49 protein-coding genes and 1 other RNA gene (2 of these 50 cut by a window edge) are annotated in these 57,671 nt (G+C 48.8%); 6 read left to right on the top strand and 44 right to left on the bottom strand.

Going from position 1 to position 57,671, the window contains the following annotated elements:
* Positions 1 to 19: the final stretch of a MurR/RpiR family transcriptional regulator gene (locus MRBLPE1_RS21365; protein ID WP_364149195.1), read on the top strand. It extends 827 nt beyond the left edge of the window; only the last 19 of its 846 coding nucleotides appear in the window; its start codon lies off the left edge, out of view; it ends in the stop codon at positions 17 to 19.
* 79 nt (positions 20 to 98) lie between these two features.
* Here MRBLPE1_RS21365 and MRBLPE1_RS21370 read toward each other — a convergent pair whose 3' ends face one another.
* The 6 genes from MRBLPE1_RS21370 to glgB form a co-directional block, all read right to left on the bottom strand.
* Positions 99 to 1,448, bottom strand: a complete 1,350-nt coding sequence (locus tag MRBLPE1_RS21370) for a GntP family permease (protein WP_364149197.1) — start codon at positions 1,446 to 1,448, stop codon at positions 99 to 101.
* A 259-nt stretch (positions 1,449 to 1,707) separates the two neighbouring features.
* The gene (locus tag MRBLPE1_RS21375; RefSeq protein ID WP_364149199.1) at positions 1,708 to 3,693 is read right to left on the bottom strand and encodes a glycoside hydrolase family 15 protein; all 1,986 of its coding nucleotides are present in this window, start codon (positions 3,691 to 3,693) and stop codon (positions 1,708 to 1,710) included.
* Entirely contained in the window at positions 3,675 to 5,138 is a 1,464-nt protein-coding gene (gene glgA, locus MRBLPE1_RS21380; RefSeq protein WP_364149200.1) for a glycogen synthase GlgA, read from the bottom strand. Before glgA ends, MRBLPE1_RS21375 begins: the two co-directional genes overlap by 19 nt.
* A 110-nt stretch (positions 5,139 to 5,248) precedes the next feature.
* The gene (gene glgD, locus MRBLPE1_RS21385) at positions 5,249 to 6,361 is read right to left on the bottom strand and encodes a glucose-1-phosphate adenylyltransferase subunit GlgD (RefSeq protein ID WP_364149202.1); all 1,113 of its coding nucleotides are present in this window, start codon (positions 6,359 to 6,361) and stop codon (positions 5,249 to 5,251) included.
* Positions 6,358 to 7,524, bottom strand: a complete 1,167-nt coding sequence (locus tag MRBLPE1_RS21390) for a glucose-1-phosphate adenylyltransferase (protein WP_364149204.1) — start codon at positions 7,522 to 7,524, stop codon at positions 6,358 to 6,360. The genes glgD and MRBLPE1_RS21390 overlap by 4 nt, the downstream gene beginning before the upstream one ends.
* Before the next feature lie 31 nt (positions 7,525 to 7,555).
* The gene (gene glgB, locus MRBLPE1_RS21395) at positions 7,556 to 9,448 is read right to left on the bottom strand and encodes a 1,4-alpha-glucan branching protein GlgB (protein WP_364149205.1); all 1,893 of its coding nucleotides are present in this window, start codon (positions 9,446 to 9,448) and stop codon (positions 7,556 to 7,558) included.
* Positions 9,449 to 10,144: 696 nt separating this feature from the next.
* Between glgB and MRBLPE1_RS21400 the strand changes: the two genes are divergently transcribed.
* The gene (locus tag MRBLPE1_RS21400; protein ID WP_364149207.1) at positions 10,145 to 11,038 is read left to right on the top strand and encodes a helix-turn-helix domain-containing protein; all 894 of its coding nucleotides are present in this window, start codon (positions 10,145 to 10,147) and stop codon (positions 11,036 to 11,038) included.
* A gap of 2 nt (positions 11,039 to 11,040) precedes the next feature.
* Here MRBLPE1_RS21400 and helD read toward each other — a convergent pair whose 3' ends face one another.
* Positions 11,041 to 13,362, bottom strand: coding sequence for an RNA polymerase recycling motor HelD (gene helD / locus MRBLPE1_RS21405; RefSeq protein ID WP_364149208.1), 2,322 nt, complete (start codon positions 13,360 to 13,362; stop codon positions 11,041 to 11,043).
* A 241-nt stretch (positions 13,363 to 13,603) separates the two neighbouring features.
* Between helD and MRBLPE1_RS21410 the strand changes: the two genes are divergently transcribed.
* Complete coding sequence (locus MRBLPE1_RS21410; protein ID WP_364149209.1) at positions 13,604 to 14,320, top strand: queuosine precursor transporter; 717 nt, start codon at positions 13,604 to 13,606, stop codon at positions 14,318 to 14,320.
* A 51-nt stretch (positions 14,321 to 14,371) separates the two neighbouring features.
* Here the strand turns inward: MRBLPE1_RS21410 and MRBLPE1_RS21415 are convergent, their stop codons facing one another.
* Positions 14,372 to 16,690, bottom strand: a complete 2,319-nt coding sequence (locus MRBLPE1_RS21415) for an alpha/beta hydrolase family protein (protein ID WP_364149211.1) — start codon at positions 16,688 to 16,690, stop codon at positions 14,372 to 14,374.
* Positions 16,681 to 17,469, bottom strand: coding sequence for an ABC transporter ATP-binding protein (locus MRBLPE1_RS21420; protein WP_364149213.1), 789 nt, complete (start codon positions 17,467 to 17,469; stop codon positions 16,681 to 16,683). Before MRBLPE1_RS21420 ends, MRBLPE1_RS21415 begins: the two co-directional genes overlap by 10 nt.
* A 158-nt stretch (positions 17,470 to 17,627) precedes the next feature.
* Between MRBLPE1_RS21420 and MRBLPE1_RS21425 the strand changes: the two genes are divergently transcribed.
* Positions 17,628 to 18,257, top strand: coding sequence for a GTP pyrophosphokinase (locus MRBLPE1_RS21425; RefSeq protein ID WP_053376798.1), 630 nt, complete (start codon positions 17,628 to 17,630; stop codon positions 18,255 to 18,257).
* 47 nt (positions 18,258 to 18,304) lie between these two features.
* Here MRBLPE1_RS21425 and MRBLPE1_RS21430 read toward each other — a convergent pair whose 3' ends face one another.
* From MRBLPE1_RS21430 to MRBLPE1_RS21440, 3 genes are read right to left on the bottom strand one after another with little or no spacing between them, the layout of a single operon-like run.
* Entirely contained in the window at positions 18,305 to 18,721 is a 417-nt protein-coding gene (locus tag MRBLPE1_RS21430; protein WP_364149215.1) for a DUF4190 domain-containing protein, read from the bottom strand.
* Between the two features lie 6 nt (positions 18,722 to 18,727).
* Positions 18,728 to 18,937, bottom strand: coding sequence for a DUF1540 domain-containing protein (locus MRBLPE1_RS21435; RefSeq protein WP_364149217.1), 210 nt, complete (start codon positions 18,935 to 18,937; stop codon positions 18,728 to 18,730).
* A 53-nt stretch (positions 18,938 to 18,990) separates the two neighbouring features.
* A complete protein-coding gene (locus MRBLPE1_RS21440) occupies positions 18,991 to 19,491 on the bottom strand; it encodes a YpuI family protein (protein WP_364149218.1) in 501 nt (166 codons plus the stop codon).
* 183 nt (positions 19,492 to 19,674) lie between these two features.
* Here MRBLPE1_RS21440 and MRBLPE1_RS21445 point away from each other — a divergent pair, with 183 nt between their 5' ends.
* Positions 19,675 to 21,522, top strand: coding sequence for a S8 family peptidase (locus MRBLPE1_RS21445; protein WP_364149220.1), 1,848 nt, complete (start codon positions 19,675 to 19,677; stop codon positions 21,520 to 21,522).
* Between the two features lie 65 nt (positions 21,523 to 21,587).
* Here the strand turns inward: MRBLPE1_RS21445 and rnpB are convergent.
* The 32 genes from rnpB to MRBLPE1_RS21605 all read right to left on the bottom strand — a co-directional run bounded on the left by rnpB (position 21,588) and on the right by MRBLPE1_RS21605 (position 56,921).
* An RNA gene (rnpB, locus tag MRBLPE1_RS21450) (RNase P RNA component class A) lies at positions 21,588 to 21,994 on the bottom strand.
* A gap of 105 nt (positions 21,995 to 22,099) precedes the next feature.
* On the bottom strand, positions 22,100 to 23,221 hold the full coding sequence (locus MRBLPE1_RS21455) for a Nif3-like dinuclear metal center hexameric protein (RefSeq protein ID WP_364149221.1): 1,122 nt from the start codon (positions 23,219 to 23,221) through the stop codon (positions 22,100 to 22,102).
* Positions 23,197 to 23,970, bottom strand: coding sequence for a tRNA (adenine(22)-N(1))-methyltransferase (locus MRBLPE1_RS21460; protein WP_364149223.1), 774 nt, complete (start codon positions 23,968 to 23,970; stop codon positions 23,197 to 23,199). The genes MRBLPE1_RS21455 and MRBLPE1_RS21460 overlap by 25 nt, the downstream gene beginning before the upstream one ends.
* The gene (locus MRBLPE1_RS21465; protein WP_364149224.1) at positions 23,970 to 24,806 is read right to left on the bottom strand and encodes a hypothetical protein; all 837 of its coding nucleotides are present in this window, start codon (positions 24,804 to 24,806) and stop codon (positions 23,970 to 23,972) included. Before MRBLPE1_RS21465 ends, MRBLPE1_RS21460 begins: the two co-directional genes overlap by 1 nt.
* A 123-nt stretch (positions 24,807 to 24,929) precedes the next feature.
* The gene (rpoD, locus tag MRBLPE1_RS21470) at positions 24,930 to 26,060 is read right to left on the bottom strand and encodes an RNA polymerase sigma factor RpoD (protein WP_053376806.1); all 1,131 of its coding nucleotides are present in this window, start codon (positions 26,058 to 26,060) and stop codon (positions 24,930 to 24,932) included.
* A gap of 18 nt (positions 26,061 to 26,078) precedes the next feature.
* Positions 26,079 to 27,932 (bottom strand): DNA primase, encoded by a 1,854-nt coding sequence (gene dnaG / locus MRBLPE1_RS21475; protein ID WP_364149226.1) that lies wholly within the window; start codon positions 27,930 to 27,932, stop codon positions 26,079 to 26,081.
* Between the two features lie 41 nt (positions 27,933 to 27,973).
* Positions 27,974 to 28,444: a YaiI/YqxD family protein gene (locus tag MRBLPE1_RS21480; RefSeq protein ID WP_364149769.1), complete on the bottom strand. Its 471-nt coding sequence runs from the start codon at positions 28,442 to 28,444 to the stop codon at positions 27,974 to 27,976.
* Positions 28,445 to 28,523: 79 nt separating this feature from the next.
* Positions 28,524 to 29,339 carry a pyruvate, water dikinase regulatory protein gene (locus MRBLPE1_RS21485; RefSeq protein WP_364149227.1) on the bottom strand — a complete coding sequence of 272 codons (816 nt, stop codon included), beginning with the start codon at positions 29,337 to 29,339 and terminating at the stop codon, positions 28,524 to 28,526.
* A gap of 27 nt (positions 29,340 to 29,366) precedes the next feature.
* A complete protein-coding gene (glyS, locus tag MRBLPE1_RS21490) occupies positions 29,367 to 31,448 on the bottom strand; it encodes a glycine--tRNA ligase subunit beta (RefSeq protein WP_364149229.1) in 2,082 nt (693 codons plus the stop codon).
* Entirely contained in the window at positions 31,441 to 32,328 is an 888-nt protein-coding gene (glyQ, locus tag MRBLPE1_RS21495) for a glycine--tRNA ligase subunit alpha (protein ID WP_364149231.1), read from the bottom strand. The genes glyS and glyQ overlap by 8 nt, the downstream gene beginning before the upstream one ends.
* Positions 32,329 to 32,695: 367 nt before the next feature.
* A complete protein-coding gene (locus MRBLPE1_RS21500; protein ID WP_364149233.1) occupies positions 32,696 to 34,237 on the bottom strand; it encodes an MDR family MFS transporter in 1,542 nt (513 codons plus the stop codon).
* A gap of 155 nt (positions 34,238 to 34,392) precedes the next feature.
* On the bottom strand, positions 34,393 to 35,136 hold the full coding sequence (recO, locus tag MRBLPE1_RS21505) for a DNA repair protein RecO (RefSeq protein WP_364149234.1): 744 nt from the start codon (positions 35,134 to 35,136) through the stop codon (positions 34,393 to 34,395).
* Between the two features lie 168 nt (positions 35,137 to 35,304).
* Positions 35,305 to 35,466: a YqzL family protein gene (locus tag MRBLPE1_RS21510; RefSeq protein WP_364149236.1), complete on the bottom strand. Its 162-nt coding sequence runs from the start codon at positions 35,464 to 35,466 to the stop codon at positions 35,305 to 35,307.
* A 99-nt stretch (positions 35,467 to 35,565) separates the two neighbouring features.
* Positions 35,566 to 36,489: a GTPase Era gene (gene era / locus MRBLPE1_RS21515; protein WP_364149238.1), complete on the bottom strand. Its 924-nt coding sequence runs from the start codon at positions 36,487 to 36,489 to the stop codon at positions 35,566 to 35,568.
* Positions 36,490 to 36,497: 8 nt separating this feature from the next.
* Complete coding sequence (cdd, locus tag MRBLPE1_RS21520) at positions 36,498 to 36,932, bottom strand: cytidine deaminase (RefSeq protein WP_364149240.1); 435 nt, start codon at positions 36,930 to 36,932, stop codon at positions 36,498 to 36,500.
* 31 nt (positions 36,933 to 36,963) lie between these two features.
* Positions 36,964 to 37,326 carry a diacylglycerol kinase family protein gene (locus MRBLPE1_RS21525; protein ID WP_364149242.1) on the bottom strand — a complete coding sequence of 121 codons (363 nt, stop codon included), beginning with the start codon at positions 37,324 to 37,326 and terminating at the stop codon, positions 36,964 to 36,966.
* The gene (ybeY, locus tag MRBLPE1_RS21530) at positions 37,326 to 37,823 is read right to left on the bottom strand and encodes an rRNA maturation RNase YbeY (RefSeq protein ID WP_364149244.1); all 498 of its coding nucleotides are present in this window, start codon (positions 37,821 to 37,823) and stop codon (positions 37,326 to 37,328) included. Before ybeY ends, MRBLPE1_RS21525 begins: the two co-directional genes overlap by 1 nt.
* Entirely contained in the window at positions 37,820 to 40,066 is a 2,247-nt protein-coding gene (locus MRBLPE1_RS21535) for an HD family phosphohydrolase (RefSeq protein WP_364149246.1), read from the bottom strand. Before MRBLPE1_RS21535 ends, ybeY begins: the two co-directional genes overlap by 4 nt.
* A gap of 17 nt (positions 40,067 to 40,083) precedes the next feature.
* Positions 40,084 to 41,055 (bottom strand): PhoH family protein, encoded by a 972-nt coding sequence (locus MRBLPE1_RS21540; RefSeq protein WP_364149771.1) that lies wholly within the window; start codon positions 41,053 to 41,055, stop codon positions 40,084 to 40,086.
* Between the two features lie 6 nt (positions 41,056 to 41,061).
* A complete protein-coding gene (gene yqfD / locus MRBLPE1_RS21545) occupies positions 41,062 to 42,255 on the bottom strand; it encodes a sporulation protein YqfD (protein WP_364149247.1) in 1,194 nt (397 codons plus the stop codon).
* Positions 42,256 to 42,308: 53 nt separating this feature from the next.
* Entirely contained in the window at positions 42,309 to 42,587 is a 279-nt protein-coding gene (gene yqfC / locus MRBLPE1_RS21550) for a sporulation protein YqfC (protein ID WP_364149248.1), read from the bottom strand.
* 200 nt (positions 42,588 to 42,787) lie between these two features.
* Positions 42,788 to 43,279 carry a hypothetical protein gene (locus MRBLPE1_RS21555; protein WP_364149250.1) on the bottom strand — a complete coding sequence of 164 codons (492 nt, stop codon included), beginning with the start codon at positions 43,277 to 43,279 and terminating at the stop codon, positions 42,788 to 42,790.
* Between the two features lie 58 nt (positions 43,280 to 43,337).
* Positions 43,338 to 44,327 (bottom strand): flotillin-like protein FloA, encoded by a 990-nt coding sequence (gene floA / locus MRBLPE1_RS21560; RefSeq protein WP_364149251.1) that lies wholly within the window; start codon positions 44,325 to 44,327, stop codon positions 43,338 to 43,340.
* A 25-nt stretch (positions 44,328 to 44,352) separates the two neighbouring features.
* Positions 44,353 to 45,732 carry an NfeD family protein gene (locus tag MRBLPE1_RS21565; RefSeq protein ID WP_364149253.1) on the bottom strand — a complete coding sequence of 460 codons (1,380 nt, stop codon included), beginning with the start codon at positions 45,730 to 45,732 and terminating at the stop codon, positions 44,353 to 44,355.
* A 157-nt stretch (positions 45,733 to 45,889) separates the two neighbouring features.
* Positions 45,890 to 46,333 (bottom strand): GatB/YqeY domain-containing protein, encoded by a 444-nt coding sequence (locus tag MRBLPE1_RS21570; RefSeq protein ID WP_139994357.1) that lies wholly within the window; start codon positions 46,331 to 46,333, stop codon positions 45,890 to 45,892.
* 15 nt (positions 46,334 to 46,348) lie between these two features.
* Entirely contained in the window at positions 46,349 to 46,522 is a 174-nt protein-coding gene (gene rpsU / locus MRBLPE1_RS21575; RefSeq protein WP_005547957.1) for a 30S ribosomal protein S21, read from the bottom strand.
* A gap of 91 nt (positions 46,523 to 46,613) precedes the next feature.
* Positions 46,614 to 46,961 carry a histidine triad nucleotide-binding protein gene (locus MRBLPE1_RS21580; RefSeq protein WP_364149255.1) on the bottom strand — a complete coding sequence of 116 codons (348 nt, stop codon included), beginning with the start codon at positions 46,959 to 46,961 and terminating at the stop codon, positions 46,614 to 46,616.
* 120 nt (positions 46,962 to 47,081) lie between these two features.
* Complete coding sequence (locus MRBLPE1_RS21585; protein ID WP_364149256.1) at positions 47,082 to 47,387, bottom strand: hypothetical protein; 306 nt, start codon at positions 47,385 to 47,387, stop codon at positions 47,082 to 47,084.
* Positions 47,388 to 47,474: 87 nt separating this feature from the next.
* Positions 47,475 to 48,080 carry a hypothetical protein gene (locus MRBLPE1_RS21590; RefSeq protein WP_364149257.1) on the bottom strand — a complete coding sequence of 202 codons (606 nt, stop codon included), beginning with the start codon at positions 48,078 to 48,080 and terminating at the stop codon, positions 47,475 to 47,477.
* 21 nt (positions 48,081 to 48,101) lie between these two features.
* Positions 48,102 to 51,956 carry a helicase-exonuclease AddAB subunit AddA gene (gene addA / locus MRBLPE1_RS21595; protein ID WP_364149259.1) on the bottom strand — a complete coding sequence of 1,285 codons (3,855 nt, stop codon included), beginning with the start codon at positions 51,954 to 51,956 and terminating at the stop codon, positions 48,102 to 48,104.
* A 6-nt stretch (positions 51,957 to 51,962) separates the two neighbouring features.
* Complete coding sequence (gene addB, locus MRBLPE1_RS21600) at positions 51,963 to 55,478, bottom strand: helicase-exonuclease AddAB subunit AddB (protein WP_364149261.1); 3,516 nt, start codon at positions 55,476 to 55,478, stop codon at positions 51,963 to 51,965.
* 33 nt (positions 55,479 to 55,511) lie between these two features.
* A complete protein-coding gene (locus MRBLPE1_RS21605; protein ID WP_364149263.1) occupies positions 55,512 to 56,921 on the bottom strand; it encodes a class I SAM-dependent rRNA methyltransferase in 1,410 nt (469 codons plus the stop codon).
* A gap of 107 nt (positions 56,922 to 57,028) precedes the next feature.
* On the opposite strand from MRBLPE1_RS21605, the gene MRBLPE1_RS21610 reads away from it, so the two are divergent.
* Positions 57,029 to 57,671 carry the 5' portion of a Na/Pi cotransporter family protein gene (locus tag MRBLPE1_RS21610; RefSeq protein ID WP_364149265.1) on the top strand. The gene runs 338 nt beyond the window's last position, so the window shows 643 of its 981 coding nt (coding positions 1-643); it begins with the start codon at positions 57,029 to 57,031; its stop codon lies beyond the right edge, outside the window.

The raw sequence follows: 57,671 nt of genomic DNA on the forward strand, positions 1-57,671 counted from the left end.
TTCCGATACAAGAATCTAAGCCACTCGTTTTATTATAGAAGAAGGTGAGCTGCTGACTGCGAGGTCAACGGTTCACCTTTTTTTTGTACGGATAGAGATTAGACGAACATATCCAATACGAGAATAAGCACAAGCGCTGTTACGGAAATAATCGTTTCAAGCGCTGTCCATGTTAATAGCGTTTCCTTCACGGTCATTCCAAAATATTCCTTGATCATCCAGAAGCCCGAATCATTCACATGAGATAATATAAGCGATCCTGCTCCTGTCGCAAGCACGAGCAGCTCCAGATTAGCTCCTGGCACAGCTGCAGCAATCGGTGCTACTATCCCAGCCGCGGTCATCATGGATACCGTTGCCGAACCTGTTGCGACACGAATCAAGGCTGCAATCCCCCACCCGAGCAATATCGGGGAAACATGCGAAGAGGTAGCCAGTTCCGCAATGTACTCACCAATACCGGAATCGAGCAAAACGCGGTTGAAAGCTCCTCCGGCGCCGATGACCAACAAGATGGTTGCAGTCGGAGCCAAGCAATCATTCGAAAACTTAAGCACGGTCTCCCTGCTAAGACCGCGGAAGAAGCCTAAGCTAAAGAAGGAATACACGGTTGCGATCAATAACGCGGTAACGGGATCTCCAATAAAGCGCAGAGCTTGATAAAGTCCGCTCTCTTGCTCAAGAAAAAGCTCGGCTATCGAAGACGTAAGCATTAGGATAACGGGAACGAGTACCGTAAATACCGTGTTAAAAAAGCCCGGTAATTTTCTTGTGTGATCGGCCTCTGCCAGTTGTTCCCCGATTTCTTTCGGCACCGTCTTATGGATACGTTTTCCGATCCAATTGCCGTACAATGGGCCGGCAACGATTGCGGTTGGAAGTCCCACGATAATGGCGTAAAGAATCGTAATGCCGACATCGGCATTGAAAATGCCAACGGCTGCCATTGCTGCCGGATGCGGCGGAACAAGACCGTGAACAACGGAAAGCCCTGCCACAAGAGGTACACCGATTTTAACCAAGGATACGCCCGTCTGCCGGGCGATTGTAAATACGAGAGGAATCAACAATACAAAGCCTACCTGGAAAAAGACGGGAATCCCGACGATAAAAGCTACGAACATCATTGCCCAATGAACATTTTTTTCACCAAAGCGTTTGATTAGCGTTTGTGCGATCCTCTCGGCTCCGCCGGATTCAGCCATCATTTTTCCAAGCATTGTCCCCAAAGCAAGAACGATCGCAAGGAAGCCCAGCGTATTGCCCATGCCTGTCTTAATGGAGTCAATAATGCCCGTTCCCCCAGTTTCCGTGGTGAACAACGGCATGCCTGTTGCAAGTCCGACACCGATCGCTGTAACAATCAATGAGACGAACGGATTGAGCTTAGCTACTGTGATCAGCAACAGCAGCACGACAATAGCTGCCAATACGATAAGTAATAACATAGTGTGTCCTCCTAGGTTGTCTTGTAATTTGCCGAGCAAGCTTATCAATTATATGAAAAAATATTTCTCAAATCAATATCATAAACAGAAAAATATTTTATTATATGTGTCGAATATTCAGTTATATATTATGAGTAATAAAAAACATTTCATTCAAGCATCTGCCACTCTCGTAAAATGTCATAACAAAAAAGACCGTGCAGGCTTGAATTGCAGCCTGCACGGTCTTTTTTGTATAGCTGATTATCTCAATAAAAATTTACAATTGATTGTTCATTTCCTTTTCGGCTCGAAGACGCTTATATTTCTCGGCATATTTGCTTACGCTGTGCACCACTGTCGCATGCGACCAGGTTAGCGGCGCTACCGACAAAGGCGTTCCGTCGAAAGGATTAAGCTGCTCAGGCAGCAATCCGCTTTGAAGCCCATGATCCGAAACCCACTGCAGCGTTTGCCGCGGCCCTTCCAGCTCTTCCAGCGTTTTTGCGGAATCAATTTCAAAGTTGGCTACCCACAAGGTACAGATAATCCAAGGGTTGCCTGGAACCTTATCAATCTCGCCCGACTGCTGGAAATAATAATCGTTCGTATATCGAGCGATTCCTCCAATATGCGTCTTGACCTGCAGGCCTTCTTTGATCGCCAGCATCGTCTGCACGACACGATAATCATCGACGGGAAGCACGCCAAATTCCAAAACGCCAAACAAGCTGCTTTCAAGGGTCATATCCTTCACCCATCGGTTATCCTTCTGGATCAATCCGCGCGCGAAACGCCCTGCTTCCTCATCCCAAAGATGAGTAATAATGCCGTGCTTTATCAGCTCTGCGGTGCTCTTGTAATGATCGCTGCGCTCGTAATCGCCAAAGAGATCCGTAAAGAATGACGCGGCCATCAGACCTCCGTAAACGGATGCTGCGGTGTACGTCCAAATCCCGTAACGTTCCTCCCATAAATCATAACTCGGCTTGGGCAGTGACAAGGAAGGCTCGATGTAGGAGCTTAAAAATGAAGCTGCTTTCCGGATTAAGTTGCTGTAAAGCGATTGAGGGAGCTCAATGACCTGATTTCGGGAATAATCTTTCCATAGGGCAAACAGCACGAGCGCCGTTTCATCTTCTTGGATCGGCAATCGCCTGCTTCCTTGTACGATATAGGGATGCCAGCTGGAGCCTACCGTACCGTCCGGATTATATTTGTGATACAAATAACCCTCCGGCGACAAAGCCTGTGCACAGAAATGGAAGAATGGCGCGATCACGCTTTGGTAGCCAGCCATCGACATGGCATCCGCAATGAGTGCCCCGTCACGCGGCCACATATAGCTGTAATGATCCCGGTTATATTGCAAAATATCGGTATCATTCGCAGCCAATATCGCTCCCCGCTCGTCAACCTGCGTTCGAACGAGCAGCAAGCTTTGCTTGAACATCTTCACAACATCATGCGGCAAATCGCCAAGATCGGTCTCTGCCCTGCGCAGCCAGTGTTTCCAGTAGATGACCATCCGGCTAAGCAGTTTTTCCGGATGATTGTCCTGCACATATTGGTTCAGTTCCTTTACTTCTTCTAAGTTCTGACCAATAGACATCCAGTAGTAAATGGATTTATCGCTGTTTGGCGGAATGATTGTACGGAAGCTAATCGTACTGTCAACCGAGCCTTGGGCAATCGAATTGCCCATGAGCACGCCGTCCTCAGCGTCACGCCACGTGCCTTCCGCGGATTGGAATCTTTTGATCCCCGTCGAATACTGGGTCATACCGCCTTCATCAGAGAAACCGTTGAACATGAAATAGTTATTGCGCTTGTAGTGATAAAGGGTGTGATTTTCCGGATAATAAACGGCTGTATCACCAACCTCGGAACCGTCAATCATCAAATCCTGATGGAAAAATAAACGAATCTCTTTTGTATCGTTTGTCTTATTGCGAATTACAACCCGTTTAATGTAGATGCATTCCCGTTGATGAATGCCATCATTCATATGGAGCTCGATGCCTAATCCATCATGCGTTGCCGTTATATTCGTAACTAACGAATCGTCAATATAATCTAAATCAAACCTCCACTCGGGCTCATCCAGCCAGCTGAAGGCACCTTCTACCCATACGCCTAAGCGGCAATATTGACCGCCTACGTGATTCAGCTGTCCGACGAATGGATAATATATGTCCCGAATGTAACAGTGCTGATCCAAATTAAGGAGCATCTTACCGTTGCCGATTACAAGATGACGGGCCATGACTCTTTCTCCTTTCGATGCGCTAAGAGTTGTGAGTAAACGGATATATAGGCTTTAGCGGAGCGGTTCCAGCTGTAATCTTCATTACTGCCGTTACTCACGATTTGCTTCCAGGCTTCCTGATTACGGTAAAGAGCTAACGCTCTTCGCACGGTGTACATATAATCATGCGCATTGTAATTAGTAAAGCTGAAGCCGTTTCCTTCGCCAGTATATTCGTTATAGGCTTGTACCGTGTCCTTTAATCCGCCGGTCTCGCGAACAATCGGTACAGAGCGATAGCGCAAAGCAAGAAGCTGACTTAGACCGCATGGCTCAAATTGAGATGGCATCGCAAAGATGTCCGAGCCTGCATAGATCCGACGGGCAAGCCTGTCGTCATAGCCGATCCATACAGCAAATTTATCGGGATAATGGTATGCAATATGATTAAAAAACTGTTCATATTTCGCATCTCCGGCACCCAGCACAACAAATTGCACGTCTTCTTGCAAGAGCTCTTCAAGCGTAGCCAAAATGAGATCGAAGCCTTTTTGTTCCACTAACCGGGACACAATACCGATGAGCGGCGTATCCTCGGATTGCGGAAGACCCAGCTCGCGTTGGAGCTCCAGCTTATTCTTTCGCTTACGGCTTAATGAGTTTCGGTATGGAACATCTAATGAGCTGTCATTCATCGGATCAAACAGCTCATCATCAATACCGTTTACGATGCCCACTAAGTCGCCTGAACGGTATCTCAGCAGGGAATCCAGCTTTTCGCCGAAATATTCCGTTTGGATTTCCTCGGCATAGGTGCCGCTGACCGTCGTAAGCTTGTCGGCATAGACAAGGCCGCCCTTCATGCAGCTTCCTGCCCCATGGAATTCCAAGCTGTCAGCAAAGAACATGTCATGGCCCACGCCCAGCAAATCCATGAGGAGGTCAATGCCAAACAAGCCTTGATATTTCAAATTATGAATCGTAAATACCGATTTGGTATAAGCCCACGCCGGATCGTGATAGTATCTTGTTTTGAGTAGAAACGGTATAAGTCCTGTCTGCCAGTCATGGCAATGTACGATATCCGGATGGAAATCCATGTAACGAACAGCTTCCATTACCGCAAAACAGAAGAATACGAACCGTTCAGCGTCATCGCCGTAGCCGTAGAGACCTCTGCGTTTAAAATAAAACTCGTTATCGATCAAATAATATGTAACACCGTCAAACTCGGCTCTCATCAGCCCGCAATATTGATTGCGCCAGCCGAAGGAGACCGTAAAGTGAGCGACATGCTCAAACTGCCCAATCAGGGCGGCAGGAATTTCTTCGTATTTCGGCAGTACGACTCTGGTATCAACGCCCCGCTTATTCAGCGCCTTAGGGAGCGCCCCTGCAACGTCGGCGAGTCCGCCTGTCTTCGCAAGCGGCACAGCTTCTGATGTTGCGAACAAAATGTTCATAGGATTCTCCTTTCTTTTGGACGCCGCATCAGCAATGCATCAACCTAATTGGAAACGGCTTGCGTCTTCCTATCGTGGTATAGCGCATGTTTCGCGGCAAAATAATAAATTTAGATAATTTTTCTTTTCCCGGCCAAAAACGGGGCGCTAGCGGCTCCGCGAATGTCTCGCTCCGCTTCAACGCGAACATCCTTGTCCAAAATACTGTGCTGCAAAAAGCTGTCTTCACCGATGATACCGTTTTGCATCACGATGCTGTTACTTACGATTGCGCCCTTCTGAACATGCACGCCTCGGAACAATATGCTGTTAACGACTGTGCCTTCAATGCGGCAGCCGTTTGCAATAAGCGAATTCGTAACCTTTGAGCTCCCTAAATAACGAGCCGGAGGTTCATCCTTTACCTTCGTAAAAATCGGTCCAGGCTGGTAGAACAGCTCTTTCCAGACGTCCGGATCAAGCAAATTCATATTGTTGCGGTAGTAGCTGCCCACCGTGTTCACCACGCCTAAATAACCCTCATACATATATCCATAAACGTTAAGCTGATCCAGCCTGGAGAAAATCGCATGGCGTACCAGATGATCCTGCCCTTGCGCCAGCGAGGTTTCAACGAGTTCCATGAGCAAATCCTTACGCATGACGTACATCTCCATGGAGCTGATGTCGCTTGGCATGCGGCCGTAGTGGTCTTGGATTGCCGTAATTCTGCCTTCCTCGTTCAACTTCACCTTGCGGGCCTTGCCTGACATCAGATCCGATTGCTGCTTGCAAACGACCGTAATGTCCGCTTCCCGCTCCAAATGAAACTGAATCACCTTCTCGAAATCGATATTGCATACCATGTGGCTGCGAGTAATGACCACATAGTCCAGCGATGCGCGATTGAAATAATCTCGCTGCTGATAGAAATGGTATAAATCCCCGCGGCTGATTTCTTGAATATCGTCGGTAGCAGGAGGCAGTACGAATAAACCGCTTTGACGATGCTGAAGATCCCAATGCTTGCCTGATCCGAGATGATCCATTAGCGAGCGGTATTTAGTATGCGCGAATACCGCTACCTTTGAAATTCCGGAATTCACCATGCTGGACAACACGAAATCGATTAAACGATAGCGGGCGCCGAAAGGCACCGTTGCCAAGCAGCGTCCCTGCGTTAATCCTTCAAGTTCATCCGTCTCATGAATTAGATTAATAACCCCCATGACTTTGTGTTTCATGAGTGCTCCACCTCCCGCAGCAAATGGTCATTCGTCACATATTGGTCAACGGCAATAACCGTAATCGCGTCATCTGCCGGGCTGCCTATCGTTACGCCAGCTTGTATGACTGCTCCTTCACCGATTATCGCACGGTAAATACGCGCGCCCTCGCCTATTTTCACGTTCGGCATGACGACCGACTCGGATATGACCGTGTCTTTCGCGGCATGGACGCCATAAAACAATACTGAACGGTCTACGCTTCCTTCAATCAGACAGCCCTCAGTAATCATGGAAGCAGTCACCTCTGCTTTAGCCCCGATATGCTGTGCCGGCTGATTAGGATTAACGGAGTAAATTCTCCAATCAGAGTCTGCCAGCTCCAATGACGGCTCATCGGCAAGCAGGTCCATATTCGCTTCCCACAAGCTGTCGATGGTACCGACATCCTTCCAATAGCCTTTGAAAGGGTAAGAATGAAGCTTCTTGCCGTCCCTCATCATGGCAGGAATAAGATCCTTGCCGAAATCGTGGCTCGAAGTGCGGCTGGCTTCGTCGTATATCAAATATTTTTGGAGCTCGGACCATGTGAAAATATAAACGCCCATGGACGCGATGTTGCTCGTAGGATTTTTTGGTTTTTCCTCAAAGGCGGTTATACGGTCCTCATCATCGATATGCATAACCCCAAAGCGGCTGGCTTCCTTCCAGTCAACTTCAATGCCGGCGATCGTTACATCGGCGCCTGAGCGCTTATGATGCTGCAGCATCAGATCGTAATCCATTTTATAAATGTGGTCGCCAGAAATAATGAGAACGTATTCCGGATTATAAGGTTCAATAAAGGCCATATTTTGATAGATTGCATTTGCCGTTCCCTTGTACCAGACGCCGCCTTTTTGCTTCATGAACGGCGGCAAAATCGTCATGCCTCCGTCACGCCGGTCTAGTCCCCATGGACTGCCAATCCCGAGATAACGGTTAAGCTCAAGCGGCTGATATTGTGTAAGCACGCCTACCGTATCAATCCCAGAATGCGCGCAGTTGCTTAATGTAAAATCAATTATTCGGTATTTCCCGCCAAAATAGACAGCTGGCTTTGCTAAATCCTTTGTAAGCACGCCTAATCTTTTACCTTCGCCTCCTGCGAGCAGCATAGCGATCATTTCTTTTCGGCCCATGGACACCAACCCTCTCTTAATGTGTGTTCCCCTAATCTAAGGTGAAGTACAAGAATGTAAAGGGGGGCAAGTGAAGCGTAATGCTTTGATCGTGACCATGCCAAGCTACGTTTTCGCTGCTATAGCTTTGCTTTGTTTGTGTTTCCGTACCGCCAAATTGCTTGTCGTTGCTATTTATGAAAGAGCGATAAGAACCTGGCTCTGGAACACCGATGCGAAACTCCTGATAATCATTTCTGGAGAAATTAGCCACGACGACCGAAAAATCGGATTTTCCGCGGCGGATAAAGGATATGACAGATTGCGCAGCATTATGAACGTCAATCCATTCGAAGCATTCCTGCTCGCTGTCCCGCTCCCAAAGCGAAGGCTGGTCGACATACAAGTGATTCAGCGTTTTGACGTAATGGTGCATGCTGCGGTGCATATCGTATTCAAGCAGCATCCAGTCCAGCATATCGCTGTCCTTCCATTCGTCAAACTGCCCCCACTCACTTCCCATGAACAATAATTTCTTGCCGGGATGAGTCATCCAATAGCCATAAAAAAGCCTTAATTGAGCAAATTTTTCTTCATAGGTGCCGGGCATTTTGTTTAAAAGAGAACGTTTTCCATGCACGACTTCGTCATGCGACAAAGGTAAAACATAATTTTCCGAAAAAGCGTAAAGGAGTGAAAATGTGATGAGATTGTGGTGGCTTGAGCGTTCGGACGGGTCCAGTTCCATATAGCGGAGCATATCGTTCATCCAGCCCATATTCCATTTAAAATTAAATCCGAGGCCGCCTTTGTAGGTTGGCGCGGTTACAGCAGGCCATGCGGAAGAATCTTCAGCAAGCATTAGGGTATCGGGGTAATAATGAAACACGGTTTCATTGAGCTTCTTGATGAAGCGGAGAGCATCTAGGTTGTCAGGTCCGCCTAGGTAGTTATAAGTGTGCATTTCCGGCGGTTTATCCATATGTAAATTGATCATACTCGCAACAGCATCCACACGTAAACCGTCAATATGGTACATATCCATCCAATACATCGCATTGGAGATTAGAAAGCTGACAACCTCTTGTTTGGCAAAATCAAAAGACAAAGTGCCCCACAGCGGCTTTTCTGCACGCTTGGCATCTGCTCCTTCAAAAATGGGCGCGCCGTCAAATAGACGCAAACCGTGGTCGTCCTTGCAAAAATGTCCAGGAACCCAATCTAAAATAACGCCAATGCCAGACTGGTGGCATTTGTCAACAAAACGCATCAGCTGCTTAGGTGAGCCGTAGCGGCTCGTCACGGCGTAAAAACCCGTAATTTGGTAACCCCAAGACTGATCTAGCGGATGTTCGGATAAGGGCATAAGTTCAATATGGGTATAACCTATTTCTGCCGCATAAGGAACTAATTCTTCAGCCAATTCTTCATACGTATAAAAATCTTCTTTTCCTTTGATTTTCCAAGAGCCGGCGTGCACTTCATAAATGAGCAAAGGATTGTTATAGGCAGGGAGCTTACGCTTCTTGCGCTGCCAATTTCCGTCCTTCCATTTATAGCCGCTTAACCCCGCTACGATCGAGGCTGTCCCAGGACGGCGTTCAGCATAGAACGCGTATGGATCGGCCTTTCTGATCATCGCGCCCTCCGGGGTTACGATCTCGTACTTGTACAAATCGCCTTCTCCAAGGTTAGGGATAAACAAGGAAAAGATGCCCGTTGCGTCGATTCTTTCCATGCAGTGTTGAGTTCCCACCCATATATTGAAATCGCCGATAACTCGTACTTCTGCTGCATTCGGAGCCCAAACCGTAAATCGTACGCCGTCTTTACCGTCCACGCGGACGAGGTGAGCACCCATAAAACGGTAGCTGTGATAGGAAGTGCCTTGGTTAAAAAGATATAGATCCTTGTGCGAAAGCCCGTTTGGTGCCGTTTGAACCATTCTTGGTTTCACCCCCTGTTGGATGATCAATGACGAGTCAGAATCAGCAGAGCCTGCAATACTTAATCCACATTATACATGGTTTGGTGAAAAAAACACAGTCGTTTTCATAGTTTTCGACAGTATCAATTAAACCCATGTCAGATTAAGTAACATTAACCTGACTTGTGCCCATAACGCGTTGGATATAATAATGCTTAGCGCAGTAACCCTTCGTAATTGATTCGTTGATGCAATTTACCCATTTGCAGTTTGAAATTTGTTTTACTCGACGGGGTCTTACCGTATTCGGGTCCCCGTGTCTCAAAAATCTCTGATGATGCATCGCGCATAGGTCCTTGGCTTTAATCGGCTTCATACAGTTTTCAATGCTGCAATGGTTCATTTGTCAGTCTCCCCTGTGTACGCCAAGACGTTCATATCTGAATCGCTAGGTTGTCTGCTATCATATTATCGGGAAAATGAATTAGAATAAAGCCTGCTGTACGTTTATTACGGCTGATTTAGACCAAAATAAACTACATATACACCAAATAGGTATGAATTAAGCTACCGAGTTTAATTAATTAAACTTATTTAGCGATTTTGAAACATGCACGAATCCGTCAAATTCATAGACTTGTTTGTCATGAGGGGCTATTCTATACTTTTACTTGGTTATCGGAAAAGGAATGGAAATATGAGGAGTGTTCGAGGTTGTCGATTTATAGTCAGATCTTCCAGTTAATGCACCAACCCATGATTATTTTACGACAAAATGAGCGTGAAGTCGCAATTGAAGATGCAAATAACGCATTTATTCGGTTATCTGGTTATACGCTTAAGGAGCTTAAATCGAAAAAGAGTCAACAATTGCTTCAAAAATACAAAATCGACAATTCCAGACAAGTGGTAAAAAGCGAGGTTGTCATTTACACGAAGCAAAAACGCCAAATTTCGGTAAGAATCGACCAGCAGCCTTTGCCAAATAGCAGCGAAGATAACTTTTGCAGGGCCTATATTATTTTTGAGGATTTGACTCCTTACAAGTGGATAGAGCAGCAGGCAGAAAGAAACAAAGTCATACTCAGCGGCATCGTCGATCGAAATCAGCATGTTCGTTTTTTAAGAGACAACTTAGCGCCGCTGCTATTCGAGCCAGACCGCAAAATGCAGGATGAAACGCTGCTTCAATTTTTGGATGACACCGAGCACGTAAAAATCATGAAGATCATTCAAGAGGCTTATTTGTTAAAAAAAGAAAGAAGCCTAATGCTTAAAACGAGCAAGCTGAGCGGAATCGAGCTCGAGCTGTCTGTCACCTTCGCTCCTATTATCGATGGATTTGGAGAGGCTTTTGAATTCGCGTTCGTCATCTGGGATTTGCGCCCGGTAGATGATCAAATCGATGCATCCGTAAAACTTCGAATATGGATGGCCAAACGGGATATTACGGCAGGCCATTTGTCCTCATTGACCGGCATCTCTATCCAAACCATTTCAAAACTGCGCAACGGGAAAATATTAAAGCCCCAAAGACTCACAGCAGAGCTGATCGCTTCGGAGCTTCAAGTCGAAGTTCATGATATTTGGTCAGAAGTAAGAAAATAAGATTACCTTATAAAGGATGTGAGCTCATCGGTATAGAACAGATGCAGCTCGTGCATCGCTCTTGTACACGCGGTATAAAACAGCTTTCGCTCACTTTCTCGCCCGTAGTGCTCTTGGTTTGCATTATGAATGACAACAGCATCAAATTCGACACCTTTCGCCAAATATGTTGGTATTACGATAATGCCTTTTTCGAAGGTCACCGTTTCTTTTTCGACAAGCCGCAGATTAGGCACATAAGCTTGCAAAGCGGCAAACGTCTGATAACTCTCTTCCGCCGTTTTGCAAATAACCGCTATCGACTGATAACCCATAACCAATTTATCAATTTGATCCTGAATCTTAGCGACAAGCTGATCTTCATCTTCCGCTTTGGTAATCGTTGGCTCCGCGCCATCCCGGTTAAAGGGCTCGATCAGCTCGCCGCCTTCTATCATCCGGCTGGTGAAGGAAACAATCGGCCGTGTCGAACGGTAGCTTCGGGCCAATATGATCTTCTCAGTCTCTTCCTCGCTAAACAACTCCGATAACGGATCAAAACCGTTGCCTGATACGGCGTGTGCGAATATGGATTGGTTCAGGTCGCCAAGGACAGTCATCTTGCAATTGGGAAAAATCCGCTTCAGATAATGATACTGAAAAGGCGAATAATCTTGTGCCTCGTCAATGAAAAGATGCTTAACGAGCGTATTCGTATGAAAACCCTCCAGCTTTTCCTTCAAATATAGATACGGAGTGGCATCCTCGTAAAAAATTTCGCCGCCATCAAGCTTTGCAAGCGTCTGCTCGCTAATTTCGGCCCATTGTTCCGGAAGCTCCCCCCGATTGATCTGCGATTGCTGCAGTGAAGAGCCATGGTCAAATAAACGCTTGTAAACCATCGGCACATCCAAAAACTTCAATCGCTTTACGCGTCTGCGCAGCTTTTTAAATTTCTCCTGCACGACCATCGCGGCCAAATAATCCCGTTCCGCGTCAAAATCATCAAATGAATTGCCCGCAAACCGGTTTTTCCGCTGCAATTCTTCAAAGGCTTTCGCAAAGGCCTCCTGATCGAGCAGCTCGATTTCCTCCTGTACCCAATCCTGCTCACGCTCTTCGCGGCTCAGTCTCGTCAGCTCCTTGAGCATCCATTCCGCCGTGCTGCGCATACGGTTCGCAATGGATATCGCCCCGTCCAATTTATAAAACTGATCTGCGATCGAAACCTCGCTAATTAATGTACGTCCCTTAAAGATAACTGCCTTAAAGGAAAGTCCAGCTTGACCAAGCTCCGCTGCGTAACTATCGATTAGATGCATAAAGGCAGCACCCGATTTATAAGTGATTCCGGCAATCCTAGCCTCGTAACCCTCATCCTTATGCGATGCCAATGTATATTCCATTTGCGAGAATGGATCCTCAAGCGCAAACGTTTTGCCCAGCCTGTGCTCTAAATATTGCTGATAGGTCGTTTGCTGCATGTTCTGTTCGCCAAGCTCTGGAAGTACTGTTGCCACGTAGCTGTTGAACATCGGATTCGGCGAGAACAGGACGATCTGATCCGCTTGAAGCATGCCCCTGTAACGGTATAGCAGATAAGCTACGCGTTGGAGGGCAGCGGAAGTTTTTCCGCTTCCGGCAGCACCCTGCACAATAAGCAATCTCGCGCGTTCGTTACGGATAATCTGATTTTGCTCCCGCTGGATCGTAGCGACGATGCTTTTCATTTGCGCATCGGACTGCTTGCCAAGAACTTCTTGCAGCAGCTCATCCCCAATGGTTACTCCCGTATCGAACATGCTGCGGATTTGGGCGTCGCGAATAATAAATTGACGCTTGAGCGACATCTCGCCTTTTATCGTCCCGCTCGGCGTTTCATATTGTACCGGCCCCGGTCCATAATCGTAATAGAGGCTGGAAACGGGGGCTCTCCAATCATATATGAGATACTCATAACCGCTTTCGTCAAGCAGCGAGCCTACGCCTAAATAAATAGGCTCTGATTCTTGTTGGCCTTGCTCGCTGATGTCGATTCGTCCGAAATAGGGAGAATGCTCCAGCTTCAAGAGTGTTTTTAGCTGCTCTTGTATATGCCGATGGCTTCTTTCGCGTTCCGACAGCACCTCAGCCTGCTGCTTCATGCTAGCATGCGACTCAGCCGATTCGGCTGCATCCTCAAAGTTCAGCGTAACATCATCCCAAAAATTACGGCGTATATCGACAATATCTTCGTGCATGCCGCTAACTTGTCCGCGAAATACATCTATCCTTGCCCGAATGATCTCGGTTACGCTTTCTACGCGATGCTGCTCTATCTGAAGCTGATCATCATGATTAGTCATTTTTATCACTCCTTAACCAATATGTAAGGCTGCTCAATCATTCATGTACCGCATTTAAAACGGTATCAACCATTTTACCACCTTCTTCTGTTCAAAGAAAATGCAAACGAAAAGTTATTGCCGGGCGCAGTAGGAGCGTTTATAATGACAAAGGCAGAAAAGCAAGCCGGAAGGCACGCTTGAGGCGCAATCCGCGGTTCGAAAACTCCCGCGTTATCAAAACTAGGAGGTTTACGGCAGTATGTTTAATTTATGGTTCGGCGCGATCTTTATGCTCGCGCATTTTACGTTATTCCTGCTTTCTTACCGGTTTTTCGGGCGCATCGGCATTTATGCCTGGATCGGAATGGCTACCGTGCTAGCCAATATTCAAGTCGTCAAAACCATTGATATCCATGCTTTCGGTATGGTCATTGCCATTACTCTCGGCAATACGATGTACGGTACCATTTATTTGGCTTCAGACCTGTTGAATGAGAAATATGGCGAGAAAGCTGCGAAACGGGCCGTATGGTTTGGCTTTTTCACACTGATCGCTACGACCATTATTATGCAGATGGCACTCCTTTTTAATCCCCTTAACGAACCCTTTCCTTTGCAAGTACAGGGTGCATTGGAGACTTTATTCGGACTGATGCCTCGCATCGCTTTAGGCAGCCTATGCGCTTATTTGGTTAGCCAATTTCTCGATGTAAAGATTTATTCGGTACTTAAGCGTTTATGCCCTGCGCCGAATCAGCTTTGGATTCGCAATAATGGCAGCACAGCGGTAAGCCAGCTTGTAGATACATTCATATTTTGCACCATTGCCTTTGCGGGCGCACCCGGTTACGACAGCAAGCTCTGGCTTTCAATTTTCTTGTCGACATATGTCATAAAATTTATCGTTTCTCTTTGTTCGACACCATTTTTATATGCGGCAAGAAGTTTTGCATTCCGAGAAGATCATACCCTATAAGGCTAAAAAAAGCGGGATTGCCACTGCCAGGCATCCCGCTTTTTTTGTATCTTATTGCATAAAACCGATATCATCCAACATTACCTTTCCTGGACCACTCGTAAAACGGAAGGTAATCCTTCTAATATCCTCTGCTTCAATTAACGACTCATCCGAGTTAAACTGCTCTAGCGGAACCGTGAAGGTTTGAAAAACAGGCTCCGTGGATTCTTTGTATTTCTTCTTTTTCATTCGTTCCTCGAGCCATGAGATGGTCATAAATGCCGTATAGGAAGGCGGGGATACCGGCATGATATCTTCTAGCAAGAGCTTGCTGCTCTCGCCCTCGGCGGTGGTAACCTTAATCTCAACCTCCGGGAGAGGAGGCAGCTCAGATTTCCCCTCATCGCCGGTTCCCGGACTTTTCTCATCTCCGTCACTCGAAATCAGATCGCGTTCCAGGTTCGCAAGAGAGAATACCAAATTTCCGTCTTGCAATCCTGCTGCTTCCAAGCCCGTATGAGGTGAGAGCTCCAATTCGTATTCCGCTCCCGCCTTCTCCCATTCCAGTTCAATTCCCTTCGTGCCTTTATTCTTTCCGTCCCGGTCCTCCGCGTAGGTAATTTCCCATTCCGACATCCCTGCAACGCTGGCCTTTCCTCCATCCTTCAGCGCGGTTTTTCTTTTTCCATCCTCATACCGTGCGATTTCAGTAAAAGCCGAGGTTTCATAACGATTCGTATACACCGTGTCCGGAAGCCATTCCAACCCTGTTCGGTAATCCTCGAAAAGCGGACGGTAGACCTCTTGGCCCAATAAAGTCGTTTGCAAAAACGCAGACACGTATACTTTGGAAATTTGCCGCTGCTCATCAGCCTCTAACAGTTCCTTGCGATTTAAGAACAAACCGCCAGGCGGACGCTCATCCATCCGTCCCCATTCCGAATTAAACTGACTATGGTTTGCATCCGCAATATAAAGCGCCGCTTTAAATTTATCCGATTGCTCCGGGAAAGTCGTACGGCTGTATTGACGGTCACCGTAAAAGTTGTTTACGTCCGCGTCTCTTGCCCCTTGCAGCGTTAAATAGTTGACATCCGATAACCGCGCCGATTTATCGTCCACTTGTTTATCCGTCGGCGCAATCGCGACAACCGATTCGATATGCATGCCGTTTAAGCCCTTCAAGGATTGATCCTCTTTGAACCAGCGTTCAGCATCCGCTGCCATTGCGACGGCCTGTCCACCCCGTGAATGGCCGATCATAGCAACATGGTCAAAGTCCGCCTGTCCGCTAAAGAAATTCCCTTCTTCGTCGTTAAATTGTTTGATTTGCTGCAAATGCTTCAGCAGCAGCCAAGCCCGTACCTTCATATCATTATTGGGTATGCCTGACCATACGGAGTAATTCAAAAAATTCTCGTCAACCGAGACTGCGATTATTCCTTTGCTTGCAAGCAATTCCCCAAGATAAGCATATCCGCCATCTGAGAAATCCTCCATTAAGTGATTCCCATGGACAATTAAAGCGATCGGAAAAGGCCCCACCCCTTCCGGCATCCAAACGCGTCCGTTTAAGGGCAGCGCATGTTGGTCAAACCCCCAAAAACCCGTTTTCAGTTTTGACCATTTGCTGATGTAAGCTGAAGCATCGACCGATTGTGACAAGATGCCGATATCGTCTCCAAAAATCTTTCTGTGCTTGTCTTCCCCGCTCCCATAAGTAAAGGTCTGATACGTCAGCGGTCCGGTCTCGGCAGGGCTTGGCATGTCAAGCAAACCTGTACCAACCATTGAAATCGAATGGACTGCCTCTCTTTGAGGCACCGCAGCAGGGCCAGGCCAATCCAAACCAACATAGGCCGCTGCTGCCGCAAAAGCTAAACCAAGTCCGATCGCGGCCTTGCCCAGCGGCCTGATTTTCATTTTTAATAAAAAGCCCATTAAACCGCCTGCAAGAGCACCTGTAATTGTAAAAGCAAGGGAAAAGGCAACCGCCATAAAAACCCCGAGCTCGGCATAATACAAAATCAGATACGTCTCGACCGAAGCAAACGTCCATACGGCCAAGAGCCTTCGGGGAAAGGGTAAGTACATAAGGCAGTATAGGAATGACAATACCTTAGCGGCCACTATCATTGCAATCATGTTAACCGTTAAAAAAACAAAGATATCAATACCCGTTCCAAAGCCGGTTGGCATGCCTAAAACGGCGGCAAACATAGCAAGTGACGCGAATAGAGCCGTACTTCCAGACGCGATTCTGGCCACAAAAAGGTCGCGTTCGTTCCGCATGGCATAGCGCCCGGTTACCCATGTTTTTATTTTTTTCCACTTGCCGGTTATCATTGGCGGCTGCAGCTGTTCCGCTTCCAGTATTTCTACTTCCATAAAGCACCCGCTAACGTGAGCCAGTTTCTACCTTCTCGCCGCTCGATTTCTACAGGCACGGAGAAAAAATCGCTCATTAGTTCGGATGTCAGCACTTCCGAGGTATCATCAGCGGCAAAAACTTGGCCTTCCTTGATTAACAGCGTTTTTGTAAAGCATGGCAATATTTCCTCTACGTGATGGGTAACATAAATAATCGTTGGCGCATCCTTCCCTCTTGCCACTGCAGCAATCATTTGCAGCAGCTGCTCGCGCGCGAATACATCCAGGCCTGTGCAAGGCTCGTCCAGAATAAGCAGCTTTGGCATAGCCATCAGAGCCCGGGCAATCAATACGCGCTGCCGCTCTCCTTGCGACAATGTATCATACGTACGATACATTAATGCAGTACAGCCGAGTGTCTTCATCAGCTCTTCGGCTCGTACATGATCCTCCTTATCCGTCTGGTCATAAAGCCCGATCGTTGCAAATTTCCCGCTAAGCACTATTTTTATTGCGGTTTCGGTTCTGTATAGCTTTTGCTGCAAGGATGTGCTCACCCAGCCGATCATTTTACGGAGCTCCCTCAAATCAAACTCCCCAAAGGTATTGCCAAGAACCGACATCTTTCCTTCGGTCGGCCAAATATAGCCATTGATCATATTCAACAAAGTCGTTTTACCGGAGCCGTTTAGCCCAAGCAAGCACCAATGCTCACCGCCTTTTACCTGCCAATGGATATGGCGAAGAATTTGTTTGTCGCTTCGTTCCCAAGAAACATTTTGAATATCTATAATCATCGTAAGCTCTCCCGTCTGTTGACAAATGCCCATTCCTCAAATTTGACTTGGGTAATAATATCGCCCATTATAATAATACAACGTTTCCAAACAAGCCGGAACCGTCACGTCTTCCACTACAACTATACATATTTGTTATATCAGGAGTGAACTTGCATATGAAAACCAATCAATTAAAGCAATGGGCTCATTTTTTTCTTACTTATAAATTTGCGCTGGACGCCGTTGAGACCAAACTTAATATTTTGAACGAGGAATTTCAATTTATTCATGATTACAATCCAATCGAGCACATGAAGACTCGGATCAAAGCACCGGAGAGCGTCATGCAGAAGCTGCAGCGCAAAGGCCTTGATATCACCCTTGAGGATGCAAAAGAGCATATTCGCGACATTGCCGGGGTCCGGGTCATCTGCTCCTTCTCAACGGATATTTACCAGATCGTTGACATGATCAGCAAGCAAAGCGATGTTCGTGTCGTAGAGCTCAAGGATTATGTAATTAACCCAAAACCTAACGGTTACCAAAGCATTCATTTGCTTATCGAAATCCCTGTTTTTCTTACGGACAGAACGGAGAACGTGCTCGTAGAAATTCAAATCCGCACCATCGCGATGGATTTTTGGGCCAGCTTGGAGCATAAGATCTATTATAAATTTAATGAGCAGATTCCGCCACATATTCAGGAGCAGCTTAAAGGCTCCGCCGACATGATCCATTTGCTGGATCGGCAGATGCTCGCATTGAACGTCGAAGTGCAGAAACACCGCGAGCAAGCTTTAAAATAAAAAAAAGAAGCTCCCACCGAGATTACGGCGGGAGCTTCTTTTTTTATTTAGGTTATCGCGTAATAAAAGGGCACGATGATTAAATTTAGTGCCAATGCTATAAGTCCGATCGCCATAGACCAACCGCCGAGTCCCCGTGCGCCCTGCCGATATGCGATAAAGCCAAGCACAGCCGCTGTAGCTCCCATCAATACCGGCCAAATAAACCATGACGCTATCGCAAATACAAGGGATACCCAACCAAGCGCGAAACCGCCAGACCTTGTGTCTGAACGTTCCGATCTTTCCACATACCGGTCTTCTCTCCGCTCCGAATGCACCACTGGACTGCTGACCGCAAAATCAGCTGCCATTTCTTCATTAACATCAGGCAAGCGATCCGTCCCCACAACTGGATGGCTTGTGCGTGCTGATCGATCTCGTTCATCCAACAATTTTTTATAATCGTCTTCATAATTTCCCATCGATCATCACTCCTTTGGTTTAAAGGTTAAGCAGCATGTTGCTTTCGATTGCTCCGCTTGATCTTGGTGGAATAACCCTAGGTCATCAGCGAACTCTTCATTGAGATTGACAGCTGCGTGCTGATCGATTTCAATATTGATTGCACTCGCGCCACAGTTATTGCCTTCTTTCCAAAAGCTGCAGTTGGCTACGCTACATGACACGCCTTTCGGCATAAAAAATCACCTCCACTATCAAGTTTCCCTGAGTGGAGGTGATTCATTCTGCCTTATTTTTGCCCTTGCATGCGGCGCTGCGTCATGTAGTCATTTTCGTAATAGGACAATTCGTCGCGCAGCTCTTCAAATATTTTGGAAACGCTAAGTACGATACCGCGTGATTCACGGTTTGGTTTAAAACGGAAACGGATGGCATCCTGACCGGTATAAGCATAACGGCCGTCTTCGGAATAACATTCGTTTTTCGGATAGAAAAACGCGCTTACGCAATGGTGGTAAACCTCATACAATACGCGTTCCGCATAATCAGTATCGAAATTGGGCCGTCTGAGCAAAACCCCCAGCTTTTCAACCGAGACTTCAGAAAACACCAATAAATGTCTCAAATCGGATAAAAGGCCTTTGTAAAACGTTTGGGCTTCTTCTCCATTATCCTCTCCGGTTAATTGGAGCAAAGCATTGTTATTCAGAAACGGTTCAAGCTGGTTTACCGCATCTTTTAGCTTTGTACGGGTTGATTCAGTTAGCGCTTTGACGTTAGCAGTTGGCATATAGGTAGTTCCCCTTTCATAATCCAAACACGCGTAAAAACTACAATCATTATTATCGTACCACAAATTACATTGAAGTGGTACTGGCGATTCACGGTTTCGTTCGCATATTTTCCGCTCAGGAATCCGAACCTATATATAGACTTTGCTCTAATCTAGAACGAACAATTGGAGGTTTCATGCATGCGTAGAAAATGGATTGGCGCCTTTACAATTTTAGCCTTGGCAGCTCTGCTTATACCTACTACCCCTTTATTCGCACCGAAAGATGTTAAAAAGGTGCCGCAAGCATCAAGCTTTTCCGCCAAGCGGGAGCATACGCTCAAAATGGCAGCCGTGCAGTCAGACATGAAAGCGACGGCTATGCTATGCGCGTCGGAATGCTCAAAAGATTTTCAAAAGCTAATGAACGCAAGCATGGGCTCGAAAGAAGAAGCTGGCCAGCAAATCAAGCATATGATGCATGAGCATATGCATATGAGCTACATTAGCTGGATATCGGGAAAACGAAGCGTAGACCGGGGCAAGCTGCCTGAAACAGAAAATCAACAAGCGGAACGCAATGTGAAAGAAGCGAAAGCGCAGGTAAGCAAAGGTGCCAAATACGAATCTGTCCCTTTTACCGCTAAGGACGGCAGCCGTTACATGGTACTCGGCGTCCCCGATTCCAAGCATGTCGGCATCGGCGTTGTCGGAGTGATTAAGCAGGATATTTTAAAATCAGTCGAGAAGCATCAGATGCGCAACCTCAGGTTAGTCCCTTATCCCGCCGAAGGAAATTATAAGATTGAATCGGTCTTGCCGAATTCAACGATCGATACGACCGTTCAAAATGGCGAAGATAACGGTAATGCAAGCCATTATCATGTTCGTGATGTCGTTGTACATTTCATGAAGCCGTTATCGGTTTCTGAGCTGGAGCGCGTCAAACGAGACATCAATGCGGAATCGATGAAGCAAGTCGGAGATACATTTATCTTCCGTTCAAGAAATTTGGAGACCGACCAGCTCGTTAAATATTTCAAGCAAACATGGAATACGGAATATACAGAGCCTCATTACCTATATTTGACGAATGAAACATCCGCTTCCATTAAACCGAACGACGCTCTTTACTCGGAATATCAATGGAATTTGCCTAATATTGAAACGGAAAAAGGTTGGAGTATCTCCAAAGGCAATGATAAGGTAATCATTGCTGTTCTTGACACGGGTGTGCAAAGCAATCATCCCGATTTGAAGGGTAAACTTATTGAGGGGACAAATATCGTCGATGAGGAAGCCGAACCGGATGATGACGTCGGGCACGGTACTCATGTATCAGGTATCATTGGCGCAACCGTCAATAACAGCGAAGGCGTAGCCGGGCTTTCCTGGTACAACAAAATCATGCCTGTCAAAGTACTCGACAGCAGCGGCGCAGGCTCGACTTATTCCGTCGCGCAAGGCATCATTTGGGCAACGGATCACGGCGCCAAGGTCATCAACATGAGTTTAGGAAACTATGCTCAAGCAGACTTTCTGCATGACGCCATTAAATATGCTTATGAGCATGATGTCGTTATGATCGCTGCAAGCGGGAATGATAATACGGATCGCCCGGGCTATCCTGCTGCATATCCGGAAGTTTTCGCGGTAGCGGCCACGGACAGCAATCACGAAAAAGCATCCTTCTCCAACTATGGCGATTATATCGACGTCGCAGCGCCGGGGGACAGTATCGCCAGCACCTATCCCGGCAGCCAGTACGCCGCATTGTCCGGCACTTCGATGGCCAGCCCTCATGTGGCTGCTTTGGCAGGCCTGATCCGCTCCGTCAATCCGGAGCTCACCAACGTGGAAGTCATGGAATTAATGAGGAAATCGGCGGTCGACTTAGGCGCCGAAGGCAAAGACGATAATTTCGGTTATGGCGAGATTGATATCGATAAAGCGCTGAAAGCTGCATCCAAATTCGGCGGTACTTTGCAAACATACCCCGATCAAGTGAAAAGAAGATTGGATCGCATTGTTTCCAAATATGAGAAATGACCTTTTCTAAGCACAATAAAGCACCCATCGCATGCGATGGGTGCTCTTTGTTTGTGTATAATCGTGCGGAAAGTTTGTCGTAAGCCGGGTTCTGTACTTCTGGTGGTCCAAACGGGAACGACCCTCCCACGATGAAGCGACAATCATCTATCTAGGCCGCACATTACTGTACGGCTCCAGCAACCAACCCGGACGCGCCTCAGGCTAAGGCTGCAGCTTAGGGGCTGCGGCGTCCTCTCGGTCTTGCTCCAGATGGGGTTTACCAGGAACGTAGTCACCTATGCTCCTCGTGGTCTCTTACACCACGGTTCCACCCTTACCTGTGCCGGCTAAAAGCCGGCCATCGGCGGTCCATTTCTGTGGCACTATCCTTCAGCTCGCGCTGACTGGACGTTATCCAGCATCCTGCCTTACGGAGCCCGGACTTTCCTCTCGCGGCAACAAGGCCGCCAGCGATTGTCTGTCAAACTTTCCTTGGCATCGTTAAGTATACAAGTATTTTTACAAAAGCTCAACCCTGAAACAACTTCCAGCGCCGATATTCTTTAAAAGTCGGTAAAGCGCCAGCGGAAAACCGTTATACAAAAGTAAACGGTTCGGTATTCAATGAAGAAGCAATGGCTCTCGTTTCCGTCTTGGTGCCCTCTAGCTGCTTATTCAACCAATCAGCAACCTTCTGCTTCATGACCTTCTCAATGTTATGGCCGGGGTCAATGATCGTCATCCCCGCTGCAAGGGCATCTTGTGCGGTATGATAATCAATATCGCCCGTAACAAGCACATCCGCACCAGCAAATATCGCATGCCGCACATATCTTGCGCCAGAGCCGCCGAGTACGGCCGCTTTGCGTATGACACGATCAAGCGGCCCAACCACCCGGACAGCAGGAACGCCGAAAATGATTTTCGCTTGCTCGGCTAATTCGCCAAGCGTTGTAGGCTGCGTCAATTTGCCTGTCCGCCCTAAGCCAAATGAACGTCCTTTCAAATCCATGGCGTATAGATCGTAAGCAACCTCTTCGTAGGGGTGGGCTTTAAGCATGGCCTGAACGGTTTTACGGTGGATGCTGTGCGGTACGATCGTTTCGATCCGAATCTCAGCCGCATGCTCAAGCTTTCCTTCCTCTCCAACGTAGGGATTCGTTCCGGCTCCAGGAACGAAAGTTCCCGTGCCTTTGATGTTAAAGCTGCAATTGCTGTAATTGCCTATTTCGCCGGCTCCCGCTCGCCATATAGCCTCCAGCACTTGCTCATGATGACTCTCGGGCACAAATACGACAAGCTTGTATAGCTTATCGGTATGGACTTCCTCAAGACTCTGACGGTTTTCCGGCAATATTCCAACGAGGTCAGCCAGCCAGTCATTAATCCCGCCGTCGGCTACATCTAGATTAGTATGCGAAATATAGACCGCGATATCATTTTTAATAAGCTTCTCATATAAACGGCCGGCGGCGGTCGACGTATCCAGCTTCGCCAGCGGACGATATATAATGGCATGATGAGCAATAATGAGCTCAGCGCCAAGCTCGATCGCTTCATCGACTACCGCATCGGTAACATCCAGTGCAACCAGAATTTTATGGATCGGTTTATTCAATGTGCCTAGCTGCAGACCGATTTTATCATTCTCTACCGCATAATGCTTTGGAGCGAGCTGTTCCATGAGCTGTATTACGGTTTGTCCGTGCGCAAGCATTGTAAAACCTCCTTAATCACATGCATTTCCGCAAGAAATTGCTCGCGCTTACGCGCGGATTCCGCGAGATCTGATCCTGCAAGCTGTTCACAAATTCGCTCCAGCTTATTTAACTCATGATGCCACTTTTTGAATAGGGCCGGCTGCGGATCAAGTAGTAGATACGGCCCCATTTGCATCAGAACCTTATACAGTACCTCTTTATCGAACGAAAGCGCCAAAAACTGGCCGTTGTAAAGCTCGCTGCTGCGCGAATCAGCATCCTCCGCGCGTACAGCACGCATCACCTCGTAAATTTTGCCGTCTTCTTCAAGAATGCTTTCAGCCGTTAAAAACCAATGATGCTTGAGAAGCCATTGACGCACAACCTCTTCGCCTACATTAGGCTGCAGTACGAGCTCAGTGACGCCTTCCAGCTTCCCGGCCAATCTGCCAGCCTCTAGAATGTCACTCATTAAGCTTCCGCCCATACCGGCAATTGTAACGGTATCCGCTTCTCCAGGTTCTAATACATTCAAACCATCGCCTTGGCGAACCGTCAATCGCGAGGAAAGGCCTGCGTCAGCACTCTGCTTTTTTGCCGCCTCAAAAGGGCCTCGGTTTAATTCTCCTGCAATTGCCGAAGGACATCTGCCGCTCTGAAGCAAATAGACAGGAAGCATCGCATGATCGGAGCCGATGTCCGCCACGCGTGCTCCAGTGGTTACGTAGTCCGCAATTTTCTGCAGACGTTTAGATAGTTTTAACATTATACAACCCACACCATCCATTGTTTTCGCATTGCGAATAATATTCCGCCGCCAATCGCTATTTTGGCTATTAGCTGCAGCTGCAGCCAAATGGCTTCATCCGTGAACATGACCGAATACAGCTCAGGCATAAACCATACCAAAGCGCATGTTACGAAAAGAACGGCGGACACCGGCTTTGACCAGCGGTGTACAAACCAAGAACCCCATCCAAACAAACAAGCAATAGGCAGCCAATACAGCTGAATTTCGTACCATTTCGAATCCACCATAAATTGTGACAGCAGCCACGCATAAACAAGTATTGCCGCAAGCCAGCCGCTTAAATGCAAAGCGGGTATACGCGCTGCTATCCCGTATACGATCCAAAAGAGCGAACTAAATGCCAGAAGCCCCGTTTTCCAGCCCCATTGATCAAGGCCGTGAATATTGAGCATGTGGAGTCCTCCGCCCAGTAGAAGGAGCATGCCCGTACTTGTAATTGCTAATCCAGCTGCCTCATTCCGGCTCCGAAGCCGCTGGCCTATACGTAAAAAAACAACCGTCCCAAGAGCCACGACGGCCATTTGCAATAACGGATGAAATTCGTTAAAATAAAGCACAACAAAGGAAATTAAGGTAAAAGTTCCAAATGTAAGGAACCATTGCAACCCTGTTGCCTTTTGTACGGCAGCAATGGCTTTCCCTACCGTATGCTGCTGTTGTTTGCCTGCATGGACCGTATCTTGATCTGCGTATAAATTCATTAGAAAGTCACAGTATTGATCCGGCAGCAGCTTGCTTCGCCGCCAATGATCGATTTCTTTCACGATAATTTGCCGACGATCCTGATTCATAAAATCCAGCTATCCTTTCGGTCTCGACCTGCTCGAGCGCAAGTCCTTATGTATAAGGTTCTTTCTTTAGAAAAAAGACCTCGCTGCACGAGCAGAAAGGTCAATATGTTTATCATAAAGTTTTTATTCGAGAAAATCCTTTAACCGTTTGCTCCGGCTAGGGTGACGAAGCTTGCGAAGTGCCTTAGCTTCAATCTGACGGATACGCTCACGCGTAACCCCGAATACCTTGCCAACCTCTTCAAGAGTTCTAGTGCGTCCGTCATCAAGTCCAAAACGGAGACGAAGTACGTTTTCTTCCCTTTCGGTCAGCGTATCCAGCACATCCTCAAGCTGCTCCTTAAGAAGTTCATACGCAGCGGCATCAGCAGGCGCAAGCGCTTCTTGATCCTCGATGAAATCTCCGAGATGAGAATCATCTTCCTCCCCGATCGGAGTTTCAAGCGAAACTGGTTCTTGGGCAATTTTCATGATCTCCCGAACCTTTTCCGTGCTTAGCTCCATTTCTGCAGCAATTTCCTCCGGAGTCGGTTCGCGCCCAAGTTCTTGAAGCAATTGACGAGAAACCCGAATTAGCTTATTGATGGTCTCAACCATGTGAACGGGGATACGAATCGTCCGGGCTTGGTCAGCAATGGCGCGAGTAATCGCTTGACGAATCCACCATGTCGCGTAAGTACTGAATTTGAAGCCCTTTTGATGGTCAAACTTCTCAACCGCTTTGATTAGGCCCATATTCCCTTCTTGGATTAAATCAAGGAATAACATGCCTCTGCCGACATAGCGTTTCGCAATACTGACCACGAGCCGTAAATTAGCTTCCGCCAATCTCCGTTTTGCTTCTTCGTCGCCATTCTCAATCCGCTGCGCAAGCTCAACCTCATCATCCGCCGAAAGAAGCGGAACCCGGCCTATTTCTTTTAAGTACATCCGTACAGGATCATTAATTTTGATTCCTGGCGGCAATGCAAGATCATCATCGAAATTAAAGTCGTCCTGCTCGCGCTCTTGCTCTTCCCCTTGGGCAGCGAGTGGATTTTCTTCATCGTTTTCGTTCAGTACCTCAATCCCAAAATCATCGAGCTGTTCGAAAAATTCATCAATTTGTTCAGGATCCTGATCGAACGGAGCCAACTTATCCATAATTTCTTTATACGTCAAAGAAGACCTCTTCTTGCCTTGTTCGATCAATTGATCCTTCACATGATCCAGTTTTTGTTCGGTATCTAGTTCAGTATGTTGATCATTCGCCATGTTCCGACTCCCTCCCCCCTAGAAACGATCTTCCTGTCGCCCTTTAAGCTGTCTCTCTAGGGTTATAATCTCACTTGCTATTTGTGCTGCTGCCAAAAAATCTCCGGTACGCTCAGCACGCACCATTTCTTCTTTCTTGCGCTCAATATCCCGATACTGCGGAACCTTGATAATGTCTTGAATATAAGCATCCATCGTTGTATCGTCGAACGGGAAGTCACCGTCCATCATCAGAATCGATGCAGCTGCGCGTTCTAATCGGTCGTCATGCAGCGTTGCAATAAAACGGCTGACATCCGGATCATAGCCTTGAGCAAAATAAGCGTATAAATAAGCAGCAAGAGCTGCGTGATCCTCAACATTAAACGCATCACCCAATCGTTCATGAACCGCCTGAGCTACTTCCCGATCCCGCATCATAACATGCAGCAACCTTCGTTCTGCATGCGTGTAAGCGGGCATAAGAGTAGGCGGACCGGACTTTCGGGGCTTTTCATTCCTACCATTATTCCACGAATTGTCGTTATTATCCCCTTGCGGTTTCTTTTTTTGCAGCTCCTGCCTGATTTGATGACAGTCCTGCTTTAAGGCGTCAAGAGAGATATCGAACTCACGGGAAATTTCTTTTAAGTAGACTTCGCGTTCCGTGGATGAATCAAGCTCCGCAACAATTTGTACCGCTTCAAGCAGATAGTTCTTTCTACCTTCTTCTTTTAGCAGTATATGGTTTTTCCTTGAATATATAAGCTTAAATTTTGTTACGGAAACAGGCTGGTCCATCGTCTCCCGCAAGAACGCCTCCGGTCCGTATTCGCTTATATAATCATCGGGATCCTTTCCTTTCGGAAGCATCGCCACCGATACCCTCAAGCCTGCGCTCTCCAGCATCGGAATTGATTTGAATGCTGCTGCTTGTCCTGCGTCATCACCGTCATAACACACGATGACCTCTTCGGCCTGGCGCTTCAGAATGGCGCAATGCTCTTCGGTTAAAGCCGTGCCCATCGTCGCTATTCCATTCTTCACGCCTGCGCTCCATGATTTGATGACATCCATGTAGCCTTCAAACAAGACGACCTGCTTACTTTTTCGGATAGCCGGCCGAGCATAATGCAGGTTGTAAAGTGTTCTGCTTTTCGTAAAAAGCATCGTTTCTGACGTGTTCAAGTATTTCGGCTGTCCTTCGCCTATAATGCGACCCGCAAACGCGGTAGCTTTGCCGTCTCGATCCCAAATCGGAAACATGATGCGATTGCGAAACCGGTCCACATATCCACTCCCGTCAGCTTTTGCCGAAAGCAGCCCGCCTTTTTCCATCAGTGCCAGATCAAAGCCCCGGTTCGTTAAAAAACGAGCGAGCAAGTCCCATTCCTCTGGCGCATAACCAATCATAAAATGATCAATTAGCTTATCGCTAAGTCCCCGCTCCCGCAAATAATGCTTTGCGGCCTGTCCTTGCTTCGTATTATTGAGCACATGATGGTAAAGTTTGAGCGTAAGCTCATGCGCTTCAATGATTTTGGCCCGGTCAGCATCATGCGGCGTTGGCTTGTTTCCGTCAGGCGAGGCCCAAGTAACGGGCATGCCTGCATCGAGAGCCAGCACGCGAACGGCTTCAGGAAACGAATACCCTTCCATTTCCTCAAAAAATCGAATGACGTTTCCGCCCTTCCCGCAGCCATAGCAATGGTAAATTTGGAGCTCCGGCGTCACTGTAAACGAGGGAGTCTTCTCCGAATGGAACGGACATAACCCCTTCATATATTTGCCGTGCTTCGTGAGATGAACATATTTCCCGACCGTCTCTACGATGTCATAATGCTTGCGTACCGCATCAATGACCTCTTCCGGTATTTTATTACCGTATGTCATCGTTCATCACCTTCATCCTAGTAACACGTAAATAATATTCGCTATACGTCATGGTTCTCCTGCTCATTTCGCAAAACTTTTGTCAACTTTTGTTGAAAACGATCACGATCGTCGTTATTCATCGCTTTTGGCCCTCTTGTTTTGCCTCCGGTGCGGCGGCGTTTCGCCAACTCATGTCTCCGCTCCATCAAATAATCAATGTTATCGTCTGTGTACTGCTCTCCTCTAGGTGACAAGACGATTGCGCCTTTGCCGATAGCTATGCAAGCCAGCCCGAAATCCTGCGTGACAACAATATCTCCGCGTGCGATATGGTTAACGATATACAAATCGACGGATTGATTGCTCCGGTCAACCTGTACAATATCTACGCCTGGCTGAGGCTCTAACCTATGGTCATGAGAAGCAACCATAAGCACCCGTACCGAGTATTGTCTTGCCGTCTCGCCAATTTCAGTTTTTACCGGACATGCATCCGCGTCGACTACAATAGTAGGTTTCTCATTCCGAATAGATGATCACCGCTCGATTTCAAATTCTTGTCCTATATTATTATATACGGCATAACTGTAAAAAATCCTTCCGGCGGCTTTAAGGCATGCGTACATATTCCATAATTAAGCTTGCCGTTTCTTCAACCGCACGGTGCGAAACGTCAATGACAACGCATCCGATCTGCTTCATAATGTTATCGGCATAGAGGAGCTCTTTTTCAATACGGTCAGTCGTAGCATAGGATGCATTATTCGGCAAACCAAGCGCTTTGAGCCGTTCCTTACGAATGGTATTCAAATAAGGAACACCGATCGTAAGTCCAATTACTTTGCGCTTAGGAAGCTTAAACAATTCTTCCGGCGGCTTTAATTCCGGCACAAGCGGTACATTTGCCACTTTGAATTTTTGGTGGGCAAGGTACATGGACAAGGGGGTCTTGGACGTTCGCGATACTCCTACTAATACGATATCGGCTTTCAGTACACCCGAAGTATCTCTTGCGTCATCATATTTAACCGCAAATTCGACCGCTTCAACCTTTCGGAAGTAATCCGCGTCAAGAACGTGGTTTAGTCCAGGTTCTTGACGTGATTTTCGGCCAGTTCGCATTTCAAGAGTTTCTATAAATGAACCCAAAAGATCGATAGCAGCGACATGATGGGTCTCGGCTAGTTTTTTCATGCTGTCACGGAGATGGGGGATGACTAGCGTATAGATCACGATGGCATCGACCTGCTTTGCCTGCTGAATAATTCGCTGCAAGCCTGCTTCCTCGGTAATAAAAGGTGCTCTGCGAATCTCCGTATGGAGCGGATGAAACTGTGCTATAGCGGCGCGTACGACAAGCTCACCCGTATCACCAGCTGCATCGGATACGACATAGACGATTACTTCCGGATTTAAACGAGACATTTTCCATCAACCTCCCGACTTCATTTATTACCAAACTAGCTTCGAGAAATCTGCAACAACCGCGATATCCCCTGCGATTCCAGCGAGCGTTGACAAACGGTTCGCTCGAACGGCTTCATCGGGCGCCATGACCATGACATTTTCAAAATAGGTATGAATATAAGGTTTCAAAGCTGACAAAGTATGAACCGCTTTGGAGATATCTCCCGCTTCCACAGCCTCTTTGAACACCGGACGCTGCTGCAGCCATTTTTCATATAGCTCGGTTTCTACTTGCTCGCTAAACAAAGCGGCATTCACCGTCGTTGCATCCGCTTTGGATCCAAGGTTGCTCACGCGGTTAAACTGCTCAACCGTTTGTTTGAAGTCTGCGCGGTCCTCTCCTGCTGCCAATGACTGAACGACGTTAGCGCGCTCGATCGTCGATTTCAAATCCGTGAAGCCTGACGCCATAACCGCATCAACGACATCGTAACGAACGCCTTGTTCGGAAAGCACGTTTTTGACGCGAAGCGCAAAGAAATCAGAAAGATCCTTACGAATGTCAGCTGCTGCGCGTTTCAACCCGCGGCTCTCATGAACAGACAACGAAGCATCATACAAATCGTTTAACTCAAGCTTTAAGCCGTGTGCCAAAATAATTTGAACGATTCCCGCCGCTTGTCTCCGGAGCGCATACGGATCCTGGGACCCCGTCGGAATGATCCCGATGGAGAAGCAGCCGACAATCGTGTCGATTTTGTCTGCCAAGCTTACGATCGCTCCCGTTAATTCGGATGGCGCCAGATCGCCGGCAAAGCGCGGCTGGTAATGCTCGTTAATGGCTTTCGCTACCGATTGGCGCTCCCCTGCTTTGAGAGCGTAATCTTCGCCCATGATGCCCTGAAGCTCAGGGAATTCATAAACCATTTGCGATACGAGATCGAATTTGCAAATATCGGCAGAACGGCTGATATCTTGGGATTGCTGCTCGTCGATTTGCAAATGCTTGCTTAATAGGTCGGCTGTCGCGCGAATACGTCTCACCTTGTCGGCAACAGAGCCTATTTCTTCGTGGTAAACGATATTCTCTAGCTTGGAGAGCGCATGCTCGATCGTCAGCTTATGGTCTTCCTCATAGAAAAATTTCGCATCGGAAAGCCTTGCGCGCAGCACCTTTTCATTGCCTTTGGCAACAAGTTCAATTGATTTCAGATCGCCGTTACGGACGGTAACGAAAAACGGCTGCAGCTGTGCTTCTCCGTTGAAAACAGGGAAATACCGCTGATGCTCGCGCATGGATGTGATGAGCACCTCTTGCGGAATATGGAGAAACGCCGGATCGAAGCCGCCAAATAAAACATTCGGATATTCCACCAGGAATAATACTTCTTCCAGTAAATCTTCTTTGATTGCGATTTCCCAGCCCTTTTCCTTTGCAAGCTGGTCAATTTGAGTGACGATTAGCTCTTCGCGTTCGCTTACGTCTGCAATAACATGCTGTTCGCGCAAGCGCTCCACGTATTGTGCAGGCTCTTGAATCGTCGTATCCTCTCCAAGAAAGCGATGTCCGCGGGATTGGTTTCCAGTCTGAACGCCCGTAATTTCAAACGGAATGACATCTTGGCCAAATAACGCCACAAGCCAGCGAATCGGTCTTACGAAACGTAATTCATGGCTGCCCCAGCGCATATTTTTTGGGAATGACATGGATGTAATCAACGAAAGCAAGCCCTCAGGAAGAACAGCAGCCGTTTCAGCGCCAACGCTGCTTTTATTCGCATAAACATACTCCACGCCGGCGAGCTCTTGGAAATAGAGCTTCTCGGGTTCCACGCCTTGGCTGCGGGCAAATCCGAGTGCCGCTTTGCTCCAATTTCCTTGGTCGTCCTGGGCAATTTTCCGAGATGGTCCTTTTGCCTCTTCATTCATATCAGACTGCTTCTCGGCTACGTCTTGAATCAGAACCGCAATCCGGCGAGGGGTCGCAAAAACATTCACGGCACCATGCTCGATACGCGAATCCGACAACCATTTTACCGTTTTATCCTTAAGCTGATTCATAGCTCCGCGAACAAACCGAGCCGGAACTTCCTCTAGTCCAATCTCAAGCAACAAATCTCTAGTCATGCTGCTCCACTCCTTTCTTCAGCAACGGGAAGCCTAGACGTTCTCTTTCCTCGTAATAGGTTGAGGCGCAGGCACGCGCCAAATTTCTTACCCTCGTAATGTAGCCCGTTCTTTCCGTCACGCTGATCGCGCCGCGCGCGTCGAGCAGGTTAAAAGTATGCGAGCATTTCAGCACGTAATCATACGCCGGAAATACGAGGTGATGCTCCATTGTTTTTTTCGCTTCTTCCTCATACATGTTGAACAAGGAAAATAACATCGCCGTATCGGATGTCTCAAACGTATATTTGGAATGCTCATATTCAGGCTGCTTGAAAACGTCGCCGTAGGTTACGCCTTCAACCCACTCTAAATCGAATACGTTCTCTTTCTCTTGAATATAAGAAGCGAGCCGCTCCATGCCGTAAGTGATCTCGACGGCAACAGGATTAGCGTCAATGCCGCCGACCTGCTGGAAATACGTAAATTGCGTGATTTCCATGCCATCCAGCCAAACTTCCCAGCCAAGACCCCACGCGCCAAGCGTCGGTGATTCCCAGTTATCCTCTACAAAACGAATATCATGGTCATTGGCATCAATACCGAGCTGCTTCAAGCTCTCCAGGTACAGCTCCTGTATGTTGTCAGGCGAAGGCTTCAAAATTACTTGAAATTGATGATGCTGGTAAAGGCGATTCGGGTTTTCACCGTAACGGCCGTCTGCTGGACGGCGGGATGGCTCCACATAAGCGACATTCCACGGCTCAGGACCAATGGAACGCAAGAACGTCATAGGGTTCATCGTGCCGGCACCCTTTTCCACATCATAAGGCTGTACTAAAATACAATTTTGTTCAGCCCAGAATTGCTGCAGCGTTAAAATCATTTTTTGAAAATTCATTGCTGATCCTCTCCTTCTTCCTCTGTATTCTGTCCTTATCGGACATTTTCTTCTGATTGGCATAGGCGATGATACGCAAAAAACTCCCGTCTCTACGCCTGCTGCCAGACGTAGGGACGAGAGTTAAATTCCCGCGGTTCCACCCTACTTGGTTAGCTCCTTACGAGCAAACCCTCTTTGTTCGATACGACTCCAGAGTGCCCTTTCATCGTTTTGTCCGTCTGGGCTTTCACTTTTCCCAGCTCGCTAAGCTTGTCGACATAAAACGATTACTCTCTCCATCATTGCCCCATATTCATATTGCATTATTTTATGCTTCTTTATGGCAAATGTCAAACATGCCATGCAAGCAATCTAAGAAAAGCGATTAATGGCTGTGAACCTCTTTTTTTGGACTGCTTTGACCGGCACGACTGTCCAATATGTCTTTCATTCCTGCATTACCCATCATGAGAACACAGAGGAAGGCAAGGCCCGCCGGGATGATAGACCATAGAAAAGTGACAGAAACCGAATCCGATAATGCGGCTACGATTTTGTCCATGACAGCCGGAGGGATTTCGGCCCGCTTCTCCGGTGAGAGCAGCTCACGCGCATTTTCTGTCATTTGGCCCTGCCCTTCTCCGCCGGCAAATGCCTCAGCCATGCCTTTCGTAAAGTGGTTGCGCTGAATGATGCCAAAAATGGTGATACCTACGGTCATCCCGAGTGATCGGACGAATGACATCGTAGACGTGGCGCTCCCTCTTTGACGCATATCAAATCCGTGAATGGATGACATGCCAAGGACAGAGAAGGAGAATCCGATTCCGAAACCTGTCAGGAACATATATACCGACAAAATGAAACGGGTCGTTTCCGGCGTAATCGTCGATAATAGTACGATTCCCGCTATGAAAATAACAGCCGAGATGATCATTACGTTACGATACGGCATTTTGTTAGCGAGGAAACCGCCGAGCTGCGCCGCAAAAACAGATCCGAGCGTCATAGGCAGGAGTGTCAAGCCGGCACTGACTGCCGTGCCTCCGAATACGCCCTGCACGAACATCGGTATATACAGCGCAGCCGTTATAAATGCCGCCCCATAGAACAAACCCGCACCTGTACTTGCTGCAAATAGCCGCTGTTTAAACATTTTGAATGAAATAATCGGTTCTGCTGCCTTGGTTTCCACAAACAAAAATATGCCAAGCAACACGGCAAAGCCTGCAAATAGTCCAATAATTTGCGCCGAATCCCATGCGAATTCCGCTCCGCCAAGCTCTAGGGCAAACATAAGGCAAACAATGGCGCCAACGAGCGTTGCCGCACCCCACCAATCGATTTTTTGTTTGGCGTGGGATAGCGATTCCTTATAATAAATAACGATAAACGCAAGAGCAACGAGACCAATCGGAATATTGATATAGAAAATCCAACGCCAGTTGATGTATTCCGTTAAATAGGCGCCTGCGAGAGGACCGAACAAGCTGGACGTTCCGAATACGGCTCCGAATAATCCGCCCATTTTTCCGCGTTTTTCCGGTGGGAAAATATCAAATACGATTGCAAAAGCGATCGGCATCATGGCGCCCCCGCCAATCCCTTGGATAGCGCGGTAAATCGTTAGCTGCGTAATCGATTCAGCCGTCCCGCAAAGCACGGAGCCGATCAAAAACAATGATATGCCGAGTACGAAAAAACGTTTCCTGCCGTACATATCCGACAGCTTTCCGAAAATAGGCATCCCTGCCATTTCGGTTACGAGATAGGCGGACGTAACCCACACGTATTTGTCCAAGCCGCCAAGATCCGATACGATCGTGGCCATTGCAGTCGATACGATCGTGTTATCAATCGATGCGACAAGTATGCCCAGCAAAAGGCCGGCGACGACGAAACCCAGTCTATTTTGTCCTGTAGACATCAGGTAAATCCCTCCATTTAATTACGAATCTAAAATAACCTTTCCCATCATAATGCAAGTCGTCTATTTATGTAAACATGCATTAGGATGAGTGCTTCGTACAACTTAAGACGGAGGTAAAACCGGTTGTATTCAAAAAAATCAATAAAAAACAGTTACATTAACTTATCCAACTGATCCAGAAAATTGCGCGATTTCAACTGCAAGCCCAGATGAGTGTCCATTAGCTTGCGCATGGAAAGCTTAAGCTCTGCTTTCGTTTCCGGCTTGACCTGGATAGAACCCAGCCGTCTCATATCCATTCGACGGAAGAGGCGCAGCAGCTTATAGGCTCCCTCCCCCAGCGTAACCGAATGCGGATCCTTACCTTTGCATCTCGTACACAAAATGCCGCCTGCGTAAGGCGAAAGCGTAAAAGGTCCGACAACGTTACCGCAGCTAACGCATTCATCTAGGGCCGGTGCATAACCGGATAAATCCAATATGCGCATTTCGTATAAATGTGTCACAATTTGGGCGTCTTTGCCTTCTTGGAGCGCAGCTAGACAAGCCTTCAGCTGCTCAAAATGAAACCCTGTCGCTTCGTCATCCTGCAGCGAGCGGTCCGTAAGCTCCGCTACATAAGACGAATAAGCGGCCAAATCTAATTTTTCACGCAAAAGATGGTGAGATTCAATAATCTCACCATGGTTGAGCGTACCGAGCCCGCTGCTTCGAAAATAAACGAACTCTCCATATGTAAACGGCTGTGCTAGCGATGAATGCTTACTCCTCACCTTCTTGGCACCTCGTATTAAAACGCCTGCTTTTCCATTCGTTTTCGTGAGCAGCGTCACGATTTTGTTGCCTTCACCATAATCCATGCTTCGAATGACGATCCCCTCAACACGATACAGCATTGCTTAAACTCTCCCCTGAAAGCAGAAACGCAAGCCCGCAGTCCCATGGCTGCGAGCTCACGCTTAGCGGTTAAAGATCGCTAACGGATGAATGTGAATGCCTCATCTGATAACGTATCCTTTCAAACCTCTATTCATGATCAATCGATACATAATTCTATGAATGCATTAGCCTGAGACGTCTTCGACTTCAAGCGGTGAAAGCTCCTCATGCTCGATGGCTAACGTATCGGAGCCGCCTTCTGCACCATATTGATTCACTTCCCTGTAGAGCATGAAAGATTCGACATCCCCGGTCAACGTAAAATACCTCCACGAAAAATTTCGCATACGTATTCATCCCTTTCCGTCCCCTGAAATGCTGCTTCAGACGGTATTAGGATGCGATAAACCGCGGCAATCTATCCTTACAAAATACGTAAATTCTGTTTAATCATGCCGATAGCCAAGATCCTTCAGCACACGCTCCTGATTGCGCCAGTCTTTCTTAACTTTGACCCACAGCTCAAGATATATCCGCGAACCAAGCAGCGCTTCAATATCTTTGCGCGCCTGTTTTCCCACTTCCTTCAGAAGCTCCCCTTTTTTGCCGATGATAATGCCCTTTTGAGAGTCGCGCTCAACAAAAATGACGGCTCCAATGTAGACTACCCCATTTTCTTTCACGCGCATATCTTCAATCGTTACAGCTATGGAATGCGGAATTTCTTCACGGGTCATATGCAGTATTTTTTCGCGGATAAGCTCCGAGCAAACGAACTGCTCCGGATGGTCCGTTATTTGGTCGGCAGGGTAATATTGCGGGCCTTCCGGCAAATAACGGGATAGCTGCTCCAGCAGCGTATCCACATTGTTGCCCTTAAGCGCGGAGATCGGAATAATCTCAGCAAATTCATGCAGATTGTTATACTGCGTAATCATAGGCAAAAGCTGCTCCGGCTCTACTTTGTCGATTTTATTCATTACAAGAAACACCGGCGTTTTCACCTTTTTAAGCTGTTCAATAATGAACCGGTCTCCGCCGCCAAGTCCTTCGGATGCATCAATCAGAAACAGTGCAGCCTCAACTTCTCTAAGAGCGCTCTCTGCAGTCTGCATCATGTAATTGCCAAGCTTGGATTGGGGCTTATGGATACCGGGTGTATCTAAAAATACGATCTGCGAATCGTTAGTCGTATAAACGCCGTGGATTTTGTTGCGTGTCGTCTGCGGCTTGTCCGACATAATTGCAATCTTCTGACCGATAAGATGGTTCATCAGGGTTGATTTCCCTACATTCGGCCTGCCAATAATCGCTACGAAGCCCGATCGGAATTTTTTGCTGTCACGGTCATTTGATGTTGTTCGATTCATATGTTTATTTAACGCTCCCTATTTTCTAATGAAGCCGGCGTGAAAGCACCCGGCAATATGCCTGATACGGTCGAAATCGTCCACTGACCGCTTAAATTGCCCATAATAACAGGCATGTCTGGCGCACACAGCTCAACTAAAACTTGACGGCAAACGCCGCATGGCGCGATTGGTCCTTCAGTATCGCCAATAACGGCTATCGCCTTGAATTGACCCGGACGCTTCCCGCCGGCTATCGCGCTGAATAAAGCCGTACGCTCAGCGCAGTTCGTAGGACTATAGGCTGCATTCTCAATATTGCATCCTAAATGAACTTGTCCCGCATCGTCCAGAAGGGCAGCGCCAACTTGGAAATTCGAATACGGCACGTAAGCGCGGGACATTGCTTCCTTGGCCGCATCCATCAAGGCCGAATATGATTCCGATAATCCTTCGTATGCCATACCAATCATCCCCTGCTCAAAGTTTCTATTCTTATCCTAAGATCAAACGCCATAAGGGCGGCCCAAGAATGAGCAGCCCTATAATCGCAGAAACCGCTGCCGCGATTAAAACCGCGCCGGCAGCAACGTCCTTTGCCACTTTCGCTACCGGATGAATGCTTGGGCTGGCAAGATTTACTGCTTGCTCGACAGCCGTATTAATCATCTCAGCGCTCATTACGACTGCAATCGCCAAAAGAATAATAGCCCATTCAAGCGGCTTAAGCGACACGATTAATCCCAAAACACACGCACTCAATCCTGCGAAAGCATGAATCCGCATATGACTTTGCGTGCGGAGCGCAAAACCGATTCCGGAGACCGCTACGGCGAAACTTGCAATAAACTTCCGCATTAACGGGTAAGGCCGACCTGCTGTAAAATCGCTTCCTGCTTTGCGGTCATTTCCGCTTCGGTCTCATCATCCTGATGATCATAACCGATCAAATGCAGAAAACCGTGCACGAACAAAAATCCGATTTCACGCTCCAAGGAATGACCGTACTCTTCGCTTTGCGCAATCGCCGTATCCACGCTAATAATAATGTCGCCCAGCATGCCCGAGATCGGATCGGCATCCTCTTCATGCTCAACCTCGAAAATAATGTCGAGCTCGTCTACGCCATCTTCCTGCATAGCGAAAGACAAAACATCCGTCGGGCGATCGATTCCCCGGTATTCCCGGTTTAACTTGTGAATCTCATCATCGTTAGTGAACGTTAACGAAACCTCGCCATCCAGAATGCCTTCCGCTTCACCTGCCAGCTTCAAAAGCTTTTCCAAGGTAACAATCCATTCTTCCGGGATTTCCAGCTTTTCCTGATCATTGCTCCAATCGAGTTGTAAACTCATGCCAAACGCTCCTTTGTTTTCACATCATCCGGGTATTCGATACGTGAATGGAAGATGCCAATTACGCTTTCTTTAAGCGATTGCGCAATTTTATCCAGTTCCTTCAACGTTAAATCGCATTCGTTGTATTGGTTATCATCCAGCCTGCTTTTGATGATTTTGTGAATCATCGCTTCAACCTGCTCCACGGTTGGATTCCTAAGGCTTCTAACCGCTGCTTCGACGCAATCGGCTATACCGACAACCGCCGCTTCCTTCGACTGGGCCTTCGGTCCGGGATACCTGAAATCGTCTTCCGTGAACGCCGGCTCAACGCCCTGCTCTTCAGCCTGCTTTATCGCTTTGTAATAAAAAAACTTAAGCGATGTCGTCCCATGATGCTGCTCTGCAATATCGCGGATAGGCTTAGGAATATTATGTCCCTTCAGCATGTCTACGCCGTCTCTTGCATGAGCCACGATAATTGATTTGCTTAGCTTCGGATCAATCGTATCGTGGGGATTTTCAATATTGGACTGATTTTCGATAAAATAATTCGGCCGCTTCGTCTTTCCGATATCATGATAAAACGAACCGACTCGGCATAATAAGCCGTCCGCGCCGATGGCTTCGGCCGCCGCCTCGGACAAATTGCCGACCATCACGCTGTGATGGTAGGTGCCTGGCGTTTCCGTAAGCAGCTTGCGCAGCAAGGGATGATTCGGATTGGAGAGCTCTACGAGCTTCAGCGCGGATAATATACCGAATGTAATTTCGAAAAACGGCATCAAGCCGATGACGAGCACAGCCGTAATTAAGCCGCTAGCGAAAGCAAAGGCAACCGAATACATAAACGGTGCGCGCTCAAGCTGCTCGGATAGCAGCAATATCGTTAGAACGGATAATGAGCCAAACAAGCTGACCATAATGCCTGCTTTTAAAATCGTCGACCGTTGACTCGCCCGGTGAATGGAGAAAATCGCGGCAAACGAGACGACAATGATGACAAAGCCATACTGAAAGTCGAAGATTTGATGCTGGCCCGTGTTTAAGATTACACTTCCCATTATCGCAAATAGAATGGAGCTGATCATGGCTAGATGCATATCAAGCAATAGTGTAATCAGCATGGTTCCAAGCGCGGCAGGCGCCAAATAGCCTGCATAAGGAGCCGCGTCTGTCTGCGTCAAGGAGATAATTTGAATCGTTATGATATTGATCAGGAAAATTAACCAAAGCATCAGTAGCGATGCATTGTTGTATTTGGGCTTGACTCCATTTATGCTCCCTGACTGATGTAGATACGCATAGAGCACGACGATAAACATCACGGACATAATCAATAGCCCAAGCTGCGGCCAGTAGTTCTTCTTATCCTGAAGCAGCGAGGAATCTACAAGGAGCTTATATAAATCGGGCGTAATCGTCTGACCCCGTTTTACGATCAGCTCGCCCTCTTTGATAACGACAGGAGGCGTATTTTGTTTGGCTTGCACCATTGCCTCGTCTGTCGCTGCTTTGTCCAAAAATTTATTCGGCATGATAGCGAACCTTGCCAGCTCCTGCACGATTTCCCTGCTCGTCCGGCTTGAAAGCGAGCTTGCATTCACGAGCTCCGCCACCTGCGTCCGCGCTGTTTCGGCTTCACGAAGCTGCTCGACCGTCAGCTTACGCACAATATCCCGAGCTACGTCGCGCATCTCGGTTAAGGTTTCGGCTGATAGGTTAGGCATTTTGTAAAAGGTTTCTTCCGGAATGGTGTATTCCTGTTCTTTCGCGACCAGCGACATTTCCTCAAGGAGAGTGTCGTTGTAGGTGCCTCTGCCCTTGTTAAGCTTAACAAAGGTGTCGATATATTCCGCATAGCGTCCCGGTATTTCATTGCGGTAGATATCAATTTTATTTTGCAGGGTTACTTGGTCGTCCAAATTCAATTGCTCGATCCGAACAAAAATTTGATCCACCAGCACCTCGTTGCGCAAGGGCACGATGGAGTAAATAACATCGACTTTTTCAGCAGCATCCTCTTCCGCTTGGCGTGTCGCTTTCTCGTCTTTGATTTGGAAGGGCGCCTTAATATCCTTCTCGCTTACGGCGCCCTCCTCAATGTCGTAGGTCTCGGGAACGAGATGCGAAGCTAAGCTGAAATAGAACAGCAGCACAAACATCAACATCAGCACCCAGCGAACGGCTGCACTCTGCTTCCAACCCGCCGTCTTAGATGGCAGTAAATTTCCCTGTTTCCCGGTCTGGTTTTGGTTCATGCAGCAGACATTCCTTTCTAGGCTTTGTTTTCAGCATCCCAGTTATAGGCAACAATAATCTTTTGAACTAACGAATGACGAACGACATCCTGCTCGGAGAAAAGGATAATTCCGATTTCCTCTATGTCCTTCAAAATACGCTGAGCTTCGATCAGGCCTGAGTTTTTGCCTCTAGGCAAGTCGATTTGAGTAACGTCGCCTGTAATGACCATTTTGGAGCCAAAGCCAAGCCTAGTCAGAAACATTTTCATTTGCTCGGGCGTCGTATTTTGCGCTTCGTCCAAAATAATGAACGCATCGTCCAGCGTACGACCCCGCATATAAGCAAGCGGCGCGATTTCGATCATGCCGCGTTCCAACGCTTTAACCGTCTGATCCGGCCCTAGCACATCATGCAAAGCATCGTAAAGCGGGCGCAAATACGGATCTACCTTCTCTTGCAAATCGCCTGGCAAAAATCCGAGGTTTTCTCCTGCCTCCACTGCCGGTCTTGTCAAGACAATCCGCTTAACAGAGCCTTCCTTCAATGCCGCTACGGCAAGTACGACTGCCAAATATGTTTTACCGGTTCCGGCTGGTCCTATCCCGAATACGATATCCCGTTTGCGGATCGTCTTCACGTAATGACGCTGACCGATCGTCTTTACGCGGATCGGCTTACCGCGGTAGGTTGTCGTGATTTCTTTCTTAAATAAGTCTAGCAGTTCTTCTGCCTGCATGGATCTCGCGAGCTCCAGCGCATAGGCAACATCCCGCTCCGATGGCTTGTAGCCGCCGCGAACAAGCTCTAAGAGCACATTGAAAAGCTGCTCAAGCGAATCAACCTCGTCCGAGGGTCCCGAAATGACAATTTCCGCTTCGCGCGAAGTAACTGAAGATTCCACCTGCGCTTGTACTAGACGTAAATAATTGTCCTGCGGTCCGAAAACCGCGAGTCCTTCCGCCGCGTTACCGAGCGGTATTCTTATTACTTTCGTTTCAATTTGCAACAATCCTCATTCTCCCTGCATCTGGACTAGTGGCATTTCTTTAACGATAGATTGCTCGACCTCAAAAAGAACTTTCATATAAACTTTACCATTGTCCGCCTTTTCATGCAAAACAATTTCATCCCGGATAACCGCATCGCTGCCCGCCTTAAGGAGGACGTTAGCTTTTGCCTGCAGGATTCCCGCGCTCTTTGCTTCCTCCTCCGTCAATTCCCTGTTCTCCAAGCGCGTCTCCATGACGGTTTCCTTCATCCTGCCAATAGGTAAGGTCCAGTTGCGCCACGCAACCTTCTCCTCGTGACGAATCGCTTCCGAGGCGCTGTATCCATCCTTTCCGTAACCGCTGACCTGCAGCGCTCTTGAGCCGATGACAGCGAACCATTTTGTCTTTTTTTCTCCCGTGTATACTTTAATCTGCTGCACCAGCGGCGAAGCAATTTCATATTCGTACCAGACGAGACCGCGAACGCTGCCCTTGGCGACGACGGTGCGTGAATTTTCTTCCCCGCCGATCGTTCCCGAAATTAGGATTTGATCCTTTTTCACCCGTGTATTTTTCCGTACGACAGGCCTTCCCGCTTCAGCGATGACTTCCGTAACGACAGCATCGGCCGCAGCGACAAGATGGCGTGGCGTGTTCAATGACGCTTGCTCGGGAATCGTTGACTCAACGACCTGGATTATAACCTTGGTGCCTTTTTTCTCGACGCCTACCCATGTTGACCCGGGAAGCTTGCGAACAAGCTGCTTGGACAGTACATCTGCGTCGGTAAGCCGGAAAGACCACTGCATAGGATACAAGCCTTCCTCTTTCGCGGCCTGCCTGACCTGATCCTCCGTCAGCTTGACGTTGCCCCGCACTTCGATGTTCCAAACCAAAGAGGAAAGCATAAAAATGATCGCAAAAAACAAGACGATCCCGCCTGCAAAAAGCTTTCGGCGCTCAGCCTTTACCAGCAGAAACGGCAGCCCCTTCCGCTTCGTAACATGTATGCGGCAGCCTGTCTCCTTTAAATAAGGACGAAGGCCGAAAAAGTCGCTGACCGACAGCTCAAACTCAAGCAAGCCGCTGCTTGTCCAACGAATAGAAGACAGCTGCAGACCGCCGGCAAGCGCGCGGTTGACGAGCTGCTCCGCTTGTCCTCCCCTGATTTGAACGGTAACCATTCCTTTTATCCATTTCGCCCCTTGTCCGCTCAATCCGTTCCCCTCCATTACGTTTTGCTGGCCCGACCCTTATTCATTTTTCTTTGTCAGGGTATGAGCTCAATGTTCGTTATTTGTCCTTCCACAAATACTTCCTCGGTCCAAATCGTGCGGATGACTAGCGAGCTGCCCGTTACTTCCAGTTGTCCTTTGCTTAATGCCAACCTAAGGCGCTCGCTTGAAAAATGCACGACGCCCCGATGGTTTTCGATATATAATTGCCGGTCTCCGATCATCGTCAGGCGAGGCAAATCAAAGACGACATCATGCGGCATATCAAGCAGCTCTGCTGTCACTTTGCGAAATTTCTTTTTTATACGGCGCATGTGCGAATCTTAGCCTCCTTAAGGTTTGTGATCAAACCTGCTTCGTAAGCGTTAACCTTGGGTTTGGCTGAGGCAGCCGATTTGAAATTAAGCAAGCGAAGGGCTTTTTTCATGTACTGTACCAAAATATGCGATGAACCAGATAAATATGGCTATAAAATAAAAAAACCGCCGAAGCATAAGCTTCGACGGTCTAATGGTTATTTCCGAAATGGTTTTTTTGAGCGGGGCGGACCTAAAATTTCAGCCCATATTACCGCTCTGCGCAAATCCTGCGAGCGGGTACCGTTTGTTTCGGTACGCTCACTTGCAGATTTGCGTTCTGCGGCGCCAGACACTAAAGCCTTGTTTGTGGCCGCCGATTGCAGCGCCTGATGCAGAGACGCCATCAGCGGGCTCTCAGCATGCTTCTCCGTTTCTGTCGTTGCATTCAGCTTTTCAAAATCCTCGCGCTTAGTTTCCGTTTGCGAGCGGTAGAGAGTCTGTCCGGCAGGTCCAGCCGGACGTTCGCGATCTTCCTGCTCAGCGCGCCCCTCTTGCGGATACAAGGTTCGCGGCAAACCTCCCCCGCCAAAGTCCGGCATGCGTCCAGGCTTATTTTTCGGTCCTGATTTCCGGAATAGGGATGCGAGTGCCCCGACGATAATGACAACGATAAATATGTTGTTCAGCAAAAACTCTATGATCCTCAATTTGCCTTCACCTCCAAGACGCATTCACGCTGCCAAAGCCATGAGATTAGTGTTCGTATCAGCGGCCGTCTTTCGGATCAGTCGGGCCTTCCTGCTTGCCGATAGAGCTGCGCATTTGCGTATCAGCCTCTACGTTTTTCAAGTTCAAATAGTCCATCACGCCAATTTTGCCGCTCCTGAGCGCCTCCGCCATGGCAAGCGGAACCTGCGATTCCGACTCAACGACCCGCGCTTCCATTTCCACAACCTTGGCTTTCATCTCCTGCTCTTGGGCTACGGCCATCGCGCGGCGCTCTTCCGCTTTCGCCTGGGCGATTTTTTTATCCGCTTCCGCCTGCTCCGTTTGAAGATGGGCGCCGATGTTTTTGCCTACATCCACATCCGCGATGTCGATAGATAGGATTTCGAACGCCGTTCCGGCGTCGAGCCCCTTACCAAGCACCGTGCGGGAAATCATATCCGGATTCTCCAACACATCTTTGTGAGAATTAGCCGAACCTACCGTCGTAACAATACCCTCGCCGACACGTGCAATAATGGTCTCTTCGCCCGCACCACCGACAAGTCGATCGATATTCGCACGAACCGTAACGCGCGCCTTTACCTTTACCTCGATGCCGTCCTTCGCTACGGCCGCAACGATCGGCGTTTCAATGACTCTCGGATTTACGCTCATTTGAACCGCTTGAAGCACGTCGCGTCCAGCCAGATCGATCGCCGCTGCACGTTCAAAAATAAGAGGAATATTCGCTCGCTGAGCGGCAATCAAAGCATTAACGACGCGATCGACATTTCCTCCTGCCAGGAAGTGGCTTTCCAACTGGTTAATGTTAAGCCCAAGACCTGCTTTTGTCGCTTTAATTAACGGATTGACGATTCTGCTAGGTACGACTCGGCGCAACCGCATTGCTACAAGCGTAATAATGCCGACCCTTACTCCCGATGCCAATGCCGAAATCCAGAGCATAATCGGAAAGAAGCTAAGAAATACGGACAGCACGATAATAACAACGACAGCTATAATTAAAAATGAAACGATAGGATCCATTGTCTCAAACCTCCAAATGGTTAATTTATTTAGTCACTTCTTTGACCACGACCCAGGTACCTTCCGCCTTTATTACCGTAACTACGCGATTCGCGTCAATAAACTCGCCGGAGGTCACGACGTCAATTCGTTTATCTCCTAAAATTACGGTTCCCGCCGGCCTCAACGGGGTTATCGTCGTTCCTTCGAGCCCCAGCAATGAATCTTTAAGCTCTGCGGATACGAAGCCTTGCTCCGTTGTCAGCTTGTCGCGCAAAATAAATTTATTCCATATTCCTCTCGATTTATTCATTCGCACGAATATAACGATCAAAATAATCGCGGCAACTAGCGCAATAACGATGGAGATGAATGCCGTCATGGGATCGGATGCCGCCGTGACCACGCCTGCGATCAACGCCGCGCTTCCGAGTATGCCGAGGATCCCAAAGCTGGGCACAAATACCTCGATCACAAGCAGCGCTATCCCGATAATAAAGAGAACGACCGATTCCATTCCGGCAAAGCCGGCTACGTAGTGACCGAAGAAATACAAGCCAAACGAGATTAGTCCGATAATCCCCGGAGCGCCAAAACCCGGAACCAACATCTCAATAACGATGCCTGCGATGCCCAGAATAAGCAGTACCGTCATGACAACCGGATTAATTAGCCATCTTGCCGCATTTTCCGCAAGCGTGGGTTCAACTTCGATTTGCGTCCGTCCTTCCAGGCCAAGCCATTTGACCACCTCGTCTACGTTTGAGGCAGTATGCTCCGAATAACCAAGCTTCTCGGCTTCAGACGCGGTAAGCGAAAGAATGTCCCCTTTCTGCTTATCCCTGCCGATCTTGTCTTTCAATTCCAACACGACATTCGGATCAACCATCGCTGCGGCAATGCTTTTATCGCGTCCGTGCAAGCCTGCCGACTCGCTCATTTCGGAAGTCCAAAAGGAAACCGTCTTCGGATTGTCGATTAAATCACCTGATCCGTCTACTACCGCAGCTGCACCGATGGTGCTGCCAGGCTGCATGACGATGTTATCCGCATTCAGCGCAATGTAAGTTCCTGCCGATACCGCTTTACCTTCCACGAAAGCCGTTGTCGGTATTTTATTCTCCCGGATAAAATGGCCAATCTGCTCTGCGTTAACCACTTTGCCGCCCAGCGTATTTATGACAAGAATGACATGCTCCGCTTTTGCTTCTTCCGCTTCCCCATACGCTCTCTCCAAAAATGATTGAAGACCCGATTCAACCGTTTGTTTCACGGGAATCACATATACGGCGGGACCAATCTCGTCCGCGGCCTTCGCCCGATCGATCGGTGACCCGAATAATCCTGCAAGCGTCACCAAAAAAATGAGCGCAAGCCATGCAATAGGAGTGACGGATAAGCTTCTTCGCCATCGGTTCGTATGCAAGAAGGTTCCTCCCTTTTTTTGTGTTGCTCCCTACTACGTGTACCCCGTCGGAAAGTTTCGTTTGGCGTTTTCACGTTTTCAAAATTATACCATTTGTGCAGAAGCCGCACAAAAAAACACCCCTGTTAGGGGGTGTTTTGTGAGTCCGAATGTTTAGTTAGTTGAGATGTTGCTGTACGAGCTGATTTACTAGTTTACCGTCAGCGCGTCCTTTTGTTTTAGGCAAAAGGGCACTCATAACTTTTCCCATATCGGCTTTGGAAGAAGCACCGAGTTCATGGATGGTCTGCGTTACTATCTCTTGAATCTCTTCTTCAGTCAGCTGTTCGGGAAGGTATTGACTAATAATTTCAATTTCGACCTCAAGACCCGCTACTAAATCATCACGGCTGGCTTTTTTAAATTCTTGGAGGGAATCTTTACGTTGTTTGATTTCACGACTCAATATATCAAGCACTTCGTTATCGTCCAAAGGACGCTTGAGATCGATTTCCAAGTTTTTCACTGACGCGCGCATCATACGAATTACGGAAAGTTTAAACTTGTCCTGATTCTTCATGGCTTGCTTCATATCGTCGGTCAATCTTTCGCTCAGGTTCATTATGGAAGGATCCTCCTAAAACTTTCTCTTGCGCGCAGCCTCAGACTTTTTCTTGCGCTTCACACTTGGCTTTTCATAATGCTTGCGTTTTTTCACCTCAGCTAGAACTCCATCTTTAGCGATGGAACGTTTAAAGCGGCGAAGCGCAGCATCAATAGTTTCGTTTTTGCGAACTTTAGTTTCAGACACCAGTTTTCCCTCCCTCCGAAACAGACCGTCCAGAGCTATAACACGGTTTATCAAATTTCATTATATGTCAAACCAAAAGGCAGTGTCAACTTCATATATCTGCAAGCAGCGGAGAAAGTTTTGTTCCGCCCAAGAGATGGATATGCAAATGGTAAACTACCTGCCCTCCATCGGCGTTTACATTGTTGACTAGACGGTATCCAGACTCCGCGATCCCTTGCTCCTTCGCAATCTCGCGGGCAACGGCAAACAGCTCGGCAACAACCTGCGCATCCTCATCCGTTACGTCGTTCATCGTTGGAATATGTTTCTTCGGAATGATAAGAATATGTACAGGAGCAGCTGGCTGTATGTCGTGAAAGGCAATAATTCTGTCGTTTTCAAATACCTTCTTCGACGGAATGGCGCCTTCAATTATTTTGCAAAAAATACAGTCCATATGGTTCACCTCCTGTTCATTAACCTTTCCTTATCATACCGAAATTCCGTGTGCTCGTCCAATCCCCCAAAAAAACGGCGGCAGGAATTCGAATTCCTCCCGCCTTCTTCGGTGCATGTTTTAGTAATAAGGCAGCAGAGACAAAGCCAGCAGCGCACCTAGAGGAAATATCTGGCGTATAAAACGCCTGCGCGGATAATAAGGGTAAGGATAAATCGGATAACCAAACGGCGAATAGGGAAGAAAGGCGCGATTATCCCCTTCATCCGAGCCGCAAGGCACTGCGATACACAATATTTCATCATCCATATACTCTAGAAAACCGTCTGCGCACCATCCGTCATGTGTTTGCGCTAGAACATAGCGATGCATATGATGCTCGCACCATTGCTTCATTTGCTCCTGGTCCACTAGGGTGGGTTCCATCGTATCAGCCTCCTGTTTGTATATCTTATTCTCAGGTAGGCATTTGGCTACTGCATAAGCTTACGCGTCTTCGGCAGTTCTGCGCAGCTAGTTAGCTGATTTTTCCGTCATCAGGTCCTGCAGCTGCTCTGCTAGTTCAATCCAATCAAGTCCGCTGGACAATCGGATAATCGCAATGCGGCTTTCGCCGATATTTGAGTTAAAACCGTTTAATATGCTTGAAATTTTTTCGAACGAATCTTTGAGTTCGGTAAGGTAAGCCCGATCGGCTTCGTTCAACGGACCCTCGTAAAGGCCAATCTCTTGCAAACCCGTTTCTACGCCGCCGACGAAATTTGCAGGAAGCTTTTCATTCCATTTTTCAGGTTGGGCGGATAGGCTCGCTGCTTCTTTTGCCAGTTCGTTCAGTGCCTGGCCTTGCGCAGTCGCCTTGCCCGCATCGAACTGCATCCCCAGTCGATCTGCCATGGATTTGCTTGCAAGCAAAGCTTCGAGAAGCGGCTGCATTTCCTTGGCATACTGCTGCGACCCGATAGCCGCCGCAAATATCCGCTGGCCTTTCTCGTAGTTATTCTCCTGTTTGTGCTGCAAAAATTGGGAGTACAAAAATACGTTGCCGATTAAGCTGAATACGAGAATAACGAGTGTAATGGGCAACGCGATAGAGCGCTTGCCCGTTTTCTGTGGTTCCAACTTCGCGTCCTCCTTCTATTTTTAATTTTCTTTATTTAGCTGTACCGATTGCCCGCCATCGAAGAAAAAGACATGGCATTCATCCACTTTTCGCCCAAGCACGGATTCGATGGCCTCTGCATAAAGCTCCAGCTGGAAGCGATGACGTTCAGCGGCCTGCTCCCATTGCTCCTTATAGATGCGGTCGGTCTTGTAATCCAGCAATACGACGCCAGCCGCATCCTCAAACAAGCAGTCGATTACGCCTTGAATCAAAATCGATTCCATTGCAAGCAAACCCTCCGACTTTGGATAAACGCGGCTTGCTGGAAACATACAGCTGAAAGGAACCTCTCTTCTCACCCATCCGGCCGCCAGCAGACGCCGGCCAAGCCCGCTTTGGAAAAAGGCTGCGACAGCCGGCAGATCAATCGCTTCCGATTGCTTAGCCGTCAAGAGCCGCCGCTCAATCATGCTATCCAGCGTATTCTTCAGCGTTGTTTCATCGGCGGAACCTTCCAAGGGTACATGCTGCATCAGCAAATGATTCACAGAGCCCTTCTCCGCGGCGGTAAGCGACTTTTCCTCCATGAAGGCCGGTCGTCTCATCCGGAATGTATAAGACGCTTCTGGCGCCTCTGGGACTGCTTCCTTGCCCGCTGCATCCCTTCCACTTGGATCTTCAAGCGGAACGGCATCCTCCATGATATCGGAATAAAGTCTTTTCATTTCGGTTACCGATGTTTTAGCTGCAAGCACTGCGGCTTCCTGATGCGGATATTGCCATTCCAGCCGCGCGCGAAGCTCGGTATCCTCTTCAATGTCTTCCAGCAAGGAAAGCGTGGCTACAGCCTGCAGCCTATCTTCCTTCGCTTGGTCCTGCTGGTTAAGCGCTTCGGTCGCAGCCGCGGCCTCCGTACCGAATAGGGCAGCAGGAACAATCCCTGCTTGCCATTGCGGGGCGTTGCTGGCTGCCCGCTGCCTGTCTTCCATTTGCCGGGCTGCCAAAGGCCCCAGCCAATCGATAAAGGAGCGAGCCGCCGCCACTCTGAAATCCGGGAGATTTCCGTTAGCATCTACGGCAGCAAGCCAGCGCTTGAGTTTCGTCTCCGCGTCCGATACTGTCGCGACAAGATACATTTTCTCTTTTGGCCGGGTCAAAGCAACGTATAGAATCCGCATTTCCTCTGCGAGCATTTCCTTGCGCATCGCACGGCGGATAGCCAGATAGGGCAATGTCGGATAACTGATGCGCAGCGCCGGATCAACAAAACGAGGGCCGAATCCAAGCTCCTTATGCTTCAGAAAGACGCTGCGCACATCCTGCTGGTTAAACAGCTTGCCTAAGCCTGCAACGAACACAACCGGAAATTCAAGTCCTTTGCTTTTATGAATAGACATGATGCGTACGACATCCTCCTGCTCGCCGAGCGCTCTTGCCGTCCCCAAATCGCCGCCGCTATCCCGCATGCGTTCGATAAATCTCAGAAAACGAAATAATCCGCGGAAGGATGTCGCCTCATATTGGCGCGCACGATCATGCAGGGCGCGCAAATTCGCCTGCCGCTGCGTACCGCCCGGCAAACCTCCAACGAAATCGTAATAGCCTGTTTCACGGTAAATCTCCCACAGCAAATCGGCAAGCGATCCTTGCCTTGCCTCCTCCCGCCAGCGGTCCAGGCTGTAAAGAAACAAGGAAAGTTTACTGCGGGTTTCCTGGTCGACCAGCAAATCTCCCGCCGCATGAAGAACGGCATCATAATACGTCGATTTCGACGCGTGAATGCGAATGCGGGCTAATTCCTCCGCGTTTAACGAAAATAACGGTGACCGCAAGGCAGCAGCCAGCGGAATATCCTGATACGGATTATCGATGACTCTCAGCATGGAAAGCACCGTCTCGACTTCCGTCGCCTCAAAGTAGCCGCTGCTGAGCTCCGCATACGCCGGAATGCCGCTTCCTTGAAGCTCCTCAATGATGATCGGGGCCCATTGCTGTGTCGCGCGCAGCAGGATAACGACATCTCTCCACTGCATCGGCCTATTCTCCCGCCGTTTCCCGTCGTAAACCTGAAAACCGCTCTCGATAAGAGATTTTAACTGCTGCCCGATCCAACGCGCCTCAAGCTGGGCGGTCTTAAGCTCCGATACCGACTCGCCTGACGCAGCGCTTTCGCTCTGCTCGCCTTCATCGGACAAATCGGATACCTCCGTATTCTCGGGTCCTTCAGTCTCTTCGTCATCCGAATCCGATTTATTCAACACGGCAAACTCCACCCGGAAACGGTCTTCCGGCACAGGCACAGGATAGGCTGCCCCGCACACAAGCTCTGCGCGTTCGTCGTAATCCATCTCTGCGACATTCTCGCGCATAATCGCGCGGAATACATCGTTTACGCCATCCACGACCTCCTCGCGGCTGCGGAAGTTTCTTGCTAGATCGATACGCAGGCCTCTCGCGGTGTCAGAATCTGACCGCTTGCCCGCATCATGGCGGGAAAGGTATGACTTGTACTTTTGCAAAAAAAGCTTAGGCTCAGCCAGCCGGAAGCCATAAATGCTTTGCTTCACGTCGCCGACCATGAAGCGGTTGCCCGCGCCCGGCCGCTCGATTAACGAGACGATTGCTTCCTGAACCATATTTGTATCCTGATATTCATCAAGCAGGATCTCATCAAATTGCTGCTGGAATTCAATTGCCGCAATCGAAGGCAGCATCTGCTCCGGAGTAGACGAAGGATCTCTAAGAATACGTAAGCAATAATGCTCCAGGTCGCCGAAATCCAGCATTCCTTTTGCCCGTTTGGCCGCTTCGTAGCCTTGGCCGAATTCAATGACCAGCTCTGCCAGCGCCCGCATCAACGGTGCCAAATCCTGCAGCTCCGTCAAAAATTGTTCGGGCGTCCGGCCAAAAAGCTCCTCGGCAAGCGAGGTGATCAGCTTTTTCGCTTGGTCGCGAAGTTCTTTCGCCTGCTCCTGCAGCGATTTGTCATATTCATCGCCGCGCATCGCTTTGAGCTTCCCGAATTGGATCATTTGGAACGGCTCAATCCACGTTTCCCAAGGCATCGTATGGATCATTTCGGCAAGACCGCCGATGATCTGCAAATCCTCATCAAAAGCAGCCGCATAAGGCGCAGGCCCGGCCGGCTGCCGCGTAAGCTCCAATGCTTGATGCAGCAGCGAGCCTGCGCCTTCAAGGGCAAGCTGAATATCGTTTTTCAGGCTGGCTACCCATTTGCTGTTTTGCAAGTCCGTGACATCGGCAACGTTAAATGCTTCGGCTGTTTCCCGCAGCCAATGCTCCGGCCAAGGATGGCTTTGCGCAAAATCGAATAATTGCTGAACCAACCTGTAAAGGGGCTCATCGCCGCGCTCTCCGCCATATCGGTCAGCTAATCGGAGAAACGCGCCGTTATCACCGGCCCCTTCGTATTTTTGCTCAAACAGCTGGTCGAGTACATCAAGACGCATAAGCTCGCTTTCAGTCTCGTTCGCAATCCGGAAACCGGGATCTAGACCGATCAGCGGATAATAGCGGCGTATGACGTCCATGCAAAAAGAATGGAGCGTCGTAATGGAGGCTCTGTTCATCAAAGCCAGCTGACGGCGCAAATGCTCGGAGTCCGGGTTTCGCTCGAGCTCTTGCTCGAGCGCAAGCCGAATCCGGTCCTTCATCTCCGCTGCCGCCGCCTTCGTAAAGGTGGCTACGAGCAGTCGGTCGACATCGGTAAACGCGGATATTTTGCGAATAATCCGTTCAACAAGCACCGCGGTTTTGCCAGAGCCGGCGGCAGCAGCAACAAGGATATTCGAGCCGCTCGTAACGATGGCGTCCCATTGATCATCCGTCCACGTGCTGTTTTCCGGCTTTGGAGAATCCTTCGCTGTGTGCATCTTCTCTTACTCCCCCTCTAGCTGCTGCCATATCTCTTCCTTCGAAGACTTGCTCAGCTTCCTGTATTCGTTTCCTTCGAACTGGGCATCGAACTGGCAGACCGCTTTGTAATCGCAATACTGGCAAGGCGTCTTTGTCCCCATGCGATAAGGCTCAATAGATACATCGCCCGCCTGGATCGCGCTTCCTATGCGGCTTATCGTATTTCTGACAGAATGCCGAAGCACGTCCCATTGCTCATTGGTAACAACGGAGGAGCTGCTGTAAAAGCTTCCGTCGCGCTTCAACGCAACCGGAAGAAGCTCTGAATAGCCGGTTTCCAATTCATCATCCATCAGCCTCACCGTTTCCGGGTCAGCCGTTACGAGCCCGCGCATTTTGAAGCGTTTTAGCAGCCTGTCATTCGCATCAACGGGGCTAATACCGTTAGTCAGCGCCATAATGGGATTATGCACGTGAAAATAAAGAACCCCGGCCGGAGAAGCAGGCTGTCCCAGCCATTCCTGTCCATAGGTCACCAAGACATCGAGATAGGTTAGCATCTGCAGCGACAGGCCGTTTGCGACCTCCTCGAGTCTAAGATGTGTCGCGCTCGATTTGTAATCAAGCACGCGCAGCAGCAGTCCTTCCTCTGTCTCCGCTGCGTCAACACGGTCAATTCTCCCGATAATTTCAATTTCGCCGCCATTTACAAGCGGAATTCGCAGGGAGGGCAGCGTTCCGTTGGGGCCAAAATCGACCTCCGTCCCCACGGGCTGGAATTGTGCTCTCCTCGCGTGTTCGCCCAGCATCAATGCTGCTTGTCCCACGATTTCTTTCAGTTTGCGCGCGATGTATTTAAACCGGCCGCTGCTTAGAAGTATTTGAGATTGCAGCCTTGGTGCCAGTTCATCAACGGTTTCCGAGACGATTGCCTTCAGCTCCGCTTCCGATGCTTTGCCCCAGCCGCCTCCTAGCCCTGTCGCCAGCTTGCTGAGCGCCGCATGAAACAGCTGGCCTACGTCCGGAGCTTCGAGACGGTAGAGCTTTCTCTCCCTGAGCTTCAAGCCATGAATCGCAAAATGCTGAAACGGACAGGAAACGAACCGCTCCATCCGGGAGACGCTGACTTGTAAACGCGCGCCGTAAAGCTCCCGGGCCGTTTCCCGCGAAAGAAATTGCGCCTTGTTCTCAAAGGTCAAGGAGCCTGCGAGGAGCTGGAGCTTTAACTGCCATTCCGGCCGGATCGCATACCAATTGTACAAATCCCACCAAAAAGGGGCGATATCCGCTCCTTGCTGCCATTTTCGAATTGCGCCGATCAAGTAAGACAATGTTCGCTGCGGCTGCGACACGAACTTCCTTTGCTCCGCGAGAGGGAGGTTTGGAGAAGGCTCTGCCGCGATGCTTTGCACTAGAATGCCGGGGAAAAGCTGACGAACATGGCGCACGATCTCCGATGGAAGCAAACTCTTCCCTTCCTCATCCGCCTGTGCCCAGCTGAGCCATAAATGACGGCTGGGGGTCGTCAAGGCGTTATAAATCATAAAACGCTCATCGAGCAATCGACGTCGAACCCCCGGAGCCATGGCAATACCGTCCTCTGCGAGCCGATCCCGTTCCGCCTCGGTCAGAATGCCGTCCTCCTTCACGCGCATCGGCATAACGCCGTCATTTGCGCCGAGCACGTAGCATACCTTCACATGGCCAGACCTCGTCCGATCCATGCTCCCGATCAGCACCTGATCGAGCGCGGGAGGGACGGCAGCAAGCTTCAAACTGTCTAATCCCGCTTCGACCATGCCCGCGAACAGCTCTGGCGAAACGGCTTCTTGTCCTGCAAGTTCCACTAATTGATCGAGCAGCTGCATTACGCTGTCCCAAAGCTGCCTATGGCTTCTCGCCCGCTGCGTCTTGCCGGCTTGGATATCCTGAATGCCCCAACGCTCCAGCCGATCCGCTGCATCAGAATGGTCAAGCAGGCGATATAACGCTTCGCACATTTCTTGCACGTTATTCGCCTTCTTCAATGCTTCTCCGAATCGGCGCAGCGGAGGCACAACAGCCTCTTTGGCAGCCAGCACGATATCAAATTCCCGCTGAGCCTTGTCACTGATTTTGGTCTCCATGTCCTCATCGTCTTCCAACGATAAGGGAACTAATGGATGCCAGCGCTTGTCATCCAGCCATTTCCAGCCGTCGATGCCAGCTGCCAGCGCATAATTCTCCAGCAGGTCAAACCATTCCCTAAGCAGGCTGCCATCCATCGGGAACAGCATTTCGGTTTTTACGCAGCGAAAAACCGCATCATACCGCCAGCCAAACAATACCGTCTCCAGCGCGGACCGGATAAACTCTACTAGGGGATGATGAACTGCTTTTTCCTTCTGATCGACAAAATAGGGAATCCCGTAATCCGCGAATACAAGCCCGATGTAATCGGTATAATCCTCCGCATTCCGGACCATCACGGCGATATCCCGCCAGCGAAGTTCTTCCCCTCTCGCCCTGCGGACAATATCGCGGGCGACAGCCTCAACCTCGGCCCGCCGGTTCGCTGCGGCATGCAGCGATACCCCGCAGCGCAAATCCTCGCACTCCAGCACCTTTTTATCCGAGAGCAGCATCGGAATCCGCTCGCTAAAATGCTTCTCCAAGTGCGCAAGCATCGGACTGCCCTTAAAGCGGATAGGCGGATTCTCGCCCAACATAATCGGCTCTTCTGCATCAACGTTGGATGCGGAAGCCAGCGCCATTAACGTATTGTAAGTTTCAGCCGTAGGATGAAACAGCTCGAGCTCATGCGGCTGCTCGCCTAATCCGTAAGGACGGTTAAGCGTCAGCGTAACTGTTACCTGAGCGGAGGATGCGATTAACGCGCCTAAGGCTTCATACTCGGTAGGGGTAAAGCCATAAAACCCGTCCACCCAGATCTGCGCGCCGCGCATAGCGTCTGCGTCAGCAAAACCGTTTTTCAGATAACGCAAATAATCCTCGGCGTCGATATACAAGCCCGCGAGTTCCTGTTCCATCTGATGGTAAATTAGCTGCAAATCATGCAGCTTGCGCTTCAATAAGCTAGAGTGCTCAGCGCCTGACGACGCAGCGTCCTGCATGCCTTGCAAAAGCTCCGAATCCACCCCATACCGTTTCCACTCGGTTAACAGCTCGGCAAGCCTATCGATGAAGCCCGGCTGCTCTGCGCCGCTTTGAAACAGCTCCAGCTGCTGTCCTAACCGATGAACGATCTTATAGAGAAGCATATGCTTCCCCGTATCGCCGATCGGAACAAGCGCAGTTCCGCCGGTTTCCTGCATAACCCGGAAAGCCAGGCGCCGAAAGCTAAGCGCCTGTGCCCTAATCGTGCCGTTTAGATCGCCATTTTGCAGCAAAGCATATTCCGTCTGGAAGGTAGCTTGCTCCGGAACCAGCATAATAAGCGGCGGTCCGTCCGGCTCCCGTTGCAGCTGCTCTCTTATTTCATTCAGGCAATAGGATGTTTTACCGGATCCCGAACGCCCGATGACAAAGCGAAGCGTCATATGCAGCTCTCCCGTCTTTTCGATATCACGCGATTATTTGCTTCTCACTTCAAAAATCGCGAATTTCAAGTAATGGCCCTCGTTCACTCCCAGCAGCTGCGGATGGTCCTTGCCTGCTGCACGCCACTCCACTAATCTGAGAAGCTTTCCTGCATCCGCTGCTGCCTCCTGGATCGTTTCCAGAAACAGTTCGGGACGCATGTGGTAGGAACAGCTTGCCGTTACAAGATATCCGCCCTCGTTCACCAGCTTTAGCCCCTGCAAATTAATGTCCTTGTAGCCGCGACATGCGCCAGGGACGGCGCTTTTGGTCTTCGCGAATGCGGGAGGATCCAGAATAACGACATCCCATGTCCTACCCGCAGCGCCTTCCAGTTTCTTAGAGGTATCGACGCCTCCGAGACCGCGCTGCTTTTTATGCTCAATGCCTTTCACCTGGGCACGCAAATACTCGAAAGCATCGGCGACAACAAATTCGACCCGCTCCGAAAAACCGTTCCGTGAGACATTGCGCTTCGCTGTTTCAATCGCATGCTCCGAGACATCCAGGCAGGTTACCTTCTTGGCACCGTATTTGCAGGCATGGAGCGTGAAGCTGCCCGTATGCGCGAAACACTCGAGCACGGAAGCACCGTCCCAGTAGGGAAACGTCACGATTTTTCCGTTTGCGTTTACAGGAACCTGATCTGCTGATAGAGCAGAATGGTTATGCGTATTTCCTGCTGCTTCGATACGGCCCGACTCTGCTGCTTCACGGTCTACCAACCGGATTCCGCTTCGTCCACCCCAGCCTGTCATAAGCGGCGCGATTGCAGCCCTATTTTCGCGTTGGTCGAAAAAGTAGCCTGTTTTCTGGCCTTCTACGATATCGACCTCCAGCTTCAAGCCATTTTCTTCGATCTCAAGAATAGGCGGGCACTCCCCGTACAGCGTACCCGTGCACTCCTCCAGCCCCTCAAGCACGCGCACGCCGACATCGCTTCGCTCATAAATACCCTGTGGCTGAAATACGTCAACCAATGCTTCAATCAATGCTTCTCTTCTAATATCCATTCCAAGTGTCAAAAGCTGCAGCACCAGCACGTTATTGAACCGGTCAACGACGAGACCTGGCAGAAAATCCGCTTCCCCGTATACGAGGCGGCAATCGGCATCCGGAACAAAGCGGCTGCGGTGCTCCTTGCAATGACGAAGCCTGCCGCGGAAGAAATCGGCATCCATTTCGGCAATCGGCTCATAAGAAACGATTCTAACGGTGATCTGGGATTTCGGATTCCAATAGCCCGTGGCCAAATAACGTCCTTGATGGTTAACCACATCGACCAAGTCGCCAGGGTTAGCCTCGCCTTCCAAGCGATCGATTTCAGTAGCGTACACCCAAGGATGACCCTGCTCCAATCTTTTCTTTCTGGCTTTTTGAAGATATATTTTTGAATTGCTCACGTTTATCTCGCTTCCCCTCAAGTGGACTTGCTTGTCATGCTTGTCTTTCAAGCAGCATATGTATATCTACAAAACAAAACACGAAATCAACAATAAGGAGATATCAAATGGTTCAATCCATTCTCATTCCCATGCTGCTCGGCTTCTCTGTATTCATGTGCGGCATGAAGCTGATGGAGCTTGCGCTGCATCGATTGGGAGGCCCTTATCTGACCCGAATCCTTGAAAGGTCAACGGCTACTCCAATTCACGGGCTAGCAATCGGAACGGCAACTACCGCTTTCCTGCAAAGCAGCACGGCAGTCACCGTTATTGCCATTGGCATGGTCAATGCCCGACTGCTGACATTTCCGCGTACCCTTGGCATCATTCTCGGAACCAATATCGGTACATGCATTACGACCGAATTAATCGGTTTAAATTTAAATAAACTAGCCTTGCCTTTGCTGATCGTCTCCATTGGACTATGGCTTGCAACGGCACTGTTAGGCGAGATTAGGCTATTTCCGGCTATACGCAGCGCCGGTTGGATCCATTCGGTTCGGTCTTCCTCGGTCGTTTTGTGCGGCTTCTCGCTCCTCTTGACTGGAATGGCGATGATGCAGGGCGTAGGACCGGCCGTTCAAGAAAGCACGATGTTTGCATGGTTTCTGGACAAAGCGGATGACAGCCTATGGTGGGGACTTGCAGCAGGTGCTCTACTTACCGCAGCCGTGCATAGCAGCGCAGCCGTTATCGGGATTATCATGG

It is taken from the genome of Paenibacillus sp. LPE1-1-1.1 (genome assembly GCF_040676435.1).
In the GTDB taxonomy this organism is placed as follows: domain Bacteria; phylum Bacillota; class Bacilli; order Paenibacillales; family Paenibacillaceae; genus Pristimantibacillus.

What these genes read in the sequence shown, in the direction of transcription:
- MRBLPE1_RS21430 (WP_364149215.1), bottom strand. Translation starts at nt 18,721, where the DNA reads ATGGGAAATTATGAAGACGATTATAAAAAATTGTTGGATGAACGAGAT.
- MRBLPE1_RS21440 (WP_364149218.1), bottom strand. Translation starts at nt 19,491, where the DNA reads ATGCCAACTGCTAACGTCAAAGCGCTAACTGAATCAACCCGTACAAAG.
- glgA (WP_364149200.1), bottom strand. Translation starts at nt 5,138, where the DNA reads ATGAACATTTTGTTCGCAACATCAGAAGCTGTGCCGCTTGCGAAGACA.
- MRBLPE1_RS21420 (WP_364149213.1), bottom strand. Translation starts at nt 17,469, where the DNA reads ATGATTATAGATATTCAAAATGTTTCTTGGGAACGAAGCGACAAACAA.
- addB (WP_364149261.1), bottom strand. Translation starts at nt 55,478, where the DNA reads ATGACGCTTCGCTTTGTCATCGGGCGTTCGGGATCCGGTAAAACATCC.
- glyS (WP_364149229.1), bottom strand. Translation starts at nt 31,448, where the DNA reads ATGACTAGAGATTTGTTGCTTGAGATTGGACTAGAGGAAGTTCCGGCT.
- MRBLPE1_RS21510 (WP_364149236.1), bottom strand. Translation starts at nt 35,466, where the DNA reads ATGCGAAATTTTTCGTGGAGGTATTTTACGTTGACCGGGGATGTCGAA.
- glyQ (WP_364149231.1), bottom strand. Translation starts at nt 32,328, where the DNA reads ATGAATTTTCAAAAAATGATTTTAACGCTGCAGCAATTCTGGGCTGAA.
- MRBLPE1_RS21485 (WP_364149227.1), bottom strand. Translation starts at nt 29,339, where the DNA reads ATGTCTCGTTTAAATCCGGAAGTAATCGTCTATGTCGTATCCGATGCA.
- helD (WP_364149208.1), bottom strand. Translation starts at nt 13,362, where the DNA reads ATGACTAATCATGATGATCAGCTTCAGATAGAGCAGCATCGCGTAGAA.
- era (WP_364149238.1), bottom strand. Translation starts at nt 36,489, where the DNA reads ATGAATCGAACAACATCAAATGACCGTGACAGCAAAAAATTCCGATCG.
- MRBLPE1_RS21580 (WP_364149255.1), bottom strand. Translation starts at nt 46,961, where the DNA reads ATGGACTGTATTTTTTGCAAAATAATTGAAGGCGCCATTCCGTCGAAG.
- recO (WP_364149234.1), bottom strand. Translation starts at nt 35,136, where the DNA reads ATGCTGTATCGTGTTGAGGGGATCGTCATTCGAAGCATGGATTATGGT.
- glgD (WP_364149202.1), bottom strand. Translation starts at nt 6,361, where the DNA reads ATGAAACACAAAGTCATGGGGGTTATTAATCTAATTCATGAGACGGAT.
- MRBLPE1_RS21425 (WP_053376798.1), top strand. Translation starts at nt 17,628, where the DNA reads ATGAAAACCAATCAATTAAAGCAATGGGCTCATTTTTTTCTTACTTAT.
- MRBLPE1_RS21585 (WP_364149256.1), bottom strand. Translation starts at nt 47,387, where the DNA reads ATGGAACCCACCCTAGTGGACCAGGAGCAAATGAAGCAATGGTGCGAG.
- MRBLPE1_RS21415 (WP_364149211.1), bottom strand. Translation starts at nt 16,690, where the DNA reads ATGGAAGTAGAAATACTGGAAGCGGAACAGCTGCAGCCGCCAATGATA.
- MRBLPE1_RS21375 (WP_364149199.1), bottom strand. Translation starts at nt 3,693, where the DNA reads ATGGCCCGTCATCTTGTAATCGGCAACGGTAAGATGCTCCTTAATTTG.
- addA (WP_364149259.1), bottom strand. Translation starts at nt 51,956, where the DNA reads ATGCACACAGCGAAGGATTCTCCAAAGCCGGAAAACAGCACGTGGACG.
- MRBLPE1_RS21410 (WP_364149209.1), top strand. Translation starts at nt 13,604, where the DNA reads ATGTTTAATTTATGGTTCGGCGCGATCTTTATGCTCGCGCATTTTACG.
- MRBLPE1_RS21525 (WP_364149242.1), bottom strand. Translation starts at nt 37,326, where the DNA reads ATGCGGAAGTTTATTGCAAGTTTCGCCGTAGCGGTCTCCGGAATCGGT.
- MRBLPE1_RS21500 (WP_364149233.1), bottom strand. Translation starts at nt 34,237, where the DNA reads ATGTCTACAGGACAAAATAGACTGGGTTTCGTCGTCGCCGGCCTTTTG.
- MRBLPE1_RS21570 (WP_139994357.1), bottom strand. Translation starts at nt 46,333, where the DNA reads ATGAACCTGAGCGAAAGATTGACCGACGATATGAAGCAAGCCATGAAG.
- glgB (WP_364149205.1), bottom strand. Translation starts at nt 9,448, where the DNA reads ATGGTTCAAACGGCACCAAACGGGCTTTCGCACAAGGATCTATATCTT.
- MRBLPE1_RS21465 (WP_364149224.1), bottom strand. Translation starts at nt 24,806, where the DNA reads ATGAATCAGGATCGTCGGCAAATTATCGTGAAAGAAATCGATCATTGG.
- floA (WP_364149251.1), bottom strand. Translation starts at nt 44,327, where the DNA reads ATGGATCCTATCGTTTCATTTTTAATTATAGCTGTCGTTGTTATTATC.
- MRBLPE1_RS21435 (WP_364149217.1), bottom strand. Translation starts at nt 18,937, where the DNA reads ATGCCGAAAGGCGTGTCATGTAGCGTAGCCAACTGCAGCTTTTGGAAA.
- yqfC (WP_364149248.1), bottom strand. Translation starts at nt 42,587, where the DNA reads ATGCGCCGTATAAAAAAGAAATTTCGCAAAGTGACAGCAGAGCTGCTT.
- MRBLPE1_RS21370 (WP_364149197.1), bottom strand. Translation starts at nt 1,448, where the DNA reads ATGTTATTACTTATCGTATTGGCAGCTATTGTCGTGCTGCTGTTGCTG.
- MRBLPE1_RS21535 (WP_364149246.1), bottom strand. Translation starts at nt 40,066, where the DNA reads ATGAACCAAAACCAGACCGGGAAACAGGGAAATTTACTGCCATCTAAG.
- cdd (WP_364149240.1), bottom strand. Translation starts at nt 36,932, where the DNA reads ATGGCATACGAAGGATTATCGGAATCATATTCGGCCTTGATGGATGCG.
- ybeY (WP_364149244.1), bottom strand. Translation starts at nt 37,823, where the DNA reads ATGAGTTTACAACTCGATTGGAGCAATGATCAGGAAAAGCTGGAAATC.
- MRBLPE1_RS21460 (WP_364149223.1), bottom strand. Translation starts at nt 23,970, where the DNA reads ATGTTAAAACTATCTAAACGTCTGCAGAAAATTGCGGACTACGTAACC.
- MRBLPE1_RS21390 (WP_364149204.1), bottom strand. Translation starts at nt 7,524, where the DNA reads ATGGGCCGAAAAGAAATGATCGCTATGCTGCTCGCAGGAGGCGAAGGT.
- dnaG (WP_364149226.1), bottom strand. Translation starts at nt 27,932, where the DNA reads ATGACATACGGTAATAAAATACCGGAAGAGGTCATTGATGCGGTACGC.
- MRBLPE1_RS21445 (WP_364149220.1), top strand. Translation starts at nt 19,675, where the DNA reads ATGCGTAGAAAATGGATTGGCGCCTTTACAATTTTAGCCTTGGCAGCT.
- MRBLPE1_RS21455 (WP_364149221.1), bottom strand. Translation starts at nt 23,221, where the DNA reads ATGCTTGCGCACGGACAAACCGTAATACAGCTCATGGAACAGCTCGCT.
- rpoD (WP_053376806.1), bottom strand. Translation starts at nt 26,060, where the DNA reads ATGGCGAATGATCAACATACTGAACTAGATACCGAACAAAAACTGGAT.